Annotated in this window: 56 protein-coding genes (2 of these 56 cut by a window edge); 28 read left to right on the plus strand and 28 right to left on the minus strand. The window is 35.4% G+C overall.

The features are described from left to right. The 3 genes in view from AC5XHR_RS10835 to AC5XHR_RS10845 are tightly spaced (at most 26 nt apart) and all read left to right on the plus strand, a layout consistent with a single transcriptional unit that may run on beyond the window. On the plus strand, positions 1–422 hold the final stretch of the coding sequence (locus tag AC5XHR_RS10835) for a polysaccharide pyruvyl transferase family protein (RefSeq protein ID WP_495950810.1). 649 nt of this gene lie to the left of the window's left edge; the window shows 422 of its 1071 coding nt (coding positions 650–1071); its start codon lies beyond the left edge, outside the window; the stop codon is at positions 420–422. Then, entirely contained in the window at positions 423–1439 is a 1017-nt protein-coding gene (locus tag AC5XHR_RS10840) for a glycosyltransferase family protein (protein ID WP_495950811.1), read from the plus strand. 26 nt (positions 1440–1465) lie between these two features. After that, positions 1466–2473: an EpsG family protein gene (locus tag AC5XHR_RS10845; RefSeq protein ID WP_495950812.1), complete on the plus strand. Its 1008-nt coding sequence runs from the start codon at positions 1466–1468 to the stop codon at positions 2471–2473. A gap of 5 nt (positions 2474–2478) precedes the next feature. Here AC5XHR_RS10845 and AC5XHR_RS10850 read toward each other — a convergent pair whose 3' ends face one another. Continuing rightward, complete coding sequence (locus tag AC5XHR_RS10850; RefSeq protein WP_495950813.1) at positions 2479–3849, minus strand: glycosyl hydrolase family 28-related protein; 1371 nt, start codon at positions 3847–3849, stop codon at positions 2479–2481. 67 nt (positions 3850–3916) lie between these two features. On the opposite strand from AC5XHR_RS10850, the gene AC5XHR_RS10855 reads away from it, so the two are divergent. The 11 genes from AC5XHR_RS10855 to AC5XHR_RS10905 all read left to right on the plus strand — a co-directional run bounded on the left by AC5XHR_RS10855 (position 3917) and on the right by AC5XHR_RS10905 (position 12772). After that, positions 3917–4990 (plus strand): glycosyltransferase, encoded by a 1074-nt coding sequence (locus tag AC5XHR_RS10855; RefSeq protein WP_495950814.1) that lies wholly within the window; start codon positions 3917–3919, stop codon positions 4988–4990. A gap of 57 nt (positions 4991–5047) precedes the next feature. Then, positions 5048–5995, plus strand: coding sequence for an exopolysaccharide biosynthesis polyprenyl glycosylphosphotransferase (locus AC5XHR_RS10860; protein ID WP_495950815.1), 948 nt, complete (start codon positions 5048–5050; stop codon positions 5993–5995). A 5-nt stretch (positions 5996–6000) separates the two neighbouring features. Continuing rightward, entirely contained in the window at positions 6001–6570 is a 570-nt protein-coding gene (locus AC5XHR_RS10865; RefSeq protein ID WP_495950816.1) for a sugar transferase, read from the plus strand. Between the two features lie 64 nt (positions 6571–6634). After that, a complete protein-coding gene (locus tag AC5XHR_RS10870) occupies positions 6635–7078 on the plus strand; it encodes an adenylyltransferase/cytidyltransferase family protein (protein ID WP_495950817.1) in 444 nt (147 codons plus the stop codon). Continuing rightward, complete coding sequence (rfbC, locus tag AC5XHR_RS10875; RefSeq protein ID WP_495950818.1) at positions 7078–7623, plus strand: dTDP-4-dehydrorhamnose 3,5-epimerase; 546 nt, start codon at positions 7078–7080, stop codon at positions 7621–7623. The genes AC5XHR_RS10870 and rfbC overlap by 1 nt, the downstream gene beginning before the upstream one ends. Before the next feature lie 9 nt (positions 7624–7632). Then, entirely contained in the window at positions 7633–8712 is a 1080-nt protein-coding gene (rfbB, locus tag AC5XHR_RS10880) for a dTDP-glucose 4,6-dehydratase (RefSeq protein WP_495950819.1), read from the plus strand. A 168-nt stretch (positions 8713–8880) separates the two neighbouring features. After that, the gene (locus AC5XHR_RS10885) at positions 8881–9240 is read left to right on the plus strand and encodes a four helix bundle protein (protein ID WP_495950820.1); all 360 of its coding nucleotides are present in this window, start codon (positions 8881–8883) and stop codon (positions 9238–9240) included. A gap of 43 nt (positions 9241–9283) precedes the next feature. After that, entirely contained in the window at positions 9284–10144 is an 861-nt protein-coding gene (gene rfbA / locus AC5XHR_RS10890) for a glucose-1-phosphate thymidylyltransferase RfbA (protein WP_495950821.1), read from the plus strand. A gap of 85 nt (positions 10145–10229) precedes the next feature. Beyond that, the gene (gene rimO, locus AC5XHR_RS10895; protein ID WP_495950822.1) at positions 10230–11531 is read left to right on the plus strand and encodes a 30S ribosomal protein S12 methylthiotransferase RimO; all 1302 of its coding nucleotides are present in this window, start codon (positions 10230–10232) and stop codon (positions 11529–11531) included. Positions 11532–11609: 78 nt separating this feature from the next. Beyond that, complete coding sequence (locus AC5XHR_RS10900; RefSeq protein ID WP_495950823.1) at positions 11610–11849, plus strand: hypothetical protein; 240 nt, start codon at positions 11610–11612, stop codon at positions 11847–11849. 554 nt (positions 11850–12403) lie between these two features. Then, positions 12404–12772, plus strand: coding sequence for a septal ring lytic transglycosylase RlpA family protein (locus AC5XHR_RS10905; RefSeq protein WP_495950824.1), 369 nt, complete (start codon positions 12404–12406; stop codon positions 12770–12772). Between the two features lie 181 nt (positions 12773–12953). On the opposite strand, the gene AC5XHR_RS10910 is transcribed toward AC5XHR_RS10905, so the two are convergent. The 3 genes from AC5XHR_RS10910 to porX all read right to left on the minus strand — a co-directional run bounded on the left by AC5XHR_RS10910 (position 12954) and on the right by porX (position 16178). Then, positions 12954–13751 carry a hypothetical protein gene (locus AC5XHR_RS10910; RefSeq protein ID WP_495950825.1) on the minus strand — a complete coding sequence of 266 codons (798 nt, stop codon included), beginning with the start codon at positions 13749–13751 and terminating at the stop codon, positions 12954–12956. A gap of 17 nt (positions 13752–13768) precedes the next feature. Next, a complete protein-coding gene (locus AC5XHR_RS10915; RefSeq protein ID WP_495950826.1) occupies positions 13769–14527 on the minus strand; it encodes an exodeoxyribonuclease III in 759 nt (252 codons plus the stop codon). Between the two features lie 109 nt (positions 14528–14636). After that, positions 14637–16178 (minus strand): T9SS response regulator signal transducer PorX, encoded by a 1542-nt coding sequence (gene porX / locus AC5XHR_RS10920; RefSeq protein WP_495950827.1) that lies wholly within the window; start codon positions 16176–16178, stop codon positions 14637–14639. 217 nt (positions 16179–16395) lie between these two features. On the opposite strand from porX, the gene AC5XHR_RS10925 reads away from it, so the two are divergent. The 8 genes from AC5XHR_RS10925 (at position 16396) to AC5XHR_RS10960 (ending at position 24148) form a co-directional block, all read left to right on the plus strand. After that, positions 16396–17607 carry an HD domain-containing protein gene (locus AC5XHR_RS10925; RefSeq protein ID WP_495950828.1) on the plus strand — a complete coding sequence of 404 codons (1212 nt, stop codon included), beginning with the start codon at positions 16396–16398 and terminating at the stop codon, positions 17605–17607. Between the two features lie 61 nt (positions 17608–17668). Further along, entirely contained in the window at positions 17669–18700 is a 1032-nt protein-coding gene (lpxD, locus tag AC5XHR_RS10930) for a UDP-3-O-(3-hydroxymyristoyl)glucosamine N-acyltransferase (RefSeq protein WP_495950829.1), read from the plus strand. Beyond that, entirely contained in the window at positions 18693–20090 is a 1398-nt protein-coding gene (locus AC5XHR_RS10935; protein WP_495950830.1) for a bifunctional UDP-3-O-[3-hydroxymyristoyl] N-acetylglucosamine deacetylase/3-hydroxyacyl-ACP dehydratase, read from the plus strand. Before lpxD ends, AC5XHR_RS10935 begins: the two co-directional genes overlap by 8 nt. Continuing rightward, positions 20091–20879, plus strand: a complete 789-nt coding sequence (gene lpxA, locus AC5XHR_RS10940) for an acyl-ACP--UDP-N-acetylglucosamine O-acyltransferase (RefSeq protein ID WP_495950831.1) — start codon at positions 20091–20093, stop codon at positions 20877–20879. Between the two features lie 26 nt (positions 20880–20905). Then, the gene (efp, locus tag AC5XHR_RS10945) at positions 20906–21469 is read left to right on the plus strand and encodes an elongation factor P (protein WP_495950832.1); all 564 of its coding nucleotides are present in this window, start codon (positions 20906–20908) and stop codon (positions 21467–21469) included. Between the two features lie 66 nt (positions 21470–21535). Then, on the plus strand, positions 21536–22450 hold the full coding sequence (locus AC5XHR_RS10950; protein ID WP_495950833.1) for an LpxD N-terminal domain-containing protein: 915 nt from the start codon (positions 21536–21538) through the stop codon (positions 22448–22450). Positions 22451–22579: 129 nt separating this feature from the next. Continuing rightward, the gene (gene sucD / locus AC5XHR_RS10955; RefSeq protein WP_495950834.1) at positions 22580–23452 is read left to right on the plus strand and encodes a succinate--CoA ligase subunit alpha; all 873 of its coding nucleotides are present in this window, start codon (positions 22580–22582) and stop codon (positions 23450–23452) included. Between the two features lie 24 nt (positions 23453–23476). Next, positions 23477–24148, plus strand: coding sequence for a porin family protein (locus AC5XHR_RS10960; RefSeq protein ID WP_495950835.1), 672 nt, complete (start codon positions 23477–23479; stop codon positions 24146–24148). Positions 24149–24219: 71 nt separating this feature from the next. Here AC5XHR_RS10960 and AC5XHR_RS10965 read toward each other — a convergent pair whose 3' ends face one another. From AC5XHR_RS10965 to AC5XHR_RS10985, 5 genes are all read right to left on the minus strand, one after another. Further along, the gene (locus tag AC5XHR_RS10965; RefSeq protein ID WP_495950836.1) at positions 24220–25533 is read right to left on the minus strand and encodes an ABC transporter permease; all 1314 of its coding nucleotides are present in this window, start codon (positions 25531–25533) and stop codon (positions 24220–24222) included. Further along, complete coding sequence (locus tag AC5XHR_RS10970; RefSeq protein WP_495950837.1) at positions 25530–26447, minus strand: ABC transporter ATP-binding protein; 918 nt, start codon at positions 26445–26447, stop codon at positions 25530–25532. The genes AC5XHR_RS10965 and AC5XHR_RS10970 overlap by 4 nt, the downstream gene beginning before the upstream one ends. A gap of 81 nt (positions 26448–26528) precedes the next feature. Beyond that, positions 26529–27530, minus strand: coding sequence for a tRNA dihydrouridine synthase DusB (gene dusB / locus AC5XHR_RS10975; protein WP_495950838.1), 1002 nt, complete (start codon positions 27528–27530; stop codon positions 26529–26531). A gap of 40 nt (positions 27531–27570) precedes the next feature. After that, a complete protein-coding gene (locus AC5XHR_RS10980) occupies positions 27571–30801 on the minus strand; it encodes a DUF8818 domain-containing protein (RefSeq protein WP_495950839.1) in 3231 nt (1076 codons plus the stop codon). A gap of 79 nt (positions 30802–30880) precedes the next feature. After that, on the minus strand, positions 30881–33682 hold the full coding sequence (locus tag AC5XHR_RS10985; RefSeq protein WP_495950840.1) for an aminopeptidase: 2802 nt from the start codon (positions 33680–33682) through the stop codon (positions 30881–30883). Between the two features lie 103 nt (positions 33683–33785). Between AC5XHR_RS10985 and AC5XHR_RS10990 the strand changes: the two genes are divergently transcribed. Beyond that, a complete protein-coding gene (locus AC5XHR_RS10990) occupies positions 33786–34634 on the plus strand; it encodes a DUF4846 domain-containing protein (RefSeq protein ID WP_495950841.1) in 849 nt (282 codons plus the stop codon). Between the two features lie 7 nt (positions 34635–34641). Here the strand turns inward: AC5XHR_RS10990 and pyrF are convergent, their stop codons facing one another. Beyond that, positions 34642–36003: an orotidine-5'-phosphate decarboxylase gene (gene pyrF, locus AC5XHR_RS10995; RefSeq protein ID WP_495950842.1), complete on the minus strand. Its 1362-nt coding sequence runs from the start codon at positions 36001–36003 to the stop codon at positions 34642–34644. A gap of 62 nt (positions 36004–36065) precedes the next feature. Between pyrF and AC5XHR_RS11000 the strand changes: the two genes are divergently transcribed. Then, on the plus strand, positions 36066–37628 hold the full coding sequence (locus AC5XHR_RS11000) for a serine hydrolase (protein ID WP_495950843.1): 1563 nt from the start codon (positions 36066–36068) through the stop codon (positions 37626–37628). Positions 37629–37683: 55 nt separating this feature from the next. On the opposite strand, the gene AC5XHR_RS11005 is transcribed toward AC5XHR_RS11000, so the two are convergent. Beyond that, the gene (locus tag AC5XHR_RS11005) at positions 37684–38172 is read right to left on the minus strand and encodes a SixA phosphatase family protein (protein ID WP_495950844.1); all 489 of its coding nucleotides are present in this window, start codon (positions 38170–38172) and stop codon (positions 37684–37686) included. 286 nt (positions 38173–38458) lie between these two features. Between AC5XHR_RS11005 and ruvX the strand changes: the two genes are divergently transcribed. The 4 genes from ruvX (at position 38459) to mazG (ending at position 40915) form a co-directional block, all read left to right on the plus strand. Next, the gene (gene ruvX / locus AC5XHR_RS11010) at positions 38459–38875 is read left to right on the plus strand and encodes a Holliday junction resolvase RuvX (protein WP_495950845.1); all 417 of its coding nucleotides are present in this window, start codon (positions 38459–38461) and stop codon (positions 38873–38875) included. Continuing rightward, a complete protein-coding gene (gene def / locus AC5XHR_RS11015) occupies positions 38872–39444 on the plus strand; it encodes a peptide deformylase (RefSeq protein WP_495950846.1) in 573 nt (190 codons plus the stop codon). The genes ruvX and def overlap by 4 nt, the downstream gene beginning before the upstream one ends. A 58-nt stretch (positions 39445–39502) precedes the next feature. Beyond that, entirely contained in the window at positions 39503–40060 is a 558-nt protein-coding gene (locus tag AC5XHR_RS11020; protein WP_495950847.1) for a DUF5606 family protein, read from the plus strand. A 78-nt stretch (positions 40061–40138) separates the two neighbouring features. Then, on the plus strand, positions 40139–40915 hold the full coding sequence (gene mazG / locus AC5XHR_RS11025) for a nucleoside triphosphate pyrophosphohydrolase (protein WP_495950848.1): 777 nt from the start codon (positions 40139–40141) through the stop codon (positions 40913–40915). A 142-nt stretch (positions 40916–41057) separates the two neighbouring features. On the opposite strand, the gene AC5XHR_RS11030 is transcribed toward mazG, so the two are convergent. The 17 genes from AC5XHR_RS11030 to AC5XHR_RS11110 form a co-directional block, all read right to left on the minus strand. Continuing rightward, positions 41058–42917 (minus strand): CocE/NonD family hydrolase, encoded by a 1860-nt coding sequence (locus tag AC5XHR_RS11030; protein ID WP_495950875.1) that lies wholly within the window; start codon positions 42915–42917, stop codon positions 41058–41060. A 123-nt stretch (positions 42918–43040) separates the two neighbouring features. Beyond that, entirely contained in the window at positions 43041–44423 is a 1383-nt protein-coding gene (locus AC5XHR_RS11035; protein WP_495950849.1) for an NADH-quinone oxidoreductase subunit N, read from the minus strand. A gap of 16 nt (positions 44424–44439) precedes the next feature. Next, positions 44440–45936 carry a complex I subunit 4 family protein gene (locus tag AC5XHR_RS11040; RefSeq protein WP_495950850.1) on the minus strand — a complete coding sequence of 499 codons (1497 nt, stop codon included), beginning with the start codon at positions 45934–45936 and terminating at the stop codon, positions 44440–44442. Continuing rightward, positions 45936–47849 carry an NADH-quinone oxidoreductase subunit L gene (gene nuoL / locus AC5XHR_RS11045; protein ID WP_495950851.1) on the minus strand — a complete coding sequence of 638 codons (1914 nt, stop codon included), beginning with the start codon at positions 47847–47849 and terminating at the stop codon, positions 45936–45938. Before nuoL ends, AC5XHR_RS11040 begins: the two co-directional genes overlap by 1 nt. Positions 47850–47855: 6 nt before the next feature. Next, entirely contained in the window at positions 47856–48185 is a 330-nt protein-coding gene (gene nuoK, locus AC5XHR_RS11050) for an NADH-quinone oxidoreductase subunit NuoK (protein WP_495950852.1), read from the minus strand. Positions 48186–48188: 3 nt separating this feature from the next. Beyond that, entirely contained in the window at positions 48189–48686 is a 498-nt protein-coding gene (locus tag AC5XHR_RS11055; protein WP_495950853.1) for an NADH-quinone oxidoreductase subunit J family protein, read from the minus strand. Then, positions 48686–49228, minus strand: coding sequence for a NuoI/complex I 23 kDa subunit family protein (locus tag AC5XHR_RS11060; RefSeq protein ID WP_495950854.1), 543 nt, complete (start codon positions 49226–49228; stop codon positions 48686–48688). Before AC5XHR_RS11060 ends, AC5XHR_RS11055 begins: the two co-directional genes overlap by 1 nt. 62 nt (positions 49229–49290) lie before the next feature. Then, positions 49291–50358: an NADH-quinone oxidoreductase subunit NuoH gene (gene nuoH, locus AC5XHR_RS11065; protein ID WP_495950855.1), complete on the minus strand. Its 1068-nt coding sequence runs from the start codon at positions 50356–50358 to the stop codon at positions 49291–49293. A gap of 61 nt (positions 50359–50419) precedes the next feature. Further along, a complete protein-coding gene (locus AC5XHR_RS11070; protein WP_495950856.1) occupies positions 50420–51445 on the minus strand; it encodes an NADH-quinone oxidoreductase subunit G in 1026 nt (341 codons plus the stop codon). A 77-nt stretch (positions 51446–51522) separates the two neighbouring features. After that, the gene (nuoF, locus tag AC5XHR_RS11075) at positions 51523–52881 is read right to left on the minus strand and encodes an NADH-quinone oxidoreductase subunit NuoF (protein WP_495950857.1); all 1359 of its coding nucleotides are present in this window, start codon (positions 52879–52881) and stop codon (positions 51523–51525) included. A 12-nt stretch (positions 52882–52893) separates the two neighbouring features. After that, positions 52894–53403: an NADH-quinone oxidoreductase subunit NuoE family protein gene (locus AC5XHR_RS11080; RefSeq protein ID WP_495950858.1), complete on the minus strand. Its 510-nt coding sequence runs from the start codon at positions 53401–53403 to the stop codon at positions 52894–52896. Positions 53404–53494: 91 nt separating this feature from the next. Continuing rightward, positions 53495–54718 (minus strand): NADH-quinone oxidoreductase subunit D, encoded by a 1224-nt coding sequence (locus tag AC5XHR_RS11085; protein ID WP_495950859.1) that lies wholly within the window; start codon positions 54716–54718, stop codon positions 53495–53497. 60 nt (positions 54719–54778) lie between these two features. Continuing rightward, entirely contained in the window at positions 54779–55273 is a 495-nt protein-coding gene (locus AC5XHR_RS11090) for an NADH-quinone oxidoreductase subunit C (RefSeq protein ID WP_495950860.1), read from the minus strand. Between the two features lie 40 nt (positions 55274–55313). After that, entirely contained in the window at positions 55314–55877 is a 564-nt protein-coding gene (locus tag AC5XHR_RS11095) for an NADH-quinone oxidoreductase subunit B (RefSeq protein ID WP_495950861.1), read from the minus strand. A gap of 31 nt (positions 55878–55908) precedes the next feature. Then, positions 55909–56280, minus strand: coding sequence for an NADH-quinone oxidoreductase subunit A (locus AC5XHR_RS11100; RefSeq protein WP_495950862.1), 372 nt, complete (start codon positions 56278–56280; stop codon positions 55909–55911). Between the two features lie 117 nt (positions 56281–56397). Continuing rightward, the gene (locus AC5XHR_RS11105; RefSeq protein ID WP_495950863.1) at positions 56398–56580 is read right to left on the minus strand and encodes a hypothetical protein; all 183 of its coding nucleotides are present in this window, start codon (positions 56578–56580) and stop codon (positions 56398–56400) included. 333 nt (positions 56581–56913) lie between these two features. Next, positions 56914–57671, minus strand: partial view of a GNAT family N-acetyltransferase gene (locus tag AC5XHR_RS11110; protein ID WP_495950864.1) — the 3' portion only. It continues 379 nt past the right edge of the window; only the last 758 of its 1137 coding nucleotides appear in the window; the start codon falls outside the window, past its right edge; its stop codon occupies positions 56914–56916.

The following is a 57671-nucleotide window of genomic DNA, read 5'->3' on the forward strand; positions in this document are numbered from 1 at the left end:
ATAAGGAAGACCCTCAATATGAATTTGAATTTATCATATTTGCCCCTAAAAAAGATAAAAAAGTATTAGAACTTGTTCAAGGTAGTAAGGTATTATTATGGGACCCTAAAAGTATGTCCATAGAAACATACATGAACAGACTAAATAGATTTGATGTTTTTATTTCAGCAAGATATCATGGAGCAATTATAGGTGCTTTATTGGGAAAGAAAGTTATCTGCATTGAAATCGAAGATAAATTAAAAATTTTGGCAAACCAAATTCCAGAATTGGCATTATGGGAGAAGCCTTTCGATATTAATGAGTTAGAAACATTGTTTGTAAATTCAGTAAATAGTCTTCCAAATTATTCGAATTCTATCGGATATTTAAATACCTTGGCAGATTCGATGTTAAATGATTTTAAAAACAATCTAGTATAAATGAAAGCGAGTGTAAAGTTTTATTTGCCAAAGAGAACGATTAACGAAGCAACAGATTATTATTGTAAACTCCTAGAAAGAGGGATAAAATCTGCAGGTTTTAACGTTTCTCGAGTTGAGGATAGAAACTTGATTACTAAAGATGACATTGTTGTTATCATTAGACCTAGAGATTTGTTGGGGTTGAAATCTAAACACCTAATTACTTGGTTTCAAGGGATTGGAGAAGAAGAGTTTAAAATGATGAACTCGAATAAACTGAAATCGATTTTTGGAGGACGTATTTTACACTACTTTGAAAAGAAAGCTTTAAAAAAATCAAAATTGTCCATTTTTGTTTCAAAAAGTATGAAAGATTTTTTTGAAACGAAATATAAAGTAAGAGCTCAAAATAGTCTCTTAATTCCTTGCTATAATAAAGATATAGATAAAGATTTTTTTGAAAATTCAGATCGGTACAATAATTTATCTTTTGTTTATGCTGGTGGATTATCAAAATGGCAATGTATTGACAAAACTTTAGAGATTTTTAAAAAAATTAATGAACTAGAGCCTAACTCATCATTAACACTATTGACAGGGGAAGGTGACAAAGCTCAAGAGCTAATTCAAAAGTACAATGTTAAGAATGTAAAAGTAAGCTATTCAACTTTAGACGAGCTTCAAAATGTCTTAAGCCAATTTAAATATGGTTTCATCCTTAGAGAAGATGATGCTGTAAATAATGTTGCCACACCTACTAAAATGAATTCCTATCTAGCGTGTGGATTAATACCAGTGTATACTAATGTTGTTCATGATTTTGAAGAGCACGTACATCTAGGTAATTATGAAGTTAAGCTTGCATCACCATTAAAAAGTGACGAAGTAGCTAATCAAATTATTAATCATCATAAAAACATTGTAGATTTTGGACCAATGTTTAGCATTTATAATAGTGTTTTTGAGACCTATTATAATGATAAGCATTATGAAAATACTGTTATAGATAGTGTGAAATCTTTATTTAGTACGTAATGTTTCTTTACCTGTCCATATTTATTTTGGTTATTTTAGCCAACCTGACTCCTCGAAAGAATCATGTTTTCTTTTTAGGTATTTTCTGCTTGTTCCTAGTTTTTTTTGTTGGATTACGATATCAAATAGGAGGAGATTGGTATAATTATTTGTTCAGATATCGTTTAACCCAATTTACCAAAAGTTATTGGCAAACATTTACAATTGCAGAACCGGGTTACAGTTTTTTGAATTATTACATAAAAGGCAAAAATCCAATGGCTTATATAAATCTTATATGTGCCATATTTCTAATGTTTGGTGTTTTTATTTACTGTAGAAAACAACCATACCCTCTATTTTCTTTAGCAATAGCACTACCATATATGATATTTGTTAATGGTATGGGGTATACAAGACAAGCAACCGCACTAGGCTTTATTTTAATTGCTTTAATTTTGTTTAGTGAAAAAAAATTTATATGGTATGTAGTTTTTGTCTTTTTTGCCTCAATGTTTCATAAGACTGGATTGGTTTTTTTGGCCCTTTATCCTATAAAATTTATCAATAATCGAAATGTGAAAAAATTAATTCCATTACTTGTTTTTGGTAGTGTTATTTTCTTTTTCCTAATTTCTAGGTTAAATTCATTGTTTGAAGCATATGGCGAAGATTCAAATTTTAGTTCAGGAGGAGGTGTTTATCGCCATATTATGAATGCAATCCCTTCTGTGGTTTTTTTACTTAATTTGAAATATTTTCAAAAAGAACTCCCAAAATTTTTCCAAATATTTTTCTTTCTAGCTGTTGGAAGTTTGTTTTTATTCTTAGTAAGCTTCAAACTATCAACTTTTAGTGACAGACTTGGACAGTTCTTTGCAATAGTTCAAATTTCAATTTGGCCAATATTTATTAATAAATTTGTAAAACGAGATAGAGTAATTGTTTCACTTGGAATTTTATTTTTTTACTTTTCTTTTATGATTTATTGGTTTATGAACTCTGAATTTTCGAAATGTTGTTGGATCAATTATAAAAATTATCTATTTATTTAATTTTTTTAGTTGATCATACTACTATTTAAATAATATTTTTTGGGAATTAATAATTTTATATTATAAAATTTGCATTGATCAAAAATAGGTATGTTTTTTGTAATTAGTGGAAATATGTAAGGGGAATTTTCACTTGCAATAAATGAAGAATTATAAAACCTTGTGTCGCTATTCCAAAATAAGTTTCCTTTTTTTGACGGATCAATTATTATTTTTGAATCATAAATTTCAAGTTTTGAATTTGTTGCGAAGGTCCCTTTCATAGAATTAAAAGTACAATTTTTGTAAACACCAATGCTGCCAGAATCTCCCATAGCTTGTCCGTTTCCTGTGTCATTTATTATTGAGTTTTCCATGTTGACTTTGAAACTTCTTGAGAGTCCAAATGTTCCATTGTAGTCTCCAGAATAAAAAGCTATTGTAGAGTTTGCAATTTTTGCTGTTGATATATTTTGATCATTATAACTAAAAAAGACAACGGACCCCATTAGACTTGAATTTGAAATTTCAAAATTAGTGAAGCCCAAGTTACCTTCACTGTGAATAGTTCGTTCGTAGTTTTTTAATGTGGAGTTGGAAATAATCACTGTTGTGTTTGTGGGAATTTTGTTTTTTAAACTTTCTACTGTAATTCCTATACGAGATAATTTACCATTTGTTGAAACTTTTCCTTCTGCATTTAGAGAATCAATAGTGAATTTAGAGTCGAAACTTCTATCCCCAATATAAATTGCGTCACCAAAAGCATCAAACTCATTGTTTTTATACCAATGTCCTCCAACATTTGTAACTTCTACATTTCTAATACTTGTAGTTACGGTATTAAAAAACTTCATTCCGTTTCCCCATATATTTGCTATTTTGACATTCGAGATATCAATGACTCCATTTGTGAAAACGATACCATCATAAATAAGTGATTTGTTCCATATTTGAAGGTCCCATTGATTGTTATTGGTTTTAATCCCATTAACTGTAATCCCATTTATTTTCGTGGTTGAGGTTTGTGATTTTCCTTTTAGGTTAATAAAAGATTGACTATTGCTTTTTCCTAAATTAAACGTTAGTGTAGAATTTTCGCCAATAATTTCTAAGTCACCATAGTTTTTGATAGTTATTGGATGAGAAAGATGGTAATTTCCTTTTGGTATAATCAGCTTTGAAGATGTCGTATTGATATTATTTAGAGCGGCTTCAAATGATTTTGAATCATCTGTAATAGAGTCTCCTTTCGCACCAAAATCTTTTACATTTATTACTTTTTGAATTGTATTCTTATTATCTTCAAGTATTGGTGTATAAATTTTATTTGCTATAAGTAATGTAAAGTAGCTCGTTAATATGAAACTAAGAAAATATTTTTTTTTGCAATTCATTTTTTTTTAATTTCAAATTTAAACAAAAAAAGATTTATTATTTGTAATTTTGCATTTTGCAGAAATAATGAAAATTTTTTACATAATTACATTAGCGGATTTAGGTGGTGCGCAGTCCGTTGTGATAAATCTTGCAAATAAAGCCATTGACGATGGTTTTGATGTTTTTGTTATATCCGAACAGTCTGGCCCAATGTGGGATATACTCGATAGTAAAATTACTAAGATAAAAATAAAAGAATTAGAAAGGAAGATTAACCCAATTAAAGAAATAAAAGTTTTATGGAAATTAAAGCAATTATATAAGGAATTTAATCCAGATGTAGTTCACTTACATTCTTCAAAAATTGGGCTTTTAGGAAGACTTGCATTCCCTTGGAAAAAGATTGTTTATACTGTCCATGGTTTTGATTCAATAAGAATTGCCTTTAAAAAATTTTTACCAATAGAAAGATTTCTACAAAGTCGAACGAAATTTATTGTCGGGGTCAGTAAGTATGATGTTGTTAAAATGAAGGAGGAAAGGATTACTCACAATGTAACTTATATTTACAATGGTATAAAGGACTTTAGTTTAGAACAGAATAAGAGTGTAAATGAATCGTTAATTGATTTTTTTGTTCGTGAAAGGGAACAAGGAACTTTTATTGTTTTATGTATTGCCAGGTTAAGCCCTCAAAAGAAATTTGATTTGTTTTGTGACGTTGCAGAAAAGATGAGAGCTAATAAAAATATTAAATTTGTGTGGATAGGGAATAATTATTTTCCAAAAAATCTACCCGATAATGTGTTCTGTTTAGGTGAAGCGAAGAATGCTTTTTATTATTTAAAATTCGCAGATATTTTCATGCTTCCATCAAATTATGAAGGGTTACCAATGTCCATTATTGAAGCTCTATGCTCCAGTGTTCCTGTATTAGCATCTGATGTTGGAGGGGTTTCAGAAATTTTAAACGATAAAAATGGTTATGCCTTGAAAAATATTCCCGAATTTTTTGTCAATAAGTTGCAAGATTTCTATGAGGGCACTTTAAATTACGAATCGTTTAAGAAGAATGCAAGAGAATCATTTGAGAATTACTTTACAGTTGATGCAATGTACAATAGTTATAAAAAATTATATAAAAAAATAAAAAATTAGTATTTTTTTTATAAATTGGTTTAATTATTGTTGCATGGACAGATATTATTATTGAAAATGACGAATACTATTACTTTAAGTAATGCAAAACCGAGATGTTTATTCCTTAATGTTAGTGATGTTTCATTAAAATTATTTAAGGGAACTAAGCTAACTAATTTATTTAAGCCAATAGTTTTAGATTCACAAGATGAGTCGATTGACATAGTTGAATATGTAAATCGACTGAATATAAAAAATATTGTTGTTGATACTTCCACAGTTCATTTTTTAGAGGAAGATTTGTTGAAAAAATTAATTGAACTGAGGCTATCTGGTATAAAAATTTTTAACGCGGAAGATTTTTATGAAGTTATTAATAAGAGGATTCCTTTGGTTAAAATTCAATCAAACAATTATATTGTAGATGATATTTTTTCGACAAACTTAAAAGATGTCCATATTTTTTTTAAACGACTCTTTGATCTTTTTATAATGTTATGTTTGCTTCCATTTGCATTATTTTTTGTTTGCTTTGGAGCTTTATTAGTTAAATTTAGTAGTAGAGGTCCTGCATTTTTTAGTCAGAAAAGAGTAGGCAAAAATGGGAAAATATTTACTATTTATAAATTGAGATCAATGACTGTACATCACGACTCAAGTTTTACAACATTGAATGATGTGAGAATTACACCAGTTGGTAAATTTCTAAGAAAGACAAAAATAGATGAGTTACCGCAGTTGTTAAATATTTTGTTGGGAGAAATGAGTTTGATTGGACCACGTCCGGAACGTCCAGAATTTGTAGACGAGTATAGCAAAGAAAATGCTTTTTTTGAACTTCGACATGCTATTAAGCCTGGTGTAACTGGTTGGGCTCAGGTAAATTTGCCAAAAGCAACTCCAGAAGATAACCTTAAAAAGCTAGAGTATGATTTGTATTATATTAAGAATTATAGTTTTTTTCTAGATATTAGAATTTTAATAGAAACTATAAGGGTGGTATTTACAATGAATAGTCATTAATATTTGTGAGATTTACATATATTTCCTTTTGGAAGAAGTTCTTAGATGTCTTCCTTAGTTTGTTTTTGATTTTTGTATTTCTTCCTGTTTATTGTTTATTATATCTTGTTTCTTCTGTTGATACTAAATCTTCTGGGTTTTTCGTACAAAAAAGAATAGGGCAATACGGAACATTATTCAATATTCTGAAATTTAAAACTATTCATCCTAAGACAAGAAATATTTCCAATGTAGGGAAATTTTTACGCAAATCCAAATTGGATGAGCTACCTCAATTAATTAATATTCTAAAAGGAGAAATGAGTTTTGTAGGTCCAAGACCTGATATTGAAGGGTATTATGATAAACTCGTTGGTGATGATAGAAGAGTTTTACTTTTAAAACCTGGGCTAACAAGTGAAGCAAGTCTAAAGTATAGAAATGAAGAACAAATTCTTGCTCAACAAAAGGATCCATTGCAATTTAACGACGAGGTTCTGTTTCCCGATAAAGTGAAAATGAATTTAGAATATTTTGATAAAGTTTCATTCAAAGAGGATTTTGCAATTGTACTTAAAACGTTTTTAAAAGTTTAGTATTTTATATTAATAGCTTTATTATTAATCTCATTTTGCCTATTTTTGCTTAAAATTCAGTTCAATGAAAACACAAAAAATAGGTATTACCTTTTCTGCATTTGATTTACTCCACGCAGGTCATATAAAAATGCTTGAAGAAGCAAAAACAGTTTGCGACTATTTAATTGTTGCACTTCAGTTAGATCCTACTTTGGATCGTCCACATAAAAACAAACCTACACAATCGATCGTAGAGCGTTACATTCAACTTAAGGCGTGTCGTTCAGTTGATGAAATTGTTCCTTATAATACAGAAGAAGATTTAATGGATATTTTGAAATCATTTGTGATTGATGTTCGTATCATTGGTGATGATTATCGCGATAAGGATTTTACTGGTAAACAATATTGCGAGGAAAAAGGAATTGAGATTTTTTATAATAAAAGAGATCACCGTTTTTCAACTTCAGGTTTAAAAAAATCTGTTTTTGAGCAAGAATTAAAGAAATTAGAAGCCAATAAATAATGAAACTAATTGAAACACCTTTGAAAGATTGTTTCATAATAGAACCCACGATCTTCAATGATGATCGTGGTTATTTTTATGAAAAATACAACGAAAAACGTTTTGAAGAATTGACAGGATTGAATGGTCATTTTGTTCAAGATAATATTTCAAAATCATCGTATGGTGTTCTTCGTGGCTTGCATTTGCAAAAAGGTGAACACGCACAAGCGAAATTGGTTTCTTGTTTAGAAGGAAAAGTTTGGGATATTGCCGTTGATCTTCGTGAAGACTCTCCAAGTTTTGGAAAGTGGTTTGGGGTTGAATTGACCGCCGAAAACAAAGTTCAGTTTTATGTTCCTAGAGGTTTTGCACATGGTTTTGTTGTTTTAAGCGAAACTGCTGTTTTCGCTTACAAATGTGATAATTTTTACAATAAAGAATCTGAAGGCTCGGTGAAATTCAATGATGCAGATTTAAATATCGATTGGAAAATTGCTGAAGCAGATATGATTCTTTCCGAAAAAGATCAAAACGCTTCGAGCTTTAAAGACCATAATTTCTAAAAACATTCAATGAAAAATATTATTATCACCGGAGGTGCCGGTTTTATTGGTTCTCACGTTGTTAGAGAATTTGTAAAAAATATTCCAGATTCAAAAATCATCAATCTTGATGCTTTAACCTATGCTGGAAATCTTGAAAATTTAAAAGACATCGAGAACGAACCTAATTATGTTTTCGAAAAAGCAGATATCACAAAACCTGATGAACTTCGTAAGGTTTTTGAAAAATACAATCCAGATGCTGTAGTACATTTAGCTGCTGAATCTCATGTGGACAGAAGTATTACAGATCCCAATGCGTTCATCAATACCAACGTAAACGGAACTGCTAACCTTTTGAATCTTTGTATAGAGTTTTGGACGTTAAATCCAGATCATACACACGGAAGGTTTCCAAATGAACCAAGAAAAAACTTATTTTACCACGTTTCAACAGATGAGGTTTACGGAAGTTTAGGTGAAACTGGTTTCTTTTTAGAAACAACTCCTTACGATCCGCAATCTCCGTATTCAGCTTCTAAAGCAGCTTCAGACCATTTGGTGAGAGCGTACGGAAACACGTATGGAATGCCATTTATTTTGTCAAATTGTTCAAATAATTATGGTCCAAACCACTTTCCAGAGAAGTTAATTCCGCTTTGTTTGTCTAATATTTTAAATGAAAAGCCGCTTCCAATCTATGGAGACGGAAAATATACGCGTGATTGGTTATTTGTAATCGATCATGCAAAAGCGATTTATCAAATTTTTAATGAAGCTAAAACAGGAGAAACATACAATATTGGGGGTTTCAACGAATGGCAAAATATTGATTTGGTGAAAGAATTAATCAAGCAATTGGACGCTAAATTGGGTAAACCAGAAGGCTATTCTAAGAAATTAATCACTTTTGTGAAAGACAGACCAGGTCACGATAAGCGTTATGCAATTGATGCAACAAAATTAAATCGCGATTTAGGTTGGAAGCCATCTGTAACTTTCGAAGAAGGTTTAGCAAAAACTATTGATTGGTATTTGGAAAACAAAGAATGGTTAGAGAATGTTACTTCTGGCGACTATCAGAAATATTACGACCAACAGTATAATTAAGTAAAGATGTAAAGTTGTTTATTTGTTGAGTCGTCTATTTGTAAAGTCGTGAAGTTGCTTATTTGTTGATTTGAATTTTATCAATACAAATTAACGCATTAACAAATTCGCATTAATAAATAGCAGTCAAACAACTTTACAAATAAACAAATTTCCAAATTTACACCTATGAAAATATACTATTTTGAAAAGTTAGAAGTTTGGAAAGAATCTATTGAATTGTCGGTTTTAATTTATAAAATGGTAGAAAAATTGCCTTCTTCCGAAAAATTTGGATTAATAAGTCAAATTACAAGAGCAAGTTCTAGTATTTCTGCAAATATTGCAGAGGGAATGTCACGAAATACAAACAAAGACAAAGCTAGATTTATAAATAATGCTTTTGGATCAACTGTCGAAGTTCTAAATTTTTTAATCTTAGTGGAAAAATTAGAGTTTATCAGCAACAATGATTATTTAAGTTTAAGACAAAGGATTGAATCAATAACAAATAAACTAAATTCATTATATAAAAAGTTGTTAGAGTAAAATTATCAACTTTGCAAATGAACAAATTACCAAATCAACACATATGAAAGGAATTATTTTAGCCGGAGGTTCCGGAACTCGATTATACCCATTGACAATCGCCGTTAGCAAGCAGTTGATGCCAGTTTATGACAAGCCGATGATTTATTATCCACTGTCAACATTGCTTTTGGCGGGGATTAAAGATATTTTAATCATTACGACACCGCATGACCAAGAAGGGTTTATTAAACTTTTGGGCGATGGTTCGCAAATCGGTTGTAATATCGAATATAAAGTTCAGCCAAGTCCAGACGGATTAGCGCAAGCGTTCATTTTAGGTGAGCAATTCATTGGAAATGATGCTGCTGCCTTGGTTTTAGGAGATAATATTTTTTATGGAAATGGAATGGGAAGAATGTTGAAACACAAAACCAATCCAAATGGTGGAGTTGTTTTTGCTTATCACGTTTCAGATCCTGAAAGATACGGAGTTGTAGAGTTTGACGATAACTTCAAAGCTTTATCAATTGAAGAGAAACCAAACTCTCCAAAATCAAATTATGCTGTTCCTGGCTTGTATTTCTACGATAATAATGTTGTTGAAATCGCTAAAAATATCAAACCTTCACCTCGCGGAGAGTTAGAAATTACCGACGTAAACAACGTTTATCTAAAAGAAGGTAAACTTGAAGTTGGCGTTTTAGATCGCGGTACCGCATGGTTGGATACAGGAACTTTCGATTCTTTGCACGAAGCGTCAGAATTTGTAAGTGTTATCGAAAAGCGTCAAGGTTTTAAAATCGGATGTATTGAAGAAATTGCTTTTAATAATGGTTTTATCAACGAAGAAAAACTGTTGGAAACAGCAACAAAATATGGTAAAAGTGGTTACGGAGCTTATTTGAAACAATTGATCAAATAAATTCAAACCAAAATATAAAAATCAAAAGAACCGAATTCGGTTCTTTTTTTATTCCTAAATTTGCAAACTTAAATTAATCAAGAAGATGCGTACAAAATCCACTGGAAAAAAGAAAATAAATGTAATCACTTTGGGATGTTCCAAAAACGTTTACGATTCAGAAGTATTGATGAGTCAGCTCAAAGCCAATGGAAAAGAAGTGGTGCACGAGAAAAAAGGGGATATCGTCGTTATTAATACGTGCGGTTTTATTGATAATGCAAAGGAAGAATCTATCAACACGATTTTAGATTATGTTGAGGCAAAAAAGAATGGGGAAGTGGAGAAGGTTTTCGTTACAGGATGCCTTTCGGAGCGTTACAAACCAGATTTAATTAAAGAAATTCCAGATGTTGACCAATATTTCGGAACGCTCGATTTACCGATTTTGTTGAAACATTTAGGTGCTGATTATAAACATGAACTGGTTGGAGAACGCCTAACAACGACTCCAAAACATTACGCTTATTTGAAAATTTCTGAAGGTTGCGACCGTCCTTGTTCGTTTTGTGCGATTCCGTTGATGCGTGGTGGACACGTTTCTACGCCAATTGAAAAATTAATTGAAGAAGCTAAAAGTTTAGCTAAAGTTGGCGTTAAAGAACTGATTTTAATTGCTCAAGATTTAACATATTACGGTTTAGATATTTACAAAAAGAGAGCTTTAGGCGAGTTGTTGAAGGAGTTAATTAAAGTAGAAGGAATCGAATGGATTCGTTTGCATTATGCTTTCCCGACAGGTTTTCCAGAGGATGTTTTGGATATTATTCGTGAAGAACCTAAGGTTTGTAACTATATCGATATTCCGTTGCAGCACATCAATTCCGATTTGTTGAAATCGATGCGTCGTGGTACAACTCACGAAAAAACCGATGCTTTATTGGATAAATTCCGTGAGAAAGTTCCAGATATGGCAATTAGAACGACTTTAATCGTTGGTTATCCTGGAGAAACAGAAGAAATTTTCCAAGAATTAAAAGACTGGGTTCGTGAGCAAAGATTCGATCGTTTGGGATGTTTCACCTATTCTCACGAAGAAAATACACATGCACATTTGTTGGAAGATACCATTCCGCAAGAGGTGAAAGAAGCTCGTGTAGAGGAAATCATGGAGTTGCAAGCTCAAATTTCTTGGGAGAAAAACCAAGAAAAAGTTGGAAAGGTTTTAAAATGTATTTTTGATCGTAAAGAAGGGAATTACTTCGTAGGTCGTTCAGAATACGATTCGCCAGACGTTGATAACACGATTTTGGTGGATGCAAAAGATACTTATATTCCGTTGGGAGAGTTTTCAAATATTAAAATTACTTCCGCTGAGGAATTCGATTTATACGGAGAATTGGTTTAAAAATCAAGTAATACAAACTTAAGTCCTTCATTTTTGAAGGACTTTTTTTAAATTTAATTTTCAAAATAAAAACCATAAATGAAAAGACTGCTTTTACTCATTTTACTAAGTTTTCAGGCGTACATTTTCGCGCAACAAATTCCCATTACGGGAAAGGTTTTGTCGGGAAATATTCCCATTGGCAATGCGACTATTTATCTTTTAAAGGAAAGCGATAGCACGATTATCAATTATACGAGTTCCAGCGAGGCGGGGAATTTCAATTTAAAAATAGATAAAATCTCGCAACCAACAATTTTGAGGACCGTGATGATTTAATCCTGAAAAGATACGTTATGTTCTCACTGACTTATAAATTGAATAAGTTTGGTGGGAAAAATGTAGCAAAAAGGAGAGGTTAATTTTTAAAATTGGATCAATTTGGTTGAATAATTGGTTTAAAAAGTCAAATAAAAAAATAAGAAATCCCGAATTCTCAAAATTTCGGGATTTTTATTTGTTAAAGAATCTTAAAATAAAGTATGGAAATCGGGTCGAGATGTATTTTAAACTTTATTTTCATCACATTTATATGTTTTGCATAGGAGCTGGATAAAATTCAATTTTAGTATTTTGATTAAAATTTAATACGTTGATATTCAATCATATATAATGATTTTAAGTCTTCTAAATAGTGTGAAATGTTAATGTTTTTAACATTTTAACAATCTATTTAACATTTTTTAACACGTTTTATATTCTCCTTTATTTATGGGTGTTTGCGAACGTGTTTAACAAAATATTAACATAAAATTAAGAAACGTTAAGAAGGTGGATTGAGTTCGCTAGAGATCGACAATATCTTTGCCACGTCAAAACCCCTAAAATTCAAAATGATGAAGAGATTTATCCTCGTAATCATAATGATGATTTCAACACTAGGTCTTTATTCCTTCAAGAATAATGCCACAGAAGCGAGAACAAGTTTTGCCTCGTATTACCATGATAAGTTCAATGGTAAGAAAACAGCTAGCGGAGAGATTTTCGATAATGATAAATTGACTGCGGCACACAGAAGTTTACCTTTTGGTACCCAGGTTAAGGTGACCAACCTTAAGAACGGAGAAAGCGTTGTTGTTCGTGTAAACGACAGAGGTCCTTTCCATTCTTCTAGAGTTTTAGATGTTTCTAAAGCTGCTTTTGAAGAAATAAGCGACATCAAACACGGCGTAGTACCAATTGAGTACGAAATTATTGAATAAGGAAATAATCATCTTATGTACAAAAGCCAACCGATTTCGGTTGGCTTTTTTTTATTTCTGTAAAACTTAAGATTAAGAAAAGAGTAGGTTAAGTTTATGTTCTGGTGTTGCCTCGAGGTATCTTTGTATCACTAAGGCAAATAAACACAATTGAAACGAAAAGCTTTAATACGTTCTTGTATTAAGGCTTTTTTGGATTTATGATGTCATTGAAATCGGGATTGTAATTGTCCCAAATTCGGTAACCTGCTTTGCTTTTTCTGATATAGTACGTTTGCTCACCTTTTTTATGAAATGGAAAATGATTTCCATTTTTTTCGAAAATCATATTCCAAAATTCGTCGGTAGCAAAGATGAGCGTTTCATTTTCGTAAGCAACAAAACGGACGTTATAGATTTCAATATTACTCAGTTCGCGGTTCATGACAATCTCTGTCGATTTCAGTTTCTCTAGATAAAGCTTAATTCGCTTCAAATACGGGCCGCTTTCATCAATAAACTCCTTGAACTTGTCCAGTTGATACGAATCCAAATTCTGCATGCATTTGTACTCGTACAAGCAGCAATCGGTAATGATGTTTTTTATTTCATTAAAATCGGCTTTCGTAAGGGTAAAACTATTTTCATCTTGCGTATTGGAATGAGTTCCATTGGTTACTTCGATAAAATGATTTAAATTATCATAACCTAAGAATATGGCAATTTTATCTAATGTTTTTAAAAAACGTAAATCATGATAAGCTGTTGGCTTTATTTGACCTTCGTACAAACGCTTGAAGGTAATCGGTGAAATACTATTTCCTAAAGAGAAAAAATGTTCGCTTTCGGTGCTGATCTTAGAAGAAAGTCCATCATTAACAATGTTCGTAAGAACCTCATAATGGTTGTTTTTCCACACAGGAGCTGCTCCAAGTATCGAGTTTTTTACTTTATCGTGTTGGACAATTTCTTTTTTTAAACTTTCAATAATATCTTTCATAGCACAAAATCAAAACATTAAATCTCTACTAAAACTGGACAGTGATCCGAGTGAAAAACTTCTTTTAAAATAACGGCTCTACTTAGCTTTTCTTTCAAAGAGTAGGTGACGAAATTATAATCCAAACGCCAACCTTTATTTTTGGCTCTTGAGTTTTGACGGTAACTCCACCAAGAATAATTGTCGGGTTGATCGTTGAAGAATCGGAAACTATCGATTAATTCACATTCGTTCATAAAGTTAGTCATCCATCTGCGTTCCATTGGTAGAAATCCAGAAACGTTTTTCAGACGAACAGGATCATGAATATCAATAGCTTCATGACAAATATTAAAATCGCCGCAAATCACAAGATTCGGAATCGTTTTTTTGAGTTCTTTTATATAGTGCAAGAAATCAAAACAGAACTGCATTTTAAACTCCAAACGATCAATATTAGACGCGCTTGGAACATATACAGAAATCACCGAAAAGTCATCAAAATCAGCACGAATGATACGGCCTTCATTATCGTAGGATTCAATTCCACAGCCGTATTCAACATGATTTGGTTGGATTTTAGATGCAATACCTACACCGCTATAGCCTTTTCGCTGAGCAGAAAACCAATACGAATGATAACCAATTTGCTCAAAACTTTGAATGTCAATTTGGTCATTCCCAGCCTTACTTTCCTGAATACAAATGACATCGGGGTTCGCACTAGAAAGCCATCCAACAAAATCTTTGGTAAAGGCAGCCCGAATTCCGTTGACATTATAAGATATAATTCGCATACTTTATTTTGAATCGATAAAAATACGAAATATGTACAAATTAAAAGTGCGGAAGAGATGATGAACATCTTTTCCGCACGTACCCAAATTAAATAAACTATGAAAAAAACTATTTGGGTTCTAATATACTGATCGGGATTATACATTCTTCTAGAGAAATCCCGCCGTGCTGATAGGTATCTTTGTAGTAATTTACAAAGTGATTGTAGTTTTTAGGATAGGCCAAAAACGTATTGTTTTTTGCGAAAATATATTTGGAACTCAAATTTCCTTTCGGTAAAAACAGCTTTTCAGGTTGGGAAATTGCCCAAACTTCTTTGTCTTCATATGTTAAACTCTTTCCAGTTTTGTATCGGATGTTGGTTGATGTTTCACGGTCGCCAACAACTTGACTTGGTTTTTTCACATAAATAGTTCCGTGATCGGTTGTGATAACGAGTTTGAATCCGTTTTCCGAAGCATTTTTAATGATTCGCATTAGCGAGGAATTTTCAAACCAATTTAAGGTCAATGAACGGAAGGTCTTATCGTCACGAATTAATTGATCAACGATATGGTTGTCTGTCTTTGCATGGGATAAGATATCGATGAAATTGTAAACAATCGCCACCAAATCGGTGTTTTTGTATTGGTTAAAATCATCTGCAATCTTTCTTTCGAAATCTGCATTTAGGATTTTAATGTACTTCATCGTTTTATAGCCAAGGCCAAGGCGCTTCATCTGATCTTCTAGGAACTCTTTCTCATGCTCATTTTTGTTTCCATCTTCATTATCATTAAACCATTTGTCAGGGAAACGTTTTTGAATTTCCGATGGCATCAAACCTGAAAAGAAAGCATTTCGAGCATACTGAGTCGCTGTTGGAAGAATGCTGTAATAATAATCTTCGGATGTTTTATTGTAAAATCTTGTGAAAAGTGGTTCAAGTACTTTCCATTGGTCATAACGAAGATTGTCGATCATCAACAAAAGAACCTTGTCGTTTTCCACCTCTGGTTTTACTTTGTCTTTAAACAACGTGTGACTCATCATTGGTTTATCGTTGGTATGCAACCAATCTTCGTAATTGTTCTCTACAAATTTGGAGAACTGAATATTCGCTTCTTCTTTTTGAGATTGCAACAAATCGGAAAATTCATTATCAATGATTTTATCAAATTTGATTTCCCAATTCATGATTTTCTTATAGTATTCCGCCCATTCTTCGAAGCTTTTCAAATACGAAAGTTCCATAGAAAGGTTTCGGAATTCTTGCTGATACTCCAAAATCGTTTTCTGTTCCACCAAATTATCTTCTTGAAGGTTCTTTTTTAAAGAAAGCAAGATTTGGTTTGGGTTAACTGGTTTCAGAATATAATCCGCAATTTGAGAACCGATGGCTTGTTCCATAATGTGCTCTTCTTCACTTTTGGTCACCATCACGATTTTCATCGAAGAATCTTTAGATTTCAGCATAGGAATGGCTTCCAAGCCGGATATTCCAGGCATGTTTTCGTCAATTAAAGCCAATTGATGTTTGTCATCGTCCAAGATTTCAAGGGCTTCGTTTACGTTGTTCACGGGGGTTACCTGATAGCCTTTGTTTTCTAAAAAAACGATGTGCGGTTTTAGTAAATCAACTTCATCATCTATCCAAAGTATTTTCGACATATATGTAATTTTAATTAAAATTTGTTGTTTAGAATCCATCAAAAATACGACCAAATGCTCTTAAAATCTCGCTAAAAAACCCGTGATTATCGTTAAATATTCGTTAAGGTTTATTTATTTTGGAGGTCGAAGGAGATTTTTTGGATTTTGACCGGGTGAACTTTAATTAATAAAACCTTAATGCTTTTTTGAGTATTTTTGCAGCAGAATACTTTCTATGCAGAACAAGCTGAAAATTATCAACGATCCAGTTCACGGTTTTATAAAAATTCCTCATGAAATTTTATTTGATGTTATTGAACATCCTTATTTTCAAAGATTGCGTCGGATTTCGCAAACCGGTTTGTTGAATTTGATTTTTCCTGGAGCCACTCATACACGATTTCATCATGCTCTAGGTGCAATGCATTTAATGTTTACTGCACTTGAAACATTGAAATTAAAAGGTGTTGAAATTTCCAAAGAAGAGGAGCAAGGCGCGTTGCTTGCTATTTTACTTCACGATATTGGTCACGGTCCCTTTTCACATGCGTTAGAAAGTATGCTAATGGCGGATTGGCATCACGAGAAACTTTCACTATTGTTGATGCACGAGTTGAATTCCGAATTTGATGGTCAGCTTTCTATAGCGATTGAAATGTTTCAAGGGAAATACCATCGCAAATTTTTTAATCAATTGATTTCTTCTCAATTGGATGTTGACCGTTTGGATTATTTGAAGCGTGATAGTTTTTATACAGGTGTTTCGGAAGGGAATGTCAATACGCAGCGAATTATTTCCATGATGAATGTGTCGCAAGACGAATTGGTCGTGGATTCTAAAGGAGTATATTCTATTGAAAATTACTTAACGGCCCGAATGTTCATGTACTGGCAAGTGTATTATCACAAAACGGCGGCTTTGGGAGAGCATATGTTGGTAAAAGTATTGAGACGTGCTAAAGATTTAGCATCGAAAGGTGTGAAGTTAGAAGCTCCAGAAAATTTGCAATATTTTCTGTACCGCGAAAAAGACATGCAGTCTTCCAAAGAAGATATTTTGCGATTTACACAATTGGATGACAATGACGTAATTCAAGCCATGAAGCTATGGCAACATCATGATGATTTTGTGTTGGCTTATTTTTGCCGTTCGGTGATGCAAAGACAATTTCCAAGAACGGTTATTTCTTCGCAACCTTTTAGTGAAGAAAAAATTGCCGAATTAATCGCAAAAACCAATGCGCAATTCGGGATAACGGATGGTGGACTTTTAGTCGATCAATTTACACGAACTTTGCTTCCCTATAATGCAGAAAAGCAACCAATTTATTTGCTTCAAAAAAACGGTGGAAAAGTAAAATTAAACGAGTCGGAAAACCAGATTTTATCGTCTTCTATAACATCAGCAAACGAAAAATATATTCTGTCGTTCCCAAGAGAATTGTAGAACGTTATTTTGCTGCAAAAAACGATTGGGCGTTTTCGGGATTTTTATATCTTTGCACGATATGGAATTTACAGCCTCACAAATAGCCGGACTGATCAACGGTAAAATTATAGGCGATGAAAACAAGATGATTACGGGAGTTTCACCTATAGAGCATGGTGAGGAGGGTCATCTTTCTTTTATCGGACAAAGCCGATTTGCTCATTATTTGGATGATACCAAATGTTCTGTAATTATTGTTTCGGAAGAGCTCATTACTCGAGAAAACTATCAACCCACGATTATCGTTGTAGAAGATGCGTATCTTTCTTTTCAGGTCTTGATGAATTTGTATCAAGAAATGCAAGGGAAGAAATCAGGCATTGAGGAAGGTTCATTCTTTCACGAGACGGCGCAAGTTGGGGAAGGTGTTTACATCGGAGCCTTTTCGTATATTTCTGAGAAAGCCAAAATTGGTGAAGGAACCATGATTTACCCACAAGTGTATATCGGTAAAGGAGTTCGCATCGGGAAAAATTGCAAAATTGACAGCGGCGTTCGTATTTACGATTATTGTATCGTTGGAGATAACTGTGTGATTCACTCTAACACTGTTGTTGGAGGTGATGGATTCGGATATCAACCAACTGCTGATGGCTTCAAAAAAATTCCACAATTAGGAAATGTAATCCTAGAAGATTTTGTAGAAATTGGTTCTAATTGCTCTATAGACCGTGCTACGATTGGTTCTACCATTATCGGGAAAGGAACCAAAATCGATAATTTAATTCAAATTGCACATAATGTAAAGATTGGTCAACACAATGTAATTGCAGCTCAAGCTGGAATTGCGGGATCAACGATTATTGGAGATTGGAACCAAATTGGTGGTCAAGTAGGCATTGTTGGGCATATCAAGATCGGAAATCAAGTAAAAATTCAAGCGCAAAGTGGTGTGAACAGCAATCTTGATGATCAAGAGGTTGTTTACGGATCGCCAGCTATTTCGGCAGGGGATTTTAGAAGAAGCTATGTGCATTTTAAAAATTTAACGAACATCGTTGAAAAAATAAATAAACTGGAGAAAAACTCTAAAAACGAATCGAATGAGTGATCTACAAAAAACACTTAAAGAAGAAGTAACCCTTTCGGGGATAGGTTTGCATACCGGAAAACATGTTAATTTAACGATTAAACCGGCGAAAGAAAATACAGGTTTTGTATTTGTAAGAACCGATTTAGAAGGAAACCCTCAAGTAGAAGCGGATGTTAATTATGTAACAACGACGGAAAGAGGAACAACATTAGAGAAATTAGGTGTTCGTATTCATACATGCGAGCATTTATTAGCCGCTTTGGTTGGTTGTGATGTGGATAATGCCATTTTGGAAATGGATAGCGCAGAACCACCAATTTTAGATGGATCTTCTAAATATTTTGTAGAAGCGATAACTAAAGTAGGTCTCGAAGAGCAAGAAAAAGCTAGAGAATACCTTGTTATCAAGGAAGTTCTTAACTATATCGATCCTGCAACAGGGTCAGAGTTAACGATTATTCCGTCGGAAAACTACGAAGTGACAACGATGGTTGATTTTGGGACTAAAGTTTTAGGAACTCAAAACGCCACGTTAAAAGATATAGCAGATTTCCAAGAGGAAATCGCTTCAGCACGTACATTCAGCTTTTTGCATGAATTGGAAATGTTGATTGATGCAGGATTAATCAAAGGTGGAGATATTTCTAATGCCATTGTTTACGTGGACAAAGATTTGACACCAGAAACTGCAGAAAAACTGAAAAAAGCATTCGGTAAAGAAGACGTTTCAATCCGTCCGAATGGTATTTTAGATAATTTAACTTTGAATTATCCTAACGAAGCTGCTCGTCATAAACTGTTAGACGTTATTGGAGATTTGGCTTTGGTTGGTGTTAAAATCAAAGGGAAAGTGATTGCAAACAAGCCAGGACATTTTGTTAATACGCAGTTTGCAAAGAAATTGAACCGTCAATGGAAACTTCAAAAGAAGAAAAATGTTCCCGATTTTGATCTTTCAAAACCACCACGTTTTGACATCAATGGAATTATGAAGCTTCTTCCGCATAGACCACCATTTTTGTTGATTGACAAAGTTTTAGAACTTTCAGAAACGCATGTGGTTGGTTTGAAAAACGTTTCCATGAATGAGCCTTTTTTTGTTGGACATTTTCCGAAGGAGCCTGTATTCCCTGGAGTTCTTCAGGTGGAAGCCATGGCACAAACGGGAGGGATTTTGGTTTTAGCTAATGTTCCAGATCCAGAAAACTACTCCACATATTTCGTGAAAATGGATAATGTGAAGTTCAAACGAAAAATCGTTCCTGGTGATACTATTATCTTTAAAATTGAGCTTATTGAACCAATTAGAAGAGGTATTGTTCACATGCAAGGATATGGATATGTCGGTGATCAAGTAGCTGTTGAAGCAGAATTGATGGCCCAAGTAGCTAAAAATAAAGTAGACTAAATGGTACATCAACTTTCCGCTGTAGATAAAAGAGCAAAAATTGGTAAAAATGTAGTTGTAGAAGCTTTTACAACCATTGCTGGTGATGTAGAAATCGGTGAAGGAACTTGGATTGGACCTAACGTAACCATTATGGACGGGGCACGTATTGGTAAAAATTGTAAGATTTTTCCTGGAACCGTGATTTCGGCTATTCCTCAAGATTTAAAATTTGATGGGGAAGATACGCAAGTGATCATCGGCGACCATTCTACTATTCGTGAATGTGTGACGATTAACCGTGGAACGAAAGCCTTAGGTTATACCAAGATCGGAAATCATTGTTTGATTATGGCCACTACGCATATTGCACATGACTGTGTGCTAGGCGATCATGTAATCATCGTAAACGGTTGCGGAATTGCTGGTCACGTTGAAATTGGTGATTATACGGTGATGGGAGGTCTTTCGGCGGTACATCAGTTTGGGAAAATCGGAAATCATGTGATGATTTCAGGAGGTTCTATGATTCGTAAGGATATTCCTCCATATGTAAAAGTAGCTCGTGATCCTATTTCGTATGCGGGAATCAACTCGGTTGGATTGCGAAGAAGAGGTTTTTCCAACGACAAGATTTTCGAAATTCAGAAAATTTATCGCTATATCTTTCAAATGAAGATGAATACGTCTCAGGCGATTTCAATCATTGAAAAAGAAATGCTTCCAACAGTGGAACGAGATGAAATTTTGACATTTATTCAAAATTCACCTCGCGGAATTGTAAAAGGATATGGAACAGGAAAAGAATAAAATTAAATTATACACAAAAAATAAGAATGGCAACAACAGCTGATATTAGAAAAGGACTTTGTATTGAATACAGTAATGATATTTATAAAATCATCGATTTTCAACACGTAAAACCAGGGAAAGGTCCAGCTTTCGTTAGAACGAAATTAAAGTCGGTTACAAACGGAAAAGTTTTGGATAACACGTTTTCTGCAGGTCACAAAATTGATGAAGTAAAAGTAATTACGCGTAAATTTCAATATTTATATGATGATGAAAACGGTTTCCATTTTATGAATAACGACGATTACTCTCAAATCTACATCAACAAAGAGATGATTGAAAACGCGCAATTCATGAAAGCAGGAGAAGAGGTTACGATTATCTTGAAAGAAGCTGATGAAACGCCACTTTCTGCGGAAATTCCACAATCGGTTTTCCTAGAAGTTATCGAAGCTGATCCAGGTGTAAAAGGAAATACAGCAACCAACGCGTTGAAAAACTCAATTGTTGAGACAGGCGCTAGAGTTATGGTTCCTTTGTTTATTGAGCCAGGAGACAAAATTAAAGTAAATACTGAAGACGGTTCATACGTTGAAAGGGTAAAATAAAAACAACGACAAATTCTTAAGGTTCAGATGTTCAGGCATGCTGAACCTTGTTTTATACATCAGATTATGACTTTTCATCAACCTCAGAATTTAGAACATATAGCTCAATTAATTGGAGCTCGTTTTGTAGGTCCAGCAGATTTTCAGGTTTTCGGGACCAACGAAATTCACCGTGTTAAGCAGGGCGAAATTGTTTTTGTGAATCATCCCAAATACTACGATAAAGCCTTAAATTCGGATGCAACGATTATTTTAATTGATAAAGAAGTTGATTGTCCCAAAGGAAAAGCTTTGTTGATTTCTGAAGATCCGTGTGGAGATTTCAATAAAATTAACACCCATTTTACAAAGATTTATAACTTTTCTGAAACGCTTCATGATGTTGAAATAGGTGAGGGGACGTTCATTCATCCTTCTGTGGTTCTTGGAAACAATATAAAAATAGGGAAGAACTGTCATATTTTTCCGAATGTGGTTATTGGTGATCGTACGATTATTGGTGATAACGTTATCATCCAAAGTGGAACGGTGATTGGCGGTGACGCTTTTTATTATCGAAAACTAAATGGTGAATTTGATCGTTTAATTTCTGTTGGAAATGTGATTATCGAAGATCGTGTGGAAATCGGAAATTTATGCGCTATTGACCGTGGTGTAACCGATTCAACAATTATTGGGGAAGGTTCGGTATTGGATAATCAAATTCAAATTGGACATGATACAATAATCGGAAAACGCGTTTTGATTGCTTCACAAACCGGAATTGCTGGATGTTGTATTATCGAAGATGAGGTGACAATTTGGGGACAAGTTGGTATGGCTTCTGGAGTTACTGTAGAGAAAGGAACGGTTTTACTAGCGAAAGCAGGAGTAAACCGAGATCTGAAAAAAGGAACGTATTTCGGACCAATTGCAGAAGAATTTCGAGATTATCTACGCAAAGAAGTGGTGATAAAAAACATGAGTAAGAAAGGTCTTTAATTGAGAGAAAAATAGTATTTTTACAACATTCATTTTTTTCACAGAAGAAAGGCAAGTTGTCTTTTTCTGATTCGAAAAATGAGTTCAATTAGAAATCATCATAATTTAAAATTCAATAAATAATATAAAATGTCAGTATTAGTAAACAAAGATTCTAAAGTAGTAGTACAAGGATTTACAGGAAACGAAGGTACTTTCCACGCAGAGCAAATGATCGCTTACGGAACAAACGTTATCGGAGGAGTTACTCCAGGAAAAGGAGGTTCTGAGCATTTAGGAAAACCAGTTTTCAACACTGTGGCTGAAGCAGTAGAAAAAGCAGGAGCAAACGTAAGTATTATTTTCGTACCACCAGCATTCGCTGCAGATGCTATTATGGAAGCTGCACAAGCTGGAATTAAAGTAATCGTTTGTATTACAGAAGGTATTCCTGTCGCTGACATGGTGAAAGTAAAAGCGTATATTGCGGATAAAGATTGCCGTCTTATCGGGCCAAACTGTCCAGGTATTATCACGTCTGATGAAGCGAAAATCGGTATTATGCCAGGTTTCGTTTTCAAAAAAGGAAAAGTAGGTATCGTTTCAAAATCAGGAACGTTAACATACGAAGCTGCTGACCAAGTTGTAAGAGCTGGTTACGGAGTTTCTACAGCAATCGGTATTGGTGGAGACCCAATTATCGGTACAACAACAAAAGAAGCATTAGAATTATTCATCAACGATCCAGAAACTGAAGCAGTTGTGATGATCGGTGAGATCGGTGGTTCTCTTGAAGCGGAAGCGGCAAGATGGTACAGAGATAGTGGTTCTAAAAAACCAGTAGTTGGTTTTATCGCAGGACAAACAGCACCTAAAGGTAGAACAATGGGGCACGCTGGTGCAATCGTTGGTGGTGATGAAGATACAGCTCAAGCTAAAATGGCTATCATGAGAGAATGCGGAATTAACGTAGTAGATTCTCCAGCAGATATCGGTGAAACGGTAGCTAAAGTTTTAGGATAAAAAACACTAAAAACACACATACAAATGAAAAAAGTTTTTTTAGGTCTTGCAATTGCTATGGCGACTGGGGTTTCTGCTCAAGTTGATTTTAGCAGTACTAGATTTGGTCTTACAGCAGGTGTGAACTATTCCCGTGTTAGGAATGCTCACAACCCTTCAGGACCGATTTGGGGATTCCAAGCTGGTGGTTTAGCATTGATTCCTATTGATAGTGATGATCAGTTTTATATTCAGCCAGAAGTATTGTATTATACTGCGGGTGAGTCTGGGAAAGATAAAGATATGAAAGGCAAGAATGGTTATGATGCAAAATATGCAAATAACTACATCAGTGTACCGATCTATTTTAAAAGCTATTTTTCAGAAGCTGAAAGCGAATTTTTCGGTATGGTAGGGCCAAGATTTAATTTTTTGATGAGTCAAAAAGTAACGAATCCAGCTCGTGATTATTACGATCCAAATGTTGTAAATCCTGATTATCCTAATATCAATGGAAAAGCCAATAAATTTAACTTTGGTATTGGATTAGGTTTAGGATATAGTTATAAACGTCAGGTTGAACTATCCTTAAAATACGATATTGGTATTTCTAATACATATCCGAATATGGTTGAAGGATGGACAGGTGATCCAAACACGCAGAAAAGAAAGTCAGAGCAAGTTTTAAGCGTAGGCATAAGTTATATTTTCGAATAGTAAATTCTAAAATAAACATAAAAAAAATCGAGTGCATTTGCACTCGATTTTTTGTTTTATAGCTATTGAAATTAGCTTCCTTTAATCCATTTCCACATTTCTTTCATGCTTGCTTTATTGCCGTACAATAAAATCCCTATTCTGTAGATTTTACCAGCCAAATAGATTGTTAATACTGTTGTTCCTAATAATAACAGGAGCGAAACGATAATTTGCCATACAGGGACTCCAAACGGAATTCGGGCAACCATCGCAACAGGTGACGTAAATGGAATCATCGATAACCAAAACGCCATCGGCCCATCTGGATTATTCATAATCGTCATACTTCCATACATCCCCACAGTAAGCGGAATAATCGCAAATAAAGTGAATTGTTGCGTTTCTGTTTCATTATCTACAGCTGAGCCTACAGCGGCGTAAATCGAGCTATAAAAGATGTATCCTAAGAGGAAAAACAAAATGAATACACCAATAACCATTGGAATATTTAAATCCAATAAAACATGGGAAATTTCACTTGCGTATTGTTGAAAGTTAAATGCTTCTACAACTTCAGGATTTTGTTCCATTTGAGTTTGAACAGTAGAAAATCCAGTATTGAAAAATACGGCAGCAACAACGGTCATTAAGATCCAAATAACGAATTGTGTCAACGCAACCAAAGTGACACCAAGGATTTTTCCAACCATTAAATCAAATGGTTTTACTGATGAAATAATGATTTCAACAACTCGGTTATTTTTCTCTTCCAAAACGCTTCGCATCACACGAACGCCATAAATAATGATGAACATGAACGTTGCGTACGTTAAAAGCATAGCAAGTCCACTTTTTACAGCAAACGCCATATTAGAGTCGCCTTGATCGCCCGAATTGATGTTTTCTACCTTCAAGTCGAATGATTTATCTAACCCTTTTATCTGAGCTTCATTAACGCCTAAATCTTTTACTTTTTGTTTTTGGATTACTTGTTTTAGATCGTTTGCGACTTCCTTTTTCGTGTCGAATCCAATTTTTTTATTCACCAAAAGCAACGTCTGCTTCTCTAAAAGATCGTACTGATTTCCTTGTAATTCAGGGATAATTAAGATACCATCGATTTCCTGATCTTCTTTCGAAAGTTCGGTTTTAAATTTAGATTCTTCAGCAGTCGGAATGAAGTTATAGGCAACCGTTTTGGTTGATTTAATTTCATTTTTGAACAACCCACTTTTATCAACCACTTGAATAACGGAAGACGACTCATTGGCTTTGAACATCACCGAAATCAAAACTCCGAAACCAACCATCAATAGAGGCGCCAATATCGTCATCACGATAAAGGATTTCTTTTTTACTTGGGTAAGATATTCCCTTTTTGTAATTAATAGAATGTTTTTCATGATGGATTTGTTTGGCTTACCGCTTTAATAAAAACTTCGTTCATACTCGGGATTCTTTCGTCAAAACTTCGCACGTTTCCTATAGAAACAAGGTCTTTTACGATTTGATTTTGAGATGAAATATTCGAAATATCAAAATTCAAAATTCCATTTTCTAAAGTCACTTGATCCAATTGATGTTGATTTTTAAATGCATCAAACGCTTCTTGATTAACATCAGAAAGAGCAACTTTGAAGATGTTTTGTTTGAATTGTTCGCGAACATCAAAGACTTTTCCATCCAAAACCTTTCTCGAATTGTTGATTAATGCAACATAATCGCACATTTCCTCCACGCTTTCCATGCGGTGAGTGGAAAGAATAATGGTGGTTCCTTCGTTCTTCAGACGGATGATTTGATCTTTAATCAAATTGGCATTTACAGGGTCAAAACCAGAAAACGGCTCATCCAAAATCAACAATTCCGGTCGATGTAAAACCGTTACCACAAACTGAATTTTTTGCGCCATCCCCTTGGAAAGTTCGGCTAGTTTTTTCTTCCACCAATGATCGATGTGAAGAATGTCAAACCATTTTTGAGCTTCCGCAAGTGCATCGCTTTTGCTCATTCCTTTCAATTCACCAAAATACAAAAGTTGATCTCCGACGGTCATGTTTTTATACAAACCACGTTCTTCAGGCATATAGCCGATGTTTTTGATGTGATCTGCATTCAATAGTTGATCGTTGATATAGACTTGCCCCGCATCGGGTTTCGTAATTTGATTAACGATTCGGATGAATGATGTTTTTCCCGCTCCGTTTGGTCCAAGAAGGCCATAAATACTGGACTTTGGAACGTTGATAGAAAAATCTTGCAGCGCAATTTTTTTCCCAGAGTCGTAGGTTTTAAGAATATTTTCTGCTCTAAGCATGTTCATTAATTTCAAGTAATTAGTGTACGTTTACCGCAGATTGTTACAGTTTTTAGAGGCTTTTTCTTGTTTAGAAAAGCTTTAGCTGAGGTTATTCGCGTAGAAATCTTCGTAGAAAAATTGCGTTTCTTCAATTAACGCATCCATTTCTTCTAAAGTGAAAACTTCTAGAAAACGTTTTTTGAATTCTTTAAAATGTGGAATTCCACGGAAATAATTGCTGTAATGTTGGCGCATTTCCACCAAGCCAATACGTTCGCCTTTCCATTCTGTACTCCACAATGCATGGTTTTTTACGGCTTCTAAACGGTCTTTTATCGTAGGCTCAGGTAGAATTTCGCCCGTTTCAAAATAATGTTTGATTTCATTAAAAATCCAAGGATAGCCAATGGCACCACGACCGATCATTACTCCGTCGCAAGCGTATTTGTCTTTGTATTCTTTGGCTTTTTCGGGTGAATCAATATCGCCATTTCCAAAAATTGGAATTTCAATATTAGGATTGTTTTTAATTCGGGAAATATGCTCCCAATCGGCTTCGCCTTTATACATTTGAGCACGCGTTCGCGCATGGATTGTTAAAGCTTTAATTCCCGTGTCTTGCAAACGTTCAGCAACTTCGTCAATGTTGATGGAATCGTTGTCCCAGCCTAAACGAGTTTTTACGGTAACAGGCAAATGGGTTGATGTCACAACCGCTTTTGTCAAGCGGACCATCAAGTCAATATCTTTCAAAACGCCCGCGCCAGCTCCTTTGCAAACCACTTTCTTAACGGGGCAACCGAAATTAATATCAACCAAATCCGGTTCAACGGTTTCTACAATGCGAGCGGACATCGCCATAGCTTCTTCATCACCACCAAAAATTTGGATTCCAACGGGACGCTCATAATCGAAAATGTCCAACTTTTTTCGGCTTTTTATGGCATCACGAATTAGTCCTTCCGAGGAAATGAATTCTGAATACATCAAATCTGCGCCATGCATTTTGCAAAGCTTTCGAAAAGGTGGATCACTTACGTCTTCCATTGGAGCGAGTAAGAGTGGGAATTCAGGAAGTTCTATGTTGCCAATTTTTACCATGCTGCAAAGATACGAAATGAAAAAAAAGTAGCAGCAAAGTCTAGAAACTTGCTTTGATTTGTACCGAACCAATGTGAATGGTTCTGTCTGTGGAGTTTCTGCCTTCGTAATTAATATTCATTATAATAAATGACGTGATGTTTTGTTGCACAAATAAACTCCAAACTTGATTTTTTCCGGCTTTCAATCCATCTAACATTTGATTTCCAACAACTGAAAATGAATTTCCAGTAAAATCATTTTGGATGAAAGAGAAACTTCCACGAATGGACGTTTTTTTATGTTCCCATTGTAAAGCACCCGTTAAATCTAGTGTTTTTAAATCTTCTTCGCCATCTCTTCGGTCTTTGTTAATCCACGCCGTAGAAAGTTCGGCTTGCAAACTTTCCGCGAATTTATAGGTTGCTTTTGGGCGGGTTTCCAAAATATCCAAAAGATAGTTTCGAGTCGAAAATAACTGCGAATTATTTGAGTTTTTAGCCAAACTTGTTTCCCAATCCAATCTCAAGTTCTTTTGAAATTTGTATCCGAAATTCACAAAATGGCTGTTTCGATTGCTTTCTTCTAAACTAAAATTTGCGTTGATCATGTTGAGATTGTTTATCCAGCGATAATTGGCATTCCAACCTGATTTTTCGGAAGGATTAAACATCGCCGAAAACAATACATTTTGATTTTTCAGAATTTGATCATTCTCTTTTTTAAATGGATTCAGAATGACAACTTGTTCTTTTTTGAAGAATGAATTTTGTGAAAGCAAGGAGAAATTGAAATTCCAACGTTTCAAGAACTGATTTTCCGATTTGAATATAATATATGGATTGACAAACAAAGACAACTGTAATTTGTTTTTATTGGAAGGCGTGTACGTTACCGTATTGGTGTAAACACGGATGTATTGGGCAAGATCCGAATATTCAGCAACCTCGAATTCATCCAATTGCTGAACGCCATCGCCGTTGTAATCGGTCCACTTGTAAACGCCTTGTCCATCGGTAACTTTAATGTATTGAAAAGCTCTTTGGGCTTCTTGTCCGTTTCCAAGTTCGTAAAAGGCTTGCAAACGCATTCCGTTATTGAAAAGTTGCTGATTGTAAACAATATTTCCAACGATGAAATCTTGATTTCCAGACCAAACATCATTTTCTTGTTGGTAGAAAAACTTACGATAATGGAGTAGAGCGCTTAATTGTGTTTTCTCGGTTTTGATTAACTCACTTTCGGCAACAAAGCCAATAATATGGTTGAAATCTTGTAGGCGATTGTCCAAAATAGAATCATTATCTCGGAAGTAGACTTTCGTCATTAATTTCGTTCGAGAAGAGTCACCAATTTTCTTTTGTACAAAAACCTCCTTCCAACTAAAACTAGAAAGGTCGTATTGATTGGTTTCATTGATTTTCTTCAAGTTATGTTCCATGCTTCCTCCAATCGCCCAACTTCCTTTTTTACCATGATATTCGGCAACGGCTTGTCCGCGGATGAATTCGGTGTCGAGGCTGGTACTTTTCGTGTTCAAATAAGATGCTTGCGCTTTGGTTTCTACAGATTTATATTTCCATCCAAAATCAAAATCATTTTTCAGACCTCGATATGAATCTTGTTCATCTAAATAATTGAGACGATAATTGGCAAAACCTTTATTTTTCCACGTATTTAAAAATGAGAAAATAAAGCGATTTTGTGTTTTTTGGTTGAATTCTTGAGCCAAATTAAAATCACGCGAAAATTCAACATCATTAATTCGATCCAGAATATGAAATCGAGAGCTGATTCGCTGATATTCAAACGTTGGTGTTCCTTTCCAATCTCCTTTTTTAAACGTTTTTTCACCAAAAACTCGACCTGCATAACCGATGTTTTCTTTTTGATCTAGACTAGAAAATAAGTTAATGTCGTAGTTACTTAAGGAAAAATCGGCTCCAATTTTTCCATCCGAAATTTCATAAGCCACATTTGCTGAAATAACTTGCGTTTTCACGGGAGACGGAAGCTTTCGCACGGCAGAATAATCTCCTAAATAAGTTCCAACGAATTCAAAAACACGTCCGTTGTTGGTAGTTTGCGTCAATTTGTAATCACCTTTTCCTGTTCCAAAATAGGTAAAAGCGACTTCATAGAGTGTTTCATTAGGATCAGTAGAAAATTCGTAAAAATCCCCATTTGCATTGGTGATTTTACGATAGAGAATTTTATTGACATCGTACTCAACCACTTTTCCCGAAGGCGCAAACATAAGGTCAGGATTATTCCCAGCTTGTGCGAGGATTTGTTCATCTTCTTTACTTAGATTCAGTGCCAACGGCGAATTCTTGTTATCATTTTCCAAAAACCATGATAGCCCAGCCTGAAAGCGTTCTCTTTTATGTTGAAGTTCTCCCGTGATCAAAAATCGAGAATAATTTCGATTGGTGTAATTGTAGGAAATGGTAATGAAGTTTTGTTTGTAAATCGGTCGGAACGATGTAAATGTGATTTCGCCCGTGTTGTAATTGATGATGTAATCTAGGTTTTCGCCTCGTTTCATCAGAACTCCATCAATAAAAACCTGTTCCGAACCTGAAATAATGGTAATGAAATTTTCACCATTCTTACCCGTTAAACGATATGGTCCTTGATTGCCTTCAATTCCTTGAAATCGAATCCGGTGAAATTCGGCACGTGCAACGCCCGCAGATAGATTAAGATAAGTGTTATTGTCTTTTCCGAAGCGAGTTTCAAATTGGAGTCCCATACTTCGTCGCTGATACCTTCCGAAATAGGTTTTCTCATCTTGTAAATCCAAGTGGCCAGCTCGTAAAATTGAATTTTTACGGATGTTTAGCTGGATGTAAATTTTATCAAATTCTTCTAAAGTTTGCGTATATCCATCAGCTTGAATGGGTAAATTGTGATCTGATATACTTGCTAAAATAGAAACATCAGGAGAAAGTTTTCCACTAATTTGCATATCCATCGTACTTTGCACAGAAGAACCTTGGTTGTTTCCGAAAGTGACCCCACGAATAATAGATCCTTTTGATTGTAAGTCCCCAAGTATTTTGGAGCGATCATTTTTTACTTTTAATTCTTCCTCAATATATCGAGTATGCTGCTTTTTAATGAAATCTAGCGTGTCTTTTTGGAATACATCTTTGTTGATTTTGGAAGCGATAAGACTATCTTTTTTTAAGCTGTCTTTTGTGTTCGGATTTTGCCAACGAAAAACCTGAGCTCTAATGCTTATCAGACCCAAGAAAAGAATAAATAAGAGGCAGTAAATCTTCTTCAAACCAAACTATCCAAATTCGTTGTAAAATAACGGAATATCTTGTTGATTATTGAGCTGAGAAAAGATTTTCTTCAGGTTTTTAGAACCAGCCTCTTCTGAAATAGCTGGTTACCGCTCCTAAATCAAAAACTAAAGTATAACGAATTCGTTTACCGTAATCTTTAAACGAAGGTTCGAATCCTAAACTGGATTGTATTGGGAAATAAATTTCTAGGAAATCAGGAATCACTTTCAGCTTTACGCCGCTATCCCAGATAAATTGAGGATTTTGCTGCTTACTTTTATACACTCCGGCATCACCATACAGATTAAACCACTTCCAAACATGAGCGTCTACATTCGTACTAAAAATCCATTGATTAGCTGATTTTCCAACATCCGATTTAAAACCTCCTTCAGCTAGAATAAATTGTTGAGCCAAGATTCCATCGGTTGCACTTTGTCCTAGAAGTCCATACGAAAAGGCATAATTCGAGATTCTAGAAATCCCGAAATCGAATAAATCATTTCTCGTTTTATTGTTGATAAATGCGCCTCCAAAAACTCGGAAAGCTATTTTTTTATCTCTAGCATATTCAAAACGGTATGATGCTTCAGCGGATAACTTTTGAAAATCTTCCATAAATTGGAGGTTTCCGCCAAATGCAAATTCATGAATCATTCGGTTTTCCGAGTATCCATAACCAATACTAAACAAATTGTAACGGTCATAATCTTTGTTTAGAATCATTTCGGGCGAAAGATCTTTATCAAAAAAGTTATAAGAAATACTTAAGTTTCGGTTAATTGTACTTCTCGGATCCTTCGTGAAATTCATACTTCCTAATAACGAAAGTTTTCGGTAGCCTAAATTATAATTGTAATGGAAAGTAGAACCTGCTGCACCAAAAGTTAGTGAACGAAAGAAACTATTTAAAGGTCGATAACTATAGGCAACACTTGCAGAACCCATCATTTTACCTGTTCCTGTACTAAAATAAGGCGTTGCAGAATAAACAAAGTCCTGATCAAACAACGATTTGTTTCTAAAATTTAAACCTAATAAAACCTTATCGTACGCATTGAATGTAAAACGCGGATTGATATAAATTTCGGTGTATTCTGGATTTGGAATGTCCTGAAAAAGTTTGAATTTTAGTTTTTTCATGTTTGAAAACAAGCCAGAACTATAAAGGTAGTTGTCACCTAATTTTTTTTCAGGAAAGGAGTAGTCATCGTTAACAATGATTTTTTTAACATCATTATCTGGGATTTCTACTAAAGTATGTTTTTCGTTTTGTTTCGTATCAAACCAATATTCTTGCGTTCCGTTTTCACTTTCTGTCTTTATTCTAAATGGAATTGCATGCGGTGTATTTCGGGTAACCTTTAACTGAAGGTTTCCATTCGGAAGGTTTTTAAAGTTTTTTAATTTGAAATTAAGGTGGTTTCGCTTGTTAATTATCGGTTCAAGATAGCTGCTTTTTTGATTAGAAATGATAGATAGCTGATTTAAAAATTCTTCATTTGTAAATCCATTTTTATGTTCACCGATAAAACTCGTTAAGAAGTTTTGAAATCGATTTTCGCCCAATTCATGAGAAATGTTTGAAAATAATAAACCCGTTTCAAACTGACTTATTGCCATTTCGTTAAAGTTACTCAGCGTCGGGAAATCTTCACCAATTTTTTGATCAAAATTCTGTGAAGCTATGTATTGATAGGTGATTCCGTATCGGTCTAGCAAATTTAGTTTGGAGGCATGAGACACTTTTAACGGTCGAATTCCTAAAACTTTGACATTCTCAGTTAAATCGCCTAAAAGCTTCCTGTCCTTATAAAACGTTTCCAAATATTCCTTTTCTAAAAAGGTTTTTATTCCATTTTGGATCCAATGCTGCTCTTTTTTATAATTCGCGAAACTTGCGTCAATTGCAGCAGCAGAAATGATGCTGAAATAATCCAAATCAACCTTTTCTCCTTCGGTAAACATCGGAAATTTGAATTTCCAAAACTTAATATCATCGTTTCCGAAAAAGTCATTTTTATCTTTGAATTTTTTAGAAATGAAAAGTTTTTCTGGTAGGGTTCCGACTTGTTTTTTGATGAATTTTAACTGCAAAGGAAGATAAAACTCCAAATTCGTTTTTTCAGCTGGAGATAACGGATATCCAAAATGAATAGGAATCGTTTTTCCATCAATTTCCGTCAAAATACGATCGTTCTCAATTAACGAAATATGGAAAATCGGTTCTGTATAAAGTTGACCTTCAAAATGGGTGGACGTTGTTTTCGGAAGATTAGATTCTGACGAATACATTTCTGGAAGCGTAAAATCAATGCTCCAAAATCGGCTTCCCGAAGGTTTTTCTTCAATATCAAGATAATGTTGATTTTCTGGATAGTCTTTTTCAAACTGATCGGGAATTAAGAAAAAGTATTTCAACAAAACTTTTGCTTCATCCGAACCGTAGCCTGTAAAAGTAGATTTTGGTAAAACTAAAGAATACGTTAAATCCAGTTGAGTACTTTTTCCCGGTTCTAGTTGATGGTTCAAAGGGATTAGAAGATTTTCATTTTTCAAATCTCCTTGGAAAGGCGACGAATTCAATTCTAAATTCACCAAATGCCCTAAGTCCTTCGTTTTAGAAAAATAAAGGTCTTTTTTTCGATCTTCTAGCTTTCTTTTGGCAAGTGGAGTTCCTGTTTTTTGATACGCAGAAATCCAATTGAGCAATTTAATTTCACTAATTGGCTTATCAAACGGATTTGTATACCGCATTTTTTGATGGATGCGTAATGTTTTTAGGTCATTTTCTAAGGTCGCATGAATGTAAATGCTGTCGGTTTGGGCATTTGCAAAAAATCCCATCAATAAAAATAAGCCGATAAAACACTTCATTTTCGTCATACAGATGCCAAATATACTTGAAATCTTAAAATCATCCGCGTTAAGTTGAGAAGGAATCTGAATATTTTCTCTAATTTTGATTAAAATCAGTTTATTGAAGACATTTTTACTTTTTATTGGACTCACTTTTACTTTTCAAATGGCTTATAGTCAAGTTGAAGAAAAAGTACGACCAATTGTATATAATCCTTCAGAATCTACGATTCGAAACCGTTTTGTGCCACCGAAAGGTTTTGCATGGCAAACTGAAAAAGCGGGAACATTCGCTGATTTCTTAATTCACCAAACTTTATTGCCTGAAGGATTTCCCGTTCGTAATTTTAAAAATGAACCAACGCCTTATCAAATTTTTCATGCGGCAATTTTGGACGTTGATGTCGGTGATCGGGATTTACAACAATGCGCCGATGCTTGGATACGTTTGTATGCAGAGTTTCTTTGGAAGCAAAAACGTTTTGATGAGATTACATTTCAATTTACCAGCGGGCAATCGCTTTCATGGAATGATTTCAAAAAAGGAATTCGAACTCAAGAAGAGGGAGAGCGTGTACGTTTCTTTTCTAAAGGGAAATTTGATGATTCGTACGAGAATTTTCGGAAGTATTTGGATTTGGTTTTTCAATACGCGGGAACCATTTCTTTGGATCGAGAAAGTGTATTGGTGAAAAACAATCGAGATATTCAGGTGGGAGACATGATAATTACACCTGGAAGCCCTGGACATTGCGTGATTATCGTCGGTATTGCCAAAGACAAAATTGGCAAGAAGTTGTATCTTCTTGCCGAAAGTTTTATGCCTGCGCAGGACATCCACATTATAAAAAATCCAAAATCAAGGTTGTCTCCTTGGTACGAGTTGGATGTAAATGCACCTGTTACGGTTACTGCAAAATATCATTTTAAACCAACGACAATCAAAAGATTTTATCAATTGGCTAATTAAAATGAGATTAGGCTAACGAACTCAAATACGCTTCCCAACCTGCAATTTTGTATTCTAAAGCTGCTTTTTCAGGTTCACCAGCTTTATAAATTCCACGTCCAACGATAATGAAATCTGTTCCTAAATTATTGAAAACGTGCTCTGGCGTATTGTATTGTTGCCCTTTTCCATCACCTGCGGAATCTAGATTAACGCCCGGTGTAAAAAGTAAAATATCTTCTGGAACTGGCTTTTGAGAAACCCCACCAATAACATTTGGATGCGATTGAGCGATATTTAAAGCTTGCTCAAAATAGTTTTGATCCGTTAAAGTTCCTTTTGAAGACATACTTAAAATAGCGATAACACCGGAATTCAAGAAGAAATCTAACGATTGATATCCCCCAATAACTTGAGAAGTGATTAAGTCTGCCCAAGACGAAATTTTATAGGTTCCGTAAGAATACTGCAATTCTTGCGTACTTCCAATATCGGCAAACTTACGGTCTTCCATTAATAGGAAATTATGTTTTTCGGCAATATCACGTAGTGGAAGAATTGTGTTGTCAAAATCAAAATCGGTAATAATATCGATGTGCGTTTTTAGAGCGACAATGTGTGGACCAACCTTTTCGGCAAGAGCCAATAATTCAGCCGTCGTAATAACATCAGCCGATACAATTAGATTTGATTTTTTTTGAAATGTAATATCTAGAAGTTTTTTTGCAGCCGAATGTTGGCAGCTTTCTAGTTTCTGCTCGTACGTTGGTCTTTTCTTTTCTTCAAATTGAACTTTATTTCCTGCCAAGAAATCTTTGATACGTTGAATATCATCAGCACTTAATTGATTTTCTTCTTTCAGAATCTCGCAAACTTCAGAAATGGTAAACAACGTATGAACATTGAATCCTTTGCTTTGTAGAAGTTCCTTTCCGCCTTGTTCACGATCCAAAACCACAACAATATCCGAAACTTTAAGATCTTCTTGTTCCACTTCAGCAATGGTTTCTACAAGAGATTTTCCAGAAGTAATCACATCTTCCACCAACAAACAGTTTTGTCCTTTTTGGTAAATTCCTTCAATCATCTTCTTTGTACCGTATTCTTTCGCTTCTTTTCGCTTGATAATTAGCGGGATATAACTTTCTAAAGACATCGCCGTAGCCATAGGCAAAGCAGCGTAAGGAACTCCACAAATAAGATCAAAATTATCCAAAGGAAGCATTTCCAAAAGGTAATTTGCAAGGCTTTTTAAGATTTTAGGATCGGATGCCAAAGGCCTTAAATCCACATAAAATGGACTTTCGATACCACTTTTTAGGGTAAACCTTCCAAACTTAATGATGCCCAACTTGTAGCATTCTAAGAAAAACTCTTTTTTCGTTTCCATTTACTTTCTAGATTTTTACAAAGTTAAGGATTTCGTTATCTTTGGGAAAATAAATCTAGAGAATGAAACGCATATTTACGCTGACTTTTGTCGCTTTCTCCATTGCTTCGGCTTACGCGCAAGTAGAAGAGAAAAAAATGGATGAACTAATTCAGAATACTTTAAAGACTTTTGATGTACCCGGAATTTCCGTTGGAGTTATCAAAGATGGCAAAACGGTTTACGCCAAAGGTTTTGGAAAAAGATCTTTGAAAACCAATCAAGCGATGAATGATGAAACGTTGGTAGGAATTGCGTCGAACTCGAAAGGGTTTACATGTGTTGCATTAGCGATTTTAGCAGATGAAGGTAAACTAAATTGGAATGATCCTGTTACCAAACACATTCCAGAATTTCAAATGTATGATCCGTATGTTTCGAGTCAAGTAACCATTAAGGATTTAGTAACGCATCGTGCAGGTTTAGGATTGGGGCAAGGAGATTTAATGTTTTTCCCTGAAGGCGGTCCGTTGTCGGTAAACGACATCGTTCATAATGTTCGCTATTTGAAACCAGAAAATGGTTTTAGAGATAAATTAGACTATAATAACATCATGTTTATTGTTGCTGGCGAAGTTATCCATCGTGTTTCTGGACTTTCTTGGGCTGATTTTATTGAGCAAAGAATTTTGAAACCGGTTGGGATGAAAGCGAGTTTTGGTTCGTATAATCGTGCAGTAGCTGCAAAGTCGACAAATATTATTGATGCTCATGCGCCTGTTGATGGAAAAGCAATTGCGGTTCCTCATGATTGGAACGAAACCGCAAATGCTGCGGGCGGAATCATGTCGAATGTGGATGATATGATGATTTGGGCAGATTGTTTGATGAACGGATTTACAACGAAAAAAGGAAAAAAATTGGTTTCGGATAAGCAGATTCAGCAATTGTGGCAAATTCAACAGCCGGCTCCAATGGCTTTAAAAAATCCGTATGACTCTAATTTCTACGGTTACGGTTTGGGTTGGTTTATTTCTGATGTTAAAGGGTATCGTCAAGTTCAACATACCGGTGGTTTAATTGGTACGGTAACTCAATTTACGATGATTCCCGATCTTAAATTAGGAATTGTTGTCCTTACCAATCAACAATCGGGTGCTGCTTTTAATACGATTACAAATACCGTAAAAGACGCGTATTTAGGAATTGAAGATCGCAATTGGTTAAAAACATACGGTGATCGAATGAGTAAATACAACGAAGATGTTGAAAAAGGGAAGAAAGAAATTTTTGCAAAATCAGCTGAGTTTTCGAAAAATAAAGCCTTGCAACCAAAAGCAGAACAGTTTGTAGGAACGTATCGTGATGCTTGGTTTGGGAATGTTGTCATTACTCAAAATGGAAATGACTATCGATTAACATGTGAAAAATCTCCGCGTTTAAAAGGAAGTTTGTTGCCTTATACCAACAACACGTTTATCATTAAATGGGAAGATCGTAGTTATGATGCGGATGCATTTATCAATTTTGATTATGATGAAAAAGGTGTAGCGCAAAGTGCGAGCATAAAAGCCATTTCAGATATTACAGACTTTAGTTTTGATTTTGATGACTTGGATTTGAAACGTGTCAATACGAAAAAATAATCTTCTCGATTTAAAAATACAAAAGCGACCAATTCGGTCGCTTTTTTTACTTTTTTTAGTTGGCAAAAACCTCTTTTGGTTTGTAAAAGGCTAGTAATTTTTTATCTGCTCCTTCAAACTGAGACCATTCGTCACAATCGATTTCGAAGATCGCGACTGCGCAAGTACTGAATTCGAGCATGTTTTCGGTTAAAGACGAAGCGTAATCTGAAATTCCAGGATTGTGAGAAAACAAAGCAATGGATTGAAATTGATCATCAGCCTCCAAAATGGTATTTAAAAAATCTTCAGGATGAGGTTCGTAAAGATCTTCTACTTTCTTAATTTTTGGTTTTCCATACGTTTCTGCAAAATAACGACATGTCGTTAAGGCACGCTTCGCAGGACTGCTTATAAATTGATCGATAGCCACAGAATTGTCAAGTAGAAATTTCGCCATTTTGGGCGCTGTTTGGTGTCCTCTTTCATTCAGCGGACGATCAAAATCAGGAACATCGTGTGTCCAATCACTTTTAGCGTGGCGTACAAGAATCAGTGTTTTCATAAATTCTTAAAACATAAAAATAACACAAAAGTTCTATTTTTTTTTCAATTCTAAAGAATTAGTTTTACACAAGTGGAAACTAAGATGTCGCTTGTGACGCTTTGAAAAGTATGATTATTAAAAACTTACGTCAAAATTAAAAACCCTACGCTTGTGGATAAAAACTACCAACTAACCATGTAACGATACGTCATTTAATTTTCACATTAATTTCTGAGAAGGCTTCTTTCATAGAAGTCTTTTCTATATTCTGTAGGTTGGTATAATTTTATTAAATTTGCAGCCTATGGCACAAATACTTGCAGTAGATTACGGAAAAGCGCGTTGTGGTATTGCTGCAACGGACGATATGCAAATTATTGCAAGCGGGTTGGAGACCGTGAAAACACCTCTAATCTTTGATTTTTTGAAATCGTATTTTCAATTGAACAAAGTAGAAACCTTGGTTGTTGGTCAACCAACGGATTTACGAGGAAATATGTCGGCAGTAGAAACCGATATTTTGACGTTTATTGCTGAGTTTGAAAAGCAATTTCCAACGATTCCTGTCGTTCGTTTTGATGAACGTTTTACTTCGAAAATGGCTTCTTTTTTTATTAGTCAAAGTGGGAAGAACAAGAAACAAAGAGAACAAAAGGAACTTATTGATAAAGTAAGTGCCACGATTATTTTACAAAATTATTTGGAACAGAAGCAAAGATGATATTACCCATTAGAGCATTTGGAGACCCAGTTCTCCGCAAAGTAGGAAAAGATATCGATCAAGATTATCCAGAGCTGAAAACGCTTATCGATAATATGTTCGAAACCATGAATGGTGCCAACGGAATAGGTTTGGCAGCGCCACAAATTGGTTTGGATATTCGTCTTTTTATTGTGGATATTACGCCATTAGCAGAAGATGAAGATTATGAAGATATTGCGGAGGAATTAAAAACCTTCAAAAAAGTCTTTATTAACGCGCAAATTTTAGAAGAAAGCGGGGAAGAGTGGAAGTTTAACGAAGGTTGCCTTTCAATTCCTGATGTTCGTGAAGATGTGAAGCGTAAAGAGACTATTGTTATTGAATATTACGATGAAAATTTCGTAAAACATACCGATACTTTTTCGGATATTCGTGCCCGCGTAATTCAGCATGAATACGATCATATCGACGGAATTCTTTTTACCGATCATTTAAGTGCTTTGAAAAAGAAGTTGGTGAAAGGGAAATTACAGCGAATTGCCGGTGGTGATGTGGGTGTGAATTATAAAATGAGATTTCCAAAATAGGTTTTGGTGTCTTATTTGATACGAAAATGTACAATTTGAATACTTAAGAATTAAAAATATGCAATTAGAAAAAATCATTTCTATTTCTGGAAAACCAGGATTATTTAAGTTGGTTTCTCAATTAAGAAACGGATTTATTATTGAGGACGTGACTAGCAAGAAGAAAATCAGCATCGGAAACTCGTCTCAAGTTAGTCTTTTAGACAATATTTCAATGTATACGTTTGAAAAGGAAGTTCCTTTGTTTGAAGTTTTTGAAAACATCGCAAAAGCAAATGAATATAAAGAAACGCTTTCTCACAAATCATCTGAAGGTGAGTTGAAGGATTTCATGTCAACAGCACTTCCAAACTACGATACAGAGCGTGTTTATATTTCAGATATCAAGAAATTGGCTCAGTGGTATAACATCTTAAGCAAAGCAGGATATGTAACGCCAGAAAGTTTTGTAAAAGCAGAACCAGAAACATTGGATCCAGAAAATCCAGCGGAAACAAAATCAGAAAAAGAAGCTCCAAAAAAAGCTGCAGCTAAACCAAAAACAGTTGCTCCTAAAGTAAAAGTGAGTTCTACTGCAAAATCAACTGCAAAAAGTACACAAAGAAAGCAAGGATAAGTCTTTGTCACTTTAAAATAATACCTTTGCCTAAGAGTTTAATCTTAGGCATTTTTTTGTCATAATTTTAGAAAGAATATGAATACGAAAGAGCAAAAATTAGAAGCATTTGGGAAGTTGTTGGATATTATGGATGATCTTCGTGAGAAGTGTCCTTGGGACCAAAAACAGACCTTACAATCGCTTAGGCATCTTACTTTGGAAGAAACCTACGAACTTTCGGATGCCTTGCTTAATGAAGATTTAAACGAGATTAAAAAAGAATTAGGCGATGTCCTTTTGCATTTGGTTTTTTATTCTAAAATCGGATCAGAAAAAGGAAGTTTTGATATTGCCGATGTAATTAATTCACTTAATGAAAAGCTTATTTTCCGTCATCCCCATATTTACGGTGATGTTGAGGTGAAAGATGAAGAAGAAGTGAAGAAGAATTGGGAAAAACTAAAGTTAAAAGAAGGAAATAAATCAATTTTAGCTGGTGTTCCCAAAGGTTTACCGAGTATGGTAAAAGCGTATCGAATTCAAGATAAAGTGAAAGGAATTGGTTTTGATTTCGAAAATGAACACGATGCTTGGAAAAAAGTAGAAGAAGAATTTGCCGAATTTCTAGAAGCGGATTCACAAGAAGAGAAGGAAAATGAATTGGGTGATGTTTTCTTTTCGCTAATTAATTATGCACGAATTACCGATTTAAATCCTGATTCTGCTTTGGAAAAAACGAATGCAAAGTTTATTTCACGTTTCCAATTGATGGAAGAACTGGCTAGTCAGCGAAATTTAAAATTAGCTGATTTGTCGCTCCAAGAAATGGATGTTCTTTGGGAGGAAGCTAAGGTTTTGAAGAATTCGAAATAAAAAATACTTAGTTAGGTTTCAGCGGGAGCTTTGCTCCCGCTGAAACATGAGTTAATAGTTCGGGGCGTGCAAAGCACGCCCCGAAGTGGTTTTATATTTTCTTACAAAGTTCCAGCGGCGGCGAAGCCGCCGCTGGAATCTATTATTTGGTTACATCAACTTCAATCGTTGACGTATTGAAAATCTTAATAAATGCTTTGGTGTAATCTTCCTTCTTCGCTTTGTATTGGTTTTCTACAAATTTTTGCGGATTAATCGCGAACAATGGAAACGCTGTACTTTGAATTTGAATCTGCATACGATGTCCTTTTTTGAATGTGTGTAAAACATCTTGTAATTGAACTTTCACTTCTGTTTCTTGGTTTGGAACCAAGGCTTCAGGTTTTTCAAATGAATTACGGAAACGCGCAGGCATAATTTCACTACGAACCATTTGGTGGTAATTTGCTAACAAAATATTAGGTTTGTCCGGATTTGCTTTTTCATCTGCTGGATAAATATCAATAAGTTTTACAAAGAAATCAGCGTCTGTACCTGTTGTTGCAATACGTAGCTTCGCTAGAATTTCACCAGAAATCGTTAAATCCTCCGTTAAAATATCCGTTGTGAATGTGGCAACATCAGGTCTATTTTCTGTAAAACGTTGATCTTCGCTCATGTAATTTCGTGGGGTAAATCCATTCATTTCCTTTCTGTTTTCACTACTAGGAACGGGTTTATTTGGATCTGAGAAATATTCAGTAGATGCAATTTGTCTTGTGTTTATCGGACTCAATCCCCCATCTGCTCTTAAGTAATAATTCACTTTTATCGCTTGCTTTGGAGGCCAGTTTTCAAAAGATTTCCATTCTTTTTTGCCCGTATCATACATTGCAGCTTCAGGAATGTTTATTGCGGTTTTTGAATCTTTCAAATAGTGGGTGAAGAAAGGTGTTTCTAAGTTTTTTTGATAATAGGTTGCAATGGAATCACCAAAGTAAATATCGTTATGGTAATGCTTTCCCGTTTCTCTTCCCCAACCGCCGTGTGAGAAAGGTCCCATTACAATTGAGTTTTTACTTTTCGGACTTGTTTTCTCAATGGTTTTGTAAATTTTTAATGGTCCCGCTAAATCTTCTGCATCAAACCAACCGCCAACAGTCATTACGGCATGTTTTACATTTTTTAGATGAGGTAAAAGGTTTCTTTTTTGCCAAAACTCATCGTAGTTTGGGTGATTAACTACTTCTTGTATGAAAAAATTATCTGCATAATATTTGTTTACGCCATCTTCCAAAGTTCCCATATTAGTGTAGAATAGGGAACCATCCGCAGATGCATTTTCGTTCAATTTTTTCATACTATCGTTGTACCAAGCTTTGTCCTCAGCTTTTGTTTTCTGAACGCCAAATACGGGAAATGTTTTAAAATAACCCATTAAGAAGGCTCCATTATGGTGAAAATCATCAAACCAAAAATCAGAAATTGGTGCTTGCGGTGATGACGCTTTTAGTGCAGGATGATCGGCAAGAATTCCAGCTGCGGTGTAAAAACCAGGATACGAAGTTCCGTATTGACCAACGTTTCCATTGTTATTTGCAATGTTTTTTAGCAACCATTCAATCGTGTCGTAGGTATCTGTACTTTCATCCACATCTTTTTTGGACTTTCGTTCTACTTGAGGCGTCATATTCGTAAAAACACCTTCACTCATATAGCGACCACGCACATCTTGATACACAAAAATGTATTTATCATTCATTAAATACTTGTTTGGACCAAGTCCACTACGGTATTTGTCCTCTCCATAAGGTGCAACTGAATAACACGTTCTTTGCATTAGAAAAGGATATTTACTGTTTTTTGAAATGTCTTTTGGAATGTATATAGACGTAAATAATTTCACGCCGTCCCTCATGGGAATGTACACCTCTTTTTTAGTGTAGTTTTCCTTAACGAAGTTTTCTTGAGCGAATAAAAAGCCAGAAAATACGATGAATACAAGTAAAGTGAATTTTCTAATTGAACGAAAGTTTTAATAAATGTACTTATTTTGTTTGAATTCGATATCACTATTTCAAATGATGACAAAAAAAAAGAACTCTTTTCAAAAAAGAGTTCTTTTTTTTTTTATTTAAAATGGAATTTATTTTAATCCAAATTGCATCATAAATACATCAGGGTAAACACCTAATACGATAATCGCAATGATGATAAATACTGCGACAATATTATACGTAATGGTTACTTTTTCCGCTGTTTTGAAACTACTTTCTTTAAAGAAGAACATCGCAATGATAATTCTTAAATAATACGCAATCGAAATCGCTGAACCTAAAACTCCAACTAAAACCATAAATGGTGCAGTTTTAATCGCTTGAGCGAAGATTCCGAATTTTCCGATGAAACCAGCTGTCAGTGGTAAACCTGCCATTGACAATAAAGAAACAGCCGTTACAATCGCTAGTAGAGGTTCCGTTTTCGCTAAACCTTTAAATGCGTTGTATGAAGTTTCTCTTTTGATTTTTTCTACCCAAATTAAGCACATAAATACGCCAATTGTTGACAATGAATACGCAAATAAGTAAAATGCTAATGTATACACAGAAAGGCTAGTCATTCCAAAGAAAATCATCGCAATATAACCTGCGTGTGAAATGGAAGAGTACGCCAACATTCTTTTTGCATTTGATTGAGCAAGCCCCATAACGTTTGCTAAGAATAATGTAATGATGATTAACACACCGATTACATTAATCCAACTTGGTAAGATTCCACCAAAACAAATGGTCATCATTTTGAAGAAAGCGAAAAATGCTGAGATTTTCACAACCGTTGCCATGAAGGTCGTAATGATTGATGGCGCCCCTTGATAAACATCAGGACTCCACATGTGGAAAGGTGCTAACGATACTTTGAACGCTAATCCTGCCAACATTAACATCGCTCCCATAATGAACATCACATCTTTTGTGTGTTGTGCTCCGTAAAGGTTGATTTCGTAAATATCAAATGTTCCTGTAGAACCATAAACCAACGCAATACCGAATAATAAAAATCCTGTTGCAAAAGCTCCCATCAAGAAATATTTCAACGAAGCTTCGATAGAGCGAAGATCTGTTTTATTACTTCCCGCCATTACGTATAATGGGATGGATAAGATTTCGATTCCTAGGAACAATACCGTTAAATTCTGGTATGAGAATAATAGAATTCCACCGCAAAGTGCGAAAAGCATTAACGCATACAATTCGGACTGGTGGCTTCTGTGATTGCTAAAAGCAAATCCTCCTAAGAAGAATATCAAAATGGTAACAATGATTGATATTTTAGTAAAAAGGGCTGCATTGGCTCCGAATTCGAACATGTGTTTGTACTGATCGAAAAACGAGCAATCGGGTTGAAAACTTACGCTAAAAGCGATTAGTAAACCCAGAATCCCGACATAACGAGCAAATTTGCCTTTGTCGAAAACTCCTGTAAATAGGGTTACTATTGCGGTAAGAAAAACAATAATTAATACATTCATTTCTTTAATATCAAAATTAATTTACCATCGATAGGTAGATGAACTTCAGTGAACTGTTTACTAAATCCAAAATACTTTGAGGGAAAATACCAAAGATTATTACGAATACCGACAAACTCGCAAGTACCGTAAATTCTACATTAGATAAGTCTTTTGCCGTAGCCAAAACTTCTTCTTTTCCTTTTCCGAACATCGCTTTCGCATAAAAACGTAGTAAGTATACGGCCGCAAGAATGATCGTGATTCCCGAAAGAATTCCTAATAAAGTACTGTAATCAAAAACGGATTTAATCAAGATGAATTCCCCTATGAAACCATTCGTTAATGGAACACCTAGGGATCCAAATAAAATAATCATAAATAAAACGGCAAATTTCGGTGCTACACGAGCAAAACCTCCCATTTCTCTAATATCTCTTGTTTTGAATCTCTTTGTCAAAATATCCGCACAATAGAATAAACCAACAACGTTGATCCCGTGTGCAAATGTTTGTACCATCGCTCCATCACCACCTTCAATTGTGAACGTTCCATTGACCGTTAGTAATGCCGAAGCAAAAATACCTGCAGCAATTAATCCAACGTGAGATAGGGAAGAGTACGCGATTAAACGTTTAGCATCGTTCTGTACGATAGCGATTAATGCTCCATAAACAACTCCGAATACACAAAGCATCATCACAATTCCTCCAGAAACGCCTTGGATGGCATCCGGTGTAATTGGTAATAAATAACGTAGTAATCCGTACACAGCCATTTTCAACATGATACCCGAAAGTAGCATGGAACCTTGTGTTGGTGAATATGTATAGGTGTCAGGCTGCCATGTGTGGAAAGGGAAAATCGGTAATTTCACTGCAAAAGCAAAGAAAATAAACCAAAATACCAAGGTCTGCTGATTGAAATTCATCTGTGCGTTATACAAATCCGTTACAGCGAAAGAAGCTGTTCCAGGAAGTGCATAAACGTAGATTAATCCCGCAAGCATAAACAACGATCCTACAAACGTATAAACGAAGAATTTGGTTGTGAATTTGAATTTCTTATCCTCCTGACCCCAAAGTCCAGCGATAAACCAAATCGGAATTAAAGTGATTTCCCAGAACACGTAGAACAATAATCCGTCTAGTGCTGTGAAAACTCCGATTAACCCAAACTGCATTAGCAATACTAATGCGTAAAAGCTATTTGGATACGGCTTTTCTCTGTTGAATGCAGAAAGTATAATAAACGGCACCAAAATAGTGGTTAAAAGAACCATCAACATACTCATTCCATCGATACCGAAGTGAATGGTACTTTTGATAAACGTAGTCCAAGGTTGTTGGATTTCGTATTGTAATGGTGCATCTACCGTTGGCCCGTAATTAAAATGAGCTAATAAATAGAATGAAAAAAACATTTGGATAAACGCAATCGCTAAAGCCAAGTATTTGCTACTTGAATTTCTGAATGCGAAAATCAATCCCGAACCTACAAGAGGTATTAGTAATAATGCTAATAACTGATACATTATTGTAGTATAAAATTAACAATTAATAAAATTCCTATCGCCAAAGCCATTACCAGAACGTAGTTTTCTACATTTCCGTTTTGGATTTTCTTCATAGCTTTACCCGAATCTTCGGCTCCATCACCAATAAAATCAACCGCGGGATCCAAAACGTCTTTATCAAACATTTTTCCTGCACGGCCAAGGCCTTCTACAGTTTTTACAAACAAGACATTGTATATTTTATTGTCGTACAACGTACGAGCAGAAAGCTTTTCCCAACCTTGGTATTGATCTTCAGGTAGGGCAACTTTTTTCTTGGTTACATAGATGTTTCTAACTAAATACCAAACCGCAAAGAACATCGCAATCGTAATAACCAACAAGATCATTTCTGTTGTGAAGTTTACCGAAGCAATATTTGCTTCATGCTGGCTCCAACCTTGTTCTGTAATCAACGGTTGAATCCATTTTGCTAAATTTTGATATTCGCCATGACCGATAAAGTGTGGTAAATTGATGAATCCACCAACAACGGAAAGGATCGCTAATACGATTAATGGTAACGTCATGTTCATTGGACTTTCATGCAAATGCGATTGCTGCTCTTTGGTCCCTCTGAACTCTCCGTGGAATGTTAAATAATACAATCTAAACATATACGTTGCCGTTGTTGCTGCTACGATGAATAGAGTTACCCAGAAAATAGGGCTTTTTGCATACGCAGCAACCAAAATTTCATCTTTCGAAATCATCCCGGAGAAGAACGGCATCCCTGCAATAGCAAAGGTTCCGATAAGGAATGTCCAATGCGTAATCGGAATGTATTTTTTCAATCCTCCCATCGAACGCATATCTTGTTCGCCACTCATTGCGTGAATAACCGAACCTGATCCTAAGAATAGCAACGCTTTGAAGAAAGCATGTGTCATCAAGTGGAACATCGCTGTTGTATATGCTCCCAAACCTAATGCTACAAACATAAACCCTAGTTGGGAAACGGTAGAGTAGGCAAGAACTTTTTTGATATCATTTTGTCTCAATGCGTAGAATGCAGCAATTGCGGCCGTTAATAATCCTACAAGTAAGATTACGGATTGCATTGAAGGTGCTAATGTATATAAGAAATTAGAACGAACAATTAAGTAAATACCAGCCGTAACCATCGTTGCTGCGTGAATTAACGCTGAAACTGGTGTTGGACCAGCCATCGCATCGGGTAACCATGTATATAATGGAACCTGAGCTGATTTTCCGATCGCTCCAATAAATAAACTTCCTGTGATGAAAAGGATGATAAATCCGTCCATTTCAAAATTAGAAGCATTGTTAGCAATACTGATATAATCTACCGCGTTGGTTTCTTTTGCTAAAAGGAAAATGCCGATTAACAAACCTAAATCCCCAATACGGTTCATAATAAATGCTTTACGAGCAGCTTTTCCGTATTCCCAGTTTTGGAACCAAAAACCGATCAATAGATACGAACAAACTCCTACACCTTCCCATCCGATAAATAAAATCAAATAGTTGCTTCCCATAACTAATAAAAGCATGGAAAAGATGAATAAGTTTAAGTACGTGAAGAATTTATAAAAACCTTTGTCATGGCTCATGTATCCAATAGAATACAAGTGAATAAGCGATCCAATTCCGGTGATAATTAAAATCATCATCAACGAAAGTTGATCGATCTGAAATGCAAAATTAACCTGAACACCGTTCACACGGAACCACTCAAATGCTTTTACAATAACAGGTCCACCTTCGGTATCAAAATTGAAAAACAAAGAAAGAGCAATGCAAAATGAACTAAATACGACCAAAGTCGCGACACTCCCTACCACAATTTTCGGAAGATTCTTCCCCAACAAACCGTTGAAAAGAAATCCAAAAAGGGGTAAAAGTATAATTGCGTAAACCAAATTTTCCATACCTGCTTATCCTCTTAATTTGTTAAAAATACTTACATCCACCGAACGGGTATTTCTGTAAATCATGGAGATAATCGCCAGACCTACTGCAACTTCTGCAGCGGCAACAACCATGATAAAGAAAACCAATATTTGTCCGTCTCCATCGCCTTTGTAAGCTGAAAATGCAGCCAGTAAAAGATTTACCGAATTCAGCATCAACTCCACACATCCTAGGATGATGATGGCGTTTTTACGAAGCAACACTCCTAAAACTCCCATACAGAAAAGTACGGTGCTCAAGATAATGAAATGCTCTAGCGGAACGCTTTGTATAAATGTATTTGCAGAATCCATATCTTATAAATCTTTTTTTCCGATTAATACGGCTCCTACGATACCTGCAAGAATCAAGATTGATGCAAACTCGAAAGGAAGTACATATTCGTTAAACAATAATTTTCCAAGGTTTTTGGTAAGACCTACAGAAGAATCTACACCATCACCAGCAACGCTAGTTCCTGTAAGACCTTTGTATGCGCCTAACATCCCAATAAAAAGAATTCCTGCTGCTAAGAAACCACCAATTTTGTTGACGTTCTGTTTGCGGCTTTCATCTTCTTTATTCAGATTAAGCATCATTAGAATATAAAGGAACAATACCATAATAGCTCCCGCATACACGATGATTTGGATGATTCCTAAAAACTGTGCATTAAGTAATACATACATTCCTGCGATTGAAAAAAAGGTTACAATCAAAGAAAGGATAGCATATAACGGGTTTCTTGCTAATACGAAATACCCAGCACTCAATAACGCGATTCCAGCAATCAAATAAAATAGTATCTGATCCATTATTTTAATGAGTTTTTCTGTTGTTCACTTTGTCTATCGGAAACATCAATTCGTTGTTCCAATGTCTCTACCAATTTGTCTTTACCATAGATGAAAGAACCTCTGTTTTGTTCGGTATCTACTAATCTATCCGTAAGATAAATTGCAGATTTCGGACATGCTTCTTCGCACATTCCGCAGAAAATACAACGCAACATATTGATTTCGTATACCGAAGCGTATTTTTCTTCGCGATACAAATGTTTTTCGTCTTTATTTCTTTCGGCAGCGGTCATGGTAATGGCTTCCGCAGGACATGCAACAGCGCACAATCCACAAGCAGTACAACGCTCTCTACCTTCATCATCTCTTTTCAACACGTGCTGTCCTCTCCAAACCTTAGCTCTAGGTCTTTCTTCATTAGGATAATCTACAGTAGCTGGTTTTTTGAACATATGCTTCAGCGTAATCCCCATTCCCTGAATAATAGCAGGGAAGTAGATGCTTTCCGCAAAAGTCATTTTTTTGTTCGAAACAACTTTAGATCTATTGGTTAACTTCATTTTTGATCTTATTTTGATTTGATTATTGGGCTTTTCGCCTTTATTCAAATGAAATTTTACTTTTATTTATTCATAAAGAATAAGATTACCGCAGCAGTGACAATTAAATTCACCAACGCGAACGGAATCATTTTTTTCCAACCGATATGCATCAATTGATCGTAACGGAATCTTGGTAGCGTCCAACGGATCCACATAAACAAGAAGATCCCGAAGAAAACTTTAGCTAAGAATGAGAAGATACTCAATATTCCAGCGATGTTCTCACCCCAATTTTCAGTTACCCAATCAATTCCTGGATAGTTGTATCCACCGAAGAATAGAACGGCGATTAATGCATTCCCGATAAACATATTTACATATTCACCAAACATGTACAATCCTAATTTCATTGACGAATATTCGGTTGAATATCCTGTTACCAATTCGGATTCACATTCTGGTAAATCGAATGGGTGTCTGTTTGCTTCTGCTAAAGAAGCAATTAAGAAAATAACGAAAGCTACAGGTTGGTAGAAGATATTCCAGTTTAAACCCGATACTTCTGGGATAATTCCCCAAATTTTACCGTGAGTTTGTCCTTCAACAATAACTTTTAGATCGAGTGATCCGCTCATCATAATAATCGAAAGCAACGCAAGTCCCATCGCTAATTCATACGAAATCATCTGTGAACTTGCACGAATAGCTCCAATTAGGGAGTATTTGTTGTTTGAAGCCCAACCTCCAATCATCATTCCATAAACGGAAACAGAGGCAAGACCCATGATATAAAGAACACCAATGTCAATATTGGCAACTTGTAAATCGAATGACTGACCACCAATGTTTAATGTTTTGCCCCATGGAATGACAGCTCCCGTAAGTAATGAGATAAACATCACTAAGGCTGGTCCGAGGATAAACAGGAATCTTTCGGCATTGGCAGGTGTGAAATCTTCTTTAAAGAAAAATTTTCCTCCATCTGCTAAAGGTTGCAATAACCCGAATGGTCCAGCTTTGTTTGGCCCAACACGGTCTTGCATGATGGCTGCAACTTTACGTTCTGCCCAAGTAGAGTAGGCTGCAACGGTAAGTGACAATAAGAAAAGTGACAGTACGAGTACTACTTTAAACGTTAATAAATCCATTATAATTGGTTTGAATTTAAATTTGTTTTCTTTCTATGCTGAAACTAAAACAAATTGATTCTTATTGATTATCTATTTTCTTTTCTGCTTCTTGTTCATCTTGAGAACTGATTTCTTTCGCATCCGAATTGTCCAGCAAACGGTGCTCGTACTTTGGTTTCTCATAATGATTCAATGAAATAACCGAATGACGGTCGATGTTTCTTGGTCCTTCAATTGTCCAATCCGCAGGATTTTTTCTTTCGAAACGACATTCGTCGCAAATCCACTCTTCCACTTCACCCCATTGATCTTTACGAGCAGTAACTCTCATAACTTCTCCACCTTTCATCCAAAGAACGGCTTTACCAGAACATTTATCACACTTGCACGTTGCATTAAGCGGATTGGTAAACCAAACACGGCTTGCAAAACGTGATGTTCTATCGGTAAGTGCACCAACTGGACAAACATCGATAACGTTTCCGATGAAATCGTTGTCTAAAGCTTTATTTAAATACGTAGAAATTTCGGCATGATCTCCTCTGAAAAGGATTCCGTGTTCTCTTTCACCTGTTAATTGATTTGCAGCCAATACACATCGTGCACAAAGAATACAACGATTCATGTTCAATTTGATGTGCGGACCTAAATCATCAGCTTCGTAGGTATTTCTTTCGAATTCGGTTCTGGTATTCACAACACCGTGCTCATAACCTAAATCTTGAAGATGACATTCGCCCGCCTGATCACAAATTGGACAATCTAAGGGGTGATTTACCAATAAAAATTCGGTTACGGCTTTTCTAGCTTCCTGCGTTTTTTCGGATGTTAAATTTTTAACTTCCATTCCGTCCATAACGTTGGTACGGCAACTTGCCACCAATTTCGGCATTGGTCTAGGATCGGCTTCTGAACCTTTAGAAACTTCAACAAGACACGTACGGCATCGTCCACCACTAGTTTCCAACTTCGTATAATAGCACATTGCTGGAGGAACAGAAGGACCTCCTATCTGTCTTGCGGCGTTTAATATCGATGTTCCGGGCATCACTTCGGTAGTTTGTCCGTCAATCGTAAATGTAAACTTTTTTACTTCTTCGCTCATAAAATTAGCATTTGGGTATGCGTAAAGCAAAAGCTTTTTAATTAATATTCAAGATTGAATACTCAACCTTATTTTTCCTATGAATTTGCTGTTGGAACCGGAATTGGGTCAGCATAATTTGCTAAACCGTAATTCTGAGTTTTACATAATTCAGGGTTTTTCACATGCCATTCGAACTCATCTCTAAAATGACGAATCGCTGCTGCTACAGGCCATGCTGCGGCGTCTCCTAATGGACAGATCGTGTTTCCTTCGATTTTTCTCTGGATATCCCAAAGCAAATCAATGTCTTCAAGTGTTCCTTGTCCATTTTCTATTTTCTTAAGGATTTTGTACATCCATCCTGTACCTTCACGGCAAGGTGTACATTGTCCACAACTTTCATGATTGTAAAATCTTGCTAAAGTCATCGTGTGTTCAACCACACATTGATCTTCGTCTAAAACTTCAAAACCTCCAGAACCCATCATCGTACCGGTAGCAAAACCACCATCCGCAAGGGATTCGTAATTCATTAAACGAGGTTCACCGTTGATTGTTCTTAGCAATAAATTTGCGGGAAGAATCGGAACTGAACTTCCTCCTGGAATACAAGCTTTTAGCTTTTTACCATTCGGGATACCACCACAATATTCATCTGAATAAATAAATTCTTCAACTGAAATGGTCATATCAATTTCGTAAACTCCAGGTTTGTTGATGTTACCGCAAGCTGAAATTAATTTTGTTCCAGTTGATCTACCGACACCGATTTTAGCATATTCGGCACCTGTAATATCAATAATTGGAACAATCGCAGCAATGGATTCAACGTTATTTACCACGGTTGGTCTTTCCCATAAACCTTTAACAGCTGGGAAAGGTGGTTTTAGTCTTGGGTTTCCTCTTTTTCCTTCGAGAGATTCTAAAAGTGCTGTTTCTTCACCACAGATGTAAGCTCCAGCTCCTCTTTGAACGTAGATTTCTAAATCGTACCCCGTTCCCATGATATTTTTACCAAGGAAGCCAGCTTTTTTAGCTTCTTCAATTGCTTCTTCTAAGATATCTGGAATCCAAGAATATTCTCCACGGATGTAGATGTATGACGCATTGGAACCTAAGCAAAAGGAAGAAATTAACATTCCTTCGATAAGTAAATGCGGCAAGAACTCCATTAAATAACGGTCTTTGAATGTTCCAGGCTCAGATTCATCGGCATTAACTACCAAGTGTCTTGGCACGCCTTCAGGTTTTGCTAGGAAACTCCACTTCATTCCGGTTGGGAAACCGGCTCCACCACGACCTCTTAATCCTGAAGCTTTTACTTCTTCAAGGATTTCATCTGGAGTCATTTTTAAAGCTTTTTCAGCTGCTTCGTATCCGCCATGCTTTCGATAAACATCGAAATATCTAATGCCTTCTACGTGAGCGTTTTTAAGTAAAAGTTTTTTACTCATTGTACTGATTTATTAGTCTAAAGCAATCGTTCCTTGTTTGCAAAGCTCAAGGATTTCGTCTACTTTTTCGATAGTTAAATTTTCATGATAAAACTTGCCTAATTGCAACATCGGTGCATATCCGCAAGCTCCAAGACATTCCGCTGGTTTCAAAGTGAATAAGCCATCAGCAGTGGTTTCACCGTCTTTGATATTCAGTTTGGTACGGATATGATCTAGGATTTTTTCGCTTCCTCTTACCATACAAGGCCCTGTTCTACATACTTCAAGTACGTATTTTCCTACAGGCTTCATGTTGAACATGGTATAGAAAGTTGCTACTTCATATACTTCAATAGGTTTGATATCTAAAACTTGAGCAACATAATCCATCACGGGAACATCTAGCCACCCGCCGAATTCTTTTTGCGCAACATGAAGAACAGGAATCAATGCTGATTTTTGTCTTCCTTCTGGATATCTTGCGATAATTTTCTTTACCTGTTCTAAAGCGTCAGGTGTAAAAGCAATAGTTTCGCTCATTTTTTTATCTTGTAAAATGTACAATGTACTATGTACAGTGCACTTAATAATATTTAAATCTTTTTACATTTTACGTTGTACAGTGTACAAACTATGCATCTAATTCCCCAGCAATAACGTTCATGCTACACATGGTAACAATCGCGTCAGAGATTACAGATCCTGTAATCATTTCAGGGTAGGCTTGGTAATAAATAAAACAAGGTCTTCTGAAATGCAATCTGTAAGGGCTTCTTCCTCCATCACTCACAAGATAGAATCCTAGTTCACCATTTCCACCTTCAACAGCATGATACACTTCTCCTTTCGGAATTTGAGTTTCACCCATAACAATTTTGAAGTGGTAAATAAGAGCTTCCATTTTAGAATACACATCTGCCTTTTCTGGTAGATAGAATTCTGGAACATCCGCATGGAATGGTCCGTCTGGAAGGTTTTCGTATGCTTGTTTAATGATTTTAATAGATTCCCAGATTTCTTGTTGACGAACCATAAAGCGGTCGTAGGTATCACCTGCAGTTCCTACTGGAATGGTGAAATCGAAATCTTGGTACGAAGAATATGGATTGGCAACACGAACATCATAATCAACTCCCGCAGCTCTCAAGTTTGGACCAGTAAATCCGTAGCTTAAAGCTCTTTCAGCTGAAATTCCACCAACGCCAATCGTACGATCCATGAAGATTCTGTTTCTTTCTAAAAGTGAACAGAACTCTCCAAAACGTTTCGGGAAGTTCTTGATGAATTCTTGAATCAACTCGTGGAATTTTGCATTGATGTCTCTTTCGAAACCACCAATTCTACCCATATTGGTAGTCATTCTTGCTCCACAAATTTGCTCGTACATATCGTAGATACGCTCTCTGTCGATGAACATATACGTTAATCCCGTAATCGCTCCGGCATCCATTCCGGTAACTCCGTTACAGATTAAGTGGTCACCAATACGCGCTAATTCCATAATAATTACTCTAAGATAATCCACTCTTTTTGGAGTTTCAATACCTAAAAGTTTCTCAACAGTCATATGCCATCCGAAATTATTAATCGGAGCTGAACAGTAGTTCAAACGATCGGTAAGCGTTGTAATCTGAGTGAAGTTTCTTCTTTCCGAAATTTTTTCAAACGCTCTATGGATATATCCAACAATTTGTTCCGAGTGAAGTATCTTTTCTCCATCCATCGTCAAGATATTTTGGAAAATACCGTGAGTTGCAGGGTGGGTGGGGCCCAAATTCAGGGTGTATAATTGCCCGTCAATTTGTTCTTCCGATTCGTATTGATTAAGTATGTTTGATAATTCGTTGTCTTTCATAATAGTAGTGCTTTAGGCTTTCGGCGTTAAGCGATTTGCTTGCTGCTTTGAGCGTTATTTTTATCTACCGAACATCGCATCGTCTTTATCCGATCTTGTTCCATCTTCCAAACGATATTCTTTTAGCATTGGGTGATAGCCCAATTCTGGCATATTAAGAATCACACGTAAATCCGGGTGTCCTTTGAAATTGATTCCGTAAAAATCAAACGTTTCACGTTCCATCCAATTGGCTCCTGCATACAAATCAACTAAAGAGTCTACTTCTGCATTTTCTCTAGGCATGAAGGTCTTTAATCGGATTCTCACATTGGTTTCCAAATTGTGAAGGTGGTAGATTACCCCTAGTTCTTTTTCTTTATTTTCAGGGTAGTGAATACCGCAAATATCCGTTAGGAACATAAAGTTGAGTGAAGAACTCTTTAAATGATGAATCACCTTTTTGATTTCTTCCTTCTTGATCTCAAGTGTCAATAAATCATACGGCTCCGAGGTTGCTAAAACCGCTTCTGGGAACTCTCTGTTAATGGCTTCAAGAACAAATTCGTTTGTCATAATTCTTAGGTCACTTGCAAAGCAATAGTTTGCTTTCGGATTAATTTATATCGTAAGACTCCAATAATTTCTGATATTCTGCAGAATCTCTTCGTCTTAAACTTTCATTTTCACAAAGGGCTTGCACTTGCAATACACCTTCGATAATCTGCTCTGGTCTTGGCGGACATCCTGGAACGTACACGTCAACAGGAATAATTTTATCAATTCCTTGAAGAACAGAATACGTATCGAAAATACCTCCACTCGAAGCACATGCACCAACAGCAATAACCCATTTTGGCTCTGCCATTTGGGTGTATACTTGTTTCAAGATTGGAGCTAATTTTTTAGAAATGGTTCCACAAACCATTAACATGTCGGCTTGACGTGGCGAAAAGGAGTTTCTTTCCATTCCGTATCTACCAGCATCGTAATTTGGGTTCAAGGTTGCCATGAACTCAATTCCGCAACAAGACGTTGCAAAAGGAAGTGGCCAAAGAGAATATTTTCTCGCCATTCCGATAACGCTGCTTAATTTCGTCGCAAAGAATCCTTCTCCTTCGTATCCTTCTGGAGCCGGAGCATCGGTTCTAATTACGAGTTTATTGGTGTTATCTGACATAATTTCTGATTTAAGTTAATTGAGGTTTCGCTTATTTATTCCAATCTAAGGCACCTCGTTTCAAAACATAAAAGAATCCCACAAAGAACACCCCAACGAAAGTAAGTACAGCTAAAAAGCCTTCCATACCGAATTCTCTAAAATTCACTGCGTAAGGATAAAAGAAAACGATCTCAATATCAAACAAAACGAAAAGAATCGCTGTTAGAAAATACTTGATGGAGAAAGGCGTTCTTGCGTTCCCTTCAACTTCAACTCCACATTCCCAACTGGAATTTTTTACTGTAGTAGTTTTCTTTTGTCTAGGTCCAAGAAAGTGAGCTCCCAAAAGTGAAACCGCCACAAATCCAAGAGCTACAGCAGCTTGAATTAGTACGGGAATATAATGTTCTGGTAGGTTCATAATTTTGCACAATTATTTCAATGTGCAAATTTAGTTAAATATAACTTTATAACGAAGTTTACGCCCTACAAATATGATTATTATTAGCGGCAACGAGTAATTTAGAATGATTTTAAATTACTTCTTTTTCCCCAGTTTCTTAAGGAGAATGAAGGCCATGAAGGCAATGTATCCCAAAATGACACTTCCGAACAAAATATTAATTGCGGTATTCAGTCGTACATCGTCAAGTTTAACAAAGGTATTAAAAGCGATGAAAATGATTACCAAAATTGCGTATATAATTAAGTGCTTTTTCATTTAATTTTTTTGATGATGTGAATGATGAAAAGAACAAAGCCTAATGCAAAAATGCAGTTGGAAAGAACCTGAACAACAGACATAACACTCATTGTGGTTTGAAAGGATTGTGAGCTGATCGATGTGGAATTTAGGTTTAAGATAAAGCTTGAAAAAATCAGTGTGTGAGCTAATCCACTTAGAATACTCAATATACTTCCTATCATGAGTATTAAACTTGAGATGTGTTTGTACTTAACGTAGAATGCAATTGCTGCAATTGTAATTGCTAATTGAGGGATCTGAGCAACGAGCATTAGTAGGGTTTGGAATAGATTCTCCATAGCTGATTATTTAGTTCCAGTCGGTTGTTTTTATGATGTATGTGCGCCTTCTTTTATGGTTCGTTGGGTTGTAATCTTGCCAAAGAAGTTGAATATTTTTGTTGTCTTCCAGTTCTGGATTTGTTTCTAAAAACTTCACGCCTTTCTTTTTGAAGACATCATGTATTCCTTTGAAAATCATTGAGGTAACACCTCGTCTTTGGTAGTCAGGGTGAATTCCAATTAAGTAAAAATTCGCGCGATCGTTTTTCTTTCCCGCTTGTAGGAAATGCCACCAACCGAAAGGGAAAAGTTTCCCTTTTGCTTTTTGTAGAGCTTTCGAATAGGAAGGCATAGTAATCGCAAATGAAACCAATTCGTTTTGATCATTTTCTATACAAACAATATAATCTTTATCAATAAAGTTGAAGTATTTTTCTTTGTATGTTTTGATTTGCTCGTCAGTAATCGGAGTGTATGTAGAAAGACCTTTGTAGGTTTCGTCCAAAAGCCTGAACATGGGTTCTACTAAAGGAATAATCTCTTGCTTACTTTTGAATTCAAGAACTTTGAGTTTGTATTTTTCAGCGATTAATTGGTTGAATTTTAGAACTTTTTCTGGTAAAATTTCTGGAAACATCAGTTCAAATTCTACCCATTCTTTTTCTTTCGTTAATCCTAATTTTTCAAGGTGTTGCGGATAGTATTCAAAATTATAAATCCCAATCATCGTTGCCAATTTGTCAAATCCCATCGTCAACATTCCTGCTTTGTCCAAATTGGTGAATC

Source organism: Kaistella sp. CFF1-2 (genome assembly GCF_059509915.1).

Bases quoted from the DNA above. Each gene is read 5' to 3' on its own strand.
- AC5XHR_RS10840 (WP_495950811.1), top strand. From the start codon at position 423: ATGAAAGCGAGTGTAAAGTTTTATTTGCCAAAGAGAACGATTAACGAA.
- AC5XHR_RS10850 (WP_495950813.1), bottom strand. From the start codon at position 3,849: ATGAATTGCAAAAAAAAATATTTTCTTAGTTTCATATTAACGAGCTAC.
- AC5XHR_RS10855 (WP_495950814.1), top strand. From the start codon at position 3,917: ATGAAAATTTTTTACATAATTACATTAGCGGATTTAGGTGGTGCGCAG.
- AC5XHR_RS10860 (WP_495950815.1), top strand. From the start codon at position 5,048: ATGACGAATACTATTACTTTAAGTAATGCAAAACCGAGATGTTTATTC.
- AC5XHR_RS10870 (WP_495950817.1), top strand. From the start codon at position 6,635: ATGAAAACACAAAAAATAGGTATTACCTTTTCTGCATTTGATTTACTC.
- rfbC (WP_495950818.1), top strand. From the start codon at position 7,078: ATGAAACTAATTGAAACACCTTTGAAAGATTGTTTCATAATAGAACCC.
- rfbB (WP_495950819.1), top strand. From the start codon at position 7,633: ATGAAAAATATTATTATCACCGGAGGTGCCGGTTTTATTGGTTCTCAC.
- AC5XHR_RS10885 (WP_495950820.1), top strand. From the start codon at position 8,881: ATGAAAATATACTATTTTGAAAAGTTAGAAGTTTGGAAAGAATCTATT.
- rfbA (WP_495950821.1), top strand. From the start codon at position 9,284: ATGAAAGGAATTATTTTAGCCGGAGGTTCCGGAACTCGATTATACCCA.
- rimO (WP_495950822.1), top strand. From the start codon at position 10,230: ATGCGTACAAAATCCACTGGAAAAAAGAAAATAAATGTAATCACTTTG.
- AC5XHR_RS10900 (WP_495950823.1), top strand. From the start codon at position 11,610: ATGAAAAGACTGCTTTTACTCATTTTACTAAGTTTTCAGGCGTACATT.
- AC5XHR_RS10905 (WP_495950824.1), top strand. From the start codon at position 12,404: ATGATGAAGAGATTTATCCTCGTAATCATAATGATGATTTCAACACTA.
- AC5XHR_RS10910 (WP_495950825.1), bottom strand. From the start codon at position 13,751: ATGAAAGATATTATTGAAAGTTTAAAAAAAGAAATTGTCCAACACGAT.
- AC5XHR_RS10915 (WP_495950826.1), bottom strand. From the start codon at position 14,527: ATGCGAATTATATCTTATAATGTCAACGGAATTCGGGCTGCCTTTACC.
- porX (WP_495950827.1), bottom strand. From the start codon at position 16,178: ATGTCGAAAATACTTTGGATAGATGATGAAGTTGATTTACTAAAACCG.
- AC5XHR_RS10925 (WP_495950828.1), top strand. From the start codon at position 16,396: ATGCAGAACAAGCTGAAAATTATCAACGATCCAGTTCACGGTTTTATA.
- lpxD (WP_495950829.1), top strand. From the start codon at position 17,669: ATGGAATTTACAGCCTCACAAATAGCCGGACTGATCAACGGTAAAATT.
- AC5XHR_RS10935 (WP_495950830.1), top strand. From the start codon at position 18,693: ATGAGTGATCTACAAAAAACACTTAAAGAAGAAGTAACCCTTTCGGGG.
- lpxA (WP_495950831.1), top strand. From the start codon at position 20,091: ATGGTACATCAACTTTCCGCTGTAGATAAAAGAGCAAAAATTGGTAAA.
- efp (WP_495950832.1), top strand. From the start codon at position 20,906: ATGGCAACAACAGCTGATATTAGAAAAGGACTTTGTATTGAATACAGT.
- AC5XHR_RS10950 (WP_495950833.1), top strand. From the start codon at position 21,536: ATGACTTTTCATCAACCTCAGAATTTAGAACATATAGCTCAATTAATT.
- sucD (WP_495950834.1), top strand. From the start codon at position 22,580: ATGTCAGTATTAGTAAACAAAGATTCTAAAGTAGTAGTACAAGGATTT.
- AC5XHR_RS10960 (WP_495950835.1), top strand. From the start codon at position 23,477: ATGAAAAAAGTTTTTTTAGGTCTTGCAATTGCTATGGCGACTGGGGTT.
- AC5XHR_RS10965 (WP_495950836.1), bottom strand. From the start codon at position 25,533: ATGAAAAACATTCTATTAATTACAAAAAGGGAATATCTTACCCAAGTA.
- AC5XHR_RS10970 (WP_495950837.1), bottom strand. From the start codon at position 26,447: ATGCTTAGAGCAGAAAATATTCTTAAAACCTACGACTCTGGGAAAAAA.
- dusB (WP_495950838.1), bottom strand. From the start codon at position 27,530: ATGGTAAAAATTGGCAACATAGAACTTCCTGAATTCCCACTCTTACTC.
- AC5XHR_RS10985 (WP_495950840.1), bottom strand. From the start codon at position 33,682: ATGAAGTGTTTTATCGGCTTATTTTTATTGATGGGATTTTTTGCAAAT.
- pyrF (WP_495950842.1), bottom strand. From the start codon at position 36,003: ATGGAAACGAAAAAAGAGTTTTTCTTAGAATGCTACAAGTTGGGCATC.
- AC5XHR_RS11000 (WP_495950843.1), top strand. From the start codon at position 36,066: ATGAAACGCATATTTACGCTGACTTTTGTCGCTTTCTCCATTGCTTCG.
- AC5XHR_RS11005 (WP_495950844.1), bottom strand. From the start codon at position 38,172: ATGAAAACACTGATTCTTGTACGCCACGCTAAAAGTGATTGGACACAC.
- ruvX (WP_495950845.1), top strand. From the start codon at position 38,459: ATGGCACAAATACTTGCAGTAGATTACGGAAAAGCGCGTTGTGGTATT.
- def (WP_495950846.1), top strand. From the start codon at position 38,872: ATGATATTACCCATTAGAGCATTTGGAGACCCAGTTCTCCGCAAAGTA.
- AC5XHR_RS11020 (WP_495950847.1), top strand. From the start codon at position 39,503: ATGCAATTAGAAAAAATCATTTCTATTTCTGGAAAACCAGGATTATTT.
- mazG (WP_495950848.1), top strand. From the start codon at position 40,139: ATGAATACGAAAGAGCAAAAATTAGAAGCATTTGGGAAGTTGTTGGAT.
- AC5XHR_RS11035 (WP_495950849.1), bottom strand. From the start codon at position 44,423: ATGAATGTATTAATTATTGTTTTTCTTACCGCAATAGTAACCCTATTT.
- AC5XHR_RS11040 (WP_495950850.1), bottom strand. From the start codon at position 45,936: ATGTATCAGTTATTAGCATTATTACTAATACCTCTTGTAGGTTCGGGA.
- nuoL (WP_495950851.1), bottom strand. From the start codon at position 47,849: ATGGAAAATTTGGTTTACGCAATTATACTTTTACCCCTTTTTGGATTT.
- nuoK (WP_495950852.1), bottom strand. From the start codon at position 48,185: ATGGATTCTGCAAATACATTTATACAAAGCGTTCCGCTAGAGCATTTC.
- AC5XHR_RS11055 (WP_495950853.1), bottom strand. From the start codon at position 48,686: ATGGATCAGATACTATTTTATTTGATTGCTGGAATCGCGTTATTGAGT.
- AC5XHR_RS11060 (WP_495950854.1), bottom strand. From the start codon at position 49,228: ATGAAGTTAACCAATAGATCTAAAGTTGTTTCGAACAAAAAAATGACT.
- nuoH (WP_495950855.1), bottom strand. From the start codon at position 50,358: ATGGATTTATTAACGTTTAAAGTAGTACTCGTACTGTCACTTTTCTTA.
- AC5XHR_RS11070 (WP_495950856.1), bottom strand. From the start codon at position 51,445: ATGAGCGAAGAAGTAAAAAAGTTTACATTTACGATTGACGGACAAACT.
- nuoF (WP_495950857.1), bottom strand. From the start codon at position 52,881: ATGAGTAAAAAACTTTTACTTAAAAACGCTCACGTAGAAGGCATTAGA.
- AC5XHR_RS11080 (WP_495950858.1), bottom strand. From the start codon at position 53,403: ATGAGCGAAACTATTGCTTTTACACCTGACGCTTTAGAACAGGTAAAG.
- AC5XHR_RS11085 (WP_495950859.1), bottom strand. From the start codon at position 54,718: ATGAAAGACAACGAATTATCAAACATACTTAATCAATACGAATCGGAA.
- AC5XHR_RS11090 (WP_495950860.1), bottom strand. From the start codon at position 55,273: ATGACAAACGAATTTGTTCTTGAAGCCATTAACAGAGAGTTCCCAGAA.
- AC5XHR_RS11095 (WP_495950861.1), bottom strand. From the start codon at position 55,877: ATGTCAGATAACACCAATAAACTCGTAATTAGAACCGATGCTCCGGCT.
- AC5XHR_RS11100 (WP_495950862.1), bottom strand. From the start codon at position 56,280: ATGAACCTACCAGAACATTATATTCCCGTACTAATTCAAGCTGCTGTA.
- AC5XHR_RS11105 (WP_495950863.1), bottom strand. From the start codon at position 56,580: ATGAAAAAGCACTTAATTATATACGCAATTTTGGTAATCATTTTCATC.